The organism is Mesorhizobium sp. M0771, assembly GCF_040320155.1.
Taxonomy (GTDB): domain Bacteria; phylum Pseudomonadota; class Alphaproteobacteria; order Rhizobiales; family Rhizobiaceae; genus Mesorhizobium.
In genome coordinates, this window is record NZ_JAMYPC010000021.1 from 55,456 (window position 1) to 102,099 (window position 46,644).

Annotated in this window: 42 protein-coding genes and 1 tRNA gene (1 of these 43 only partly in view); 17 read left to right on the forward strand and 26 right to left on the reverse strand. The window is 62.9% G+C overall.

The genetic code is table 11. The features are described 5' to 3' along the window. The 5 genes from NKI05_RS26415 to NKI05_RS26435 all read left to right on the forward strand — a co-directional run. Positions 1–200, forward strand: partial view of an RT0821/Lpp0805 family surface protein gene (locus NKI05_RS26415; protein WP_023670177.1) — the end only. The gene continues 244 nt to the left of window position 1, outside the view; the window shows 200 of its 444 coding nt (coding positions 245–444); its start codon lies beyond the left edge, outside the window; it ends in the stop codon at positions 198–200. A gap of 85 nt (positions 201–285) precedes the next feature. Further along, positions 286–1,425, forward strand: a complete 1,140-nt coding sequence (ccmI, locus tag NKI05_RS26420; protein ID WP_023698582.1) for a c-type cytochrome biogenesis protein CcmI — start codon at positions 286–288, stop codon at positions 1,423–1,425. 3 nt (positions 1,426–1,428) lie between these two features. After that, entirely contained in the window at positions 1,429–1,872 is a 444-nt protein-coding gene (gene ccmE, locus NKI05_RS26425) for a cytochrome c maturation protein CcmE (protein WP_023670179.1), read from the forward strand. Further along, entirely contained in the window at positions 1,872–3,863 is a 1,992-nt protein-coding gene (locus NKI05_RS26430) for a heme lyase CcmF/NrfE family subunit (protein WP_023684529.1), read from the forward strand. The genes ccmE and NKI05_RS26430 overlap by 1 nt, the downstream gene beginning before the upstream one ends. Beyond that, positions 3,860–4,324: a cytochrome c-type biogenesis protein gene (locus NKI05_RS26435; RefSeq protein WP_352793493.1), complete on the forward strand. Its 465-nt coding sequence runs from the start codon at positions 3,860–3,862 to the stop codon at positions 4,322–4,324. Before NKI05_RS26430 ends, NKI05_RS26435 begins: the two co-directional genes overlap by 4 nt. Here the strand turns inward: NKI05_RS26435 and NKI05_RS26440 are convergent. Both NKI05_RS26440 and NKI05_RS26445 read right to left on the reverse strand, forming a co-directional pair. Then, positions 4,321–4,629: a type II toxin-antitoxin system RelE/ParE family toxin gene (locus NKI05_RS26440; protein ID WP_023670182.1), complete on the reverse strand. Its 309-nt coding sequence runs from the start codon at positions 4,627–4,629 to the stop codon at positions 4,321–4,323. The two genes, NKI05_RS26435 and NKI05_RS26440, sit on opposite strands and share 4 nt — an antisense overlap. Continuing rightward, the gene (locus NKI05_RS26445) at positions 4,626–4,895 is read right to left on the reverse strand and encodes a CopG family ribbon-helix-helix protein (RefSeq protein WP_023684527.1); all 270 of its coding nucleotides are present in this window, start codon (positions 4,893–4,895) and stop codon (positions 4,626–4,628) included. The genes NKI05_RS26440 and NKI05_RS26445 overlap by 4 nt, the downstream gene beginning before the upstream one ends. A gap of 191 nt (positions 4,896–5,086) precedes the next feature. On the opposite strand from NKI05_RS26445, the gene NKI05_RS26450 reads away from it, so the two are divergent. The 5 genes from NKI05_RS26450 to NKI05_RS26470 all read left to right on the forward strand — a co-directional run bounded on the left by NKI05_RS26450 (position 5,087) and on the right by NKI05_RS26470 (position 12,656). Beyond that, entirely contained in the window at positions 5,087–6,640 is a 1,554-nt protein-coding gene (locus tag NKI05_RS26450; protein WP_023702184.1) for a Do family serine endopeptidase, read from the forward strand. 254 nt (positions 6,641–6,894) lie between these two features. Next, a complete protein-coding gene (locus tag NKI05_RS26455; protein WP_023670185.1) occupies positions 6,895–7,569 on the forward strand; it encodes a response regulator transcription factor in 675 nt (224 codons plus the stop codon). 107 nt (positions 7,570–7,676) lie between these two features. After that, positions 7,677–9,152: a sensor histidine kinase gene (locus NKI05_RS26460; RefSeq protein WP_352543807.1), complete on the forward strand. Its 1,476-nt coding sequence runs from the start codon at positions 7,677–7,679 to the stop codon at positions 9,150–9,152. Between the two features lie 11 nt (positions 9,153–9,163). Then, complete coding sequence (locus NKI05_RS26465; RefSeq protein WP_023816449.1) at positions 9,164–12,118, forward strand: bifunctional [glutamine synthetase] adenylyltransferase/[glutamine synthetase]-adenylyl-L-tyrosine phosphorylase; 2,955 nt, start codon at positions 9,164–9,166, stop codon at positions 12,116–12,118. Between the two features lie 64 nt (positions 12,119–12,182). Beyond that, positions 12,183–12,656, forward strand: coding sequence for an EF-hand domain-containing protein (locus tag NKI05_RS26470; RefSeq protein WP_023754798.1), 474 nt, complete (start codon positions 12,183–12,185; stop codon positions 12,654–12,656). A 103-nt stretch (positions 12,657–12,759) separates the two neighbouring features. On the opposite strand, the gene NKI05_RS26475 is transcribed toward NKI05_RS26470, so the two are convergent. Together NKI05_RS26475 and pepN are read right to left on the reverse strand one after the other, a co-directional pair. Then, positions 12,760–15,081, reverse strand: a complete 2,322-nt coding sequence (locus tag NKI05_RS26475; protein WP_023684522.1) for a PAS domain-containing sensor histidine kinase — start codon at positions 15,079–15,081, stop codon at positions 12,760–12,762. A gap of 310 nt (positions 15,082–15,391) precedes the next feature. Beyond that, entirely contained in the window at positions 15,392–18,031 is a 2,640-nt protein-coding gene (pepN, locus tag NKI05_RS26480) for an aminopeptidase N (protein WP_352793497.1), read from the reverse strand. 419 nt (positions 18,032–18,450) lie between these two features. Here pepN and NKI05_RS26485 point away from each other — a divergent pair, with 419 nt between their 5' ends. Then, positions 18,451–19,353: a DMT family transporter gene (locus NKI05_RS26485; RefSeq protein WP_245261986.1), complete on the forward strand. Its 903-nt coding sequence runs from the start codon at positions 18,451–18,453 to the stop codon at positions 19,351–19,353. 19 nt (positions 19,354–19,372) lie between these two features. Here the strand turns inward: NKI05_RS26485 and NKI05_RS26490 are convergent, their stop codons facing one another. The 3 genes from NKI05_RS26490 to NKI05_RS26500 form a co-directional block, all read right to left on the reverse strand. Continuing rightward, positions 19,373–20,185: a helix-turn-helix domain-containing protein gene (locus NKI05_RS26490; RefSeq protein ID WP_023670193.1), complete on the reverse strand. Its 813-nt coding sequence runs from the start codon at positions 20,183–20,185 to the stop codon at positions 19,373–19,375. 224 nt (positions 20,186–20,409) lie between these two features. Then, positions 20,410–21,288 (reverse strand): uracil-DNA glycosylase, encoded by an 879-nt coding sequence (locus NKI05_RS26495; RefSeq protein WP_023816447.1) that lies wholly within the window; start codon positions 21,286–21,288, stop codon positions 20,410–20,412. 141 nt (positions 21,289–21,429) lie between these two features. Beyond that, positions 21,430–21,984, reverse strand: a complete 555-nt coding sequence (locus NKI05_RS26500) for a hypothetical protein (protein WP_023698594.1) — start codon at positions 21,982–21,984, stop codon at positions 21,430–21,432. Between the two features lie 302 nt (positions 21,985–22,286). On the opposite strand from NKI05_RS26500, the gene NKI05_RS26505 reads away from it, so the two are divergent. Both NKI05_RS26505 and NKI05_RS26510 read left to right on the forward strand, forming a co-directional pair. Beyond that, a complete protein-coding gene (locus NKI05_RS26505; RefSeq protein WP_023816446.1) occupies positions 22,287–23,966 on the forward strand; it encodes an electron transfer flavoprotein-ubiquinone oxidoreductase in 1,680 nt (559 codons plus the stop codon). 34 nt (positions 23,967–24,000) lie between these two features. After that, positions 24,001–24,708, forward strand: coding sequence for a DUF922 domain-containing protein (locus tag NKI05_RS26510; RefSeq protein ID WP_502897977.1), 708 nt, complete (start codon positions 24,001–24,003; stop codon positions 24,706–24,708). 25 nt (positions 24,709–24,733) lie between these two features. Here the strand turns inward: NKI05_RS26510 and NKI05_RS26515 are convergent, their stop codons facing one another. The 5 genes from NKI05_RS26515 to NKI05_RS26535 form a co-directional block, all read right to left on the reverse strand. Further along, on the reverse strand, positions 24,734–25,735 hold the full coding sequence (locus NKI05_RS26515) for an endonuclease/exonuclease/phosphatase family protein (RefSeq protein ID WP_245261982.1): 1,002 nt from the start codon (positions 25,733–25,735) through the stop codon (positions 24,734–24,736). Between the two features lie 152 nt (positions 25,736–25,887). Then, a complete protein-coding gene (locus tag NKI05_RS26520) occupies positions 25,888–27,348 on the reverse strand; it encodes an AMP nucleosidase (RefSeq protein WP_023731828.1) in 1,461 nt (486 codons plus the stop codon). 273 nt (positions 27,349–27,621) lie between these two features. After that, entirely contained in the window at positions 27,622–27,816 is a 195-nt protein-coding gene (locus NKI05_RS26525) for a hypothetical protein (RefSeq protein WP_023670200.1), read from the reverse strand. A gap of 39 nt (positions 27,817–27,855) precedes the next feature. Next, on the reverse strand, positions 27,856–28,008 hold the full coding sequence (locus NKI05_RS26530; RefSeq protein ID WP_023816443.1) for a hypothetical protein: 153 nt from the start codon (positions 28,006–28,008) through the stop codon (positions 27,856–27,858). Between the two features lie 226 nt (positions 28,009–28,234). Then, a complete protein-coding gene (locus NKI05_RS26535) occupies positions 28,235–28,576 on the reverse strand; it encodes a DUF2147 domain-containing protein (protein WP_023687258.1) in 342 nt (113 codons plus the stop codon). A 437-nt stretch (positions 28,577–29,013) separates the two neighbouring features. Between NKI05_RS26535 and NKI05_RS26540 the strand changes: the two genes are divergently transcribed. Both NKI05_RS26540 and NKI05_RS26545 read left to right on the forward strand, forming a co-directional pair. Then, positions 29,014–29,280: an SEL1-like repeat protein gene (locus NKI05_RS26540; protein WP_006199745.1), complete on the forward strand. Its 267-nt coding sequence runs from the start codon at positions 29,014–29,016 to the stop codon at positions 29,278–29,280. 386 nt (positions 29,281–29,666) lie between these two features. Beyond that, entirely contained in the window at positions 29,667–30,788 is a 1,122-nt protein-coding gene (locus NKI05_RS26545; RefSeq protein ID WP_023670204.1) for an ABC transporter substrate-binding protein, read from the forward strand. Positions 30,789–30,849: 61 nt separating this feature from the next. Here NKI05_RS26545 and NKI05_RS26550 read toward each other — a convergent pair whose 3' ends face one another. From NKI05_RS26550 to NKI05_RS26610, 13 genes are all read right to left on the reverse strand, one after another. Further along, complete coding sequence (locus tag NKI05_RS26550) at positions 30,850–32,811, reverse strand: acetyl/propionyl/methylcrotonyl-CoA carboxylase subunit alpha (RefSeq protein ID WP_023816442.1); 1,962 nt, start codon at positions 32,809–32,811, stop codon at positions 30,850–30,852. A gap of 49 nt (positions 32,812–32,860) precedes the next feature. Further along, entirely contained in the window at positions 32,861–33,238 is a 378-nt protein-coding gene (locus tag NKI05_RS26555) for a hypothetical protein (protein ID WP_023670206.1), read from the reverse strand. A 45-nt stretch (positions 33,239–33,283) separates the two neighbouring features. Next, entirely contained in the window at positions 33,284–33,658 is a 375-nt protein-coding gene (locus NKI05_RS26560; RefSeq protein ID WP_023670207.1) for a hypothetical protein, read from the reverse strand. Positions 33,659–33,778: 120 nt separating this feature from the next. Continuing rightward, entirely contained in the window at positions 33,779–34,309 is a 531-nt protein-coding gene (locus NKI05_RS26565) for an O-acetyl-ADP-ribose deacetylase (RefSeq protein WP_023816441.1), read from the reverse strand. Beyond that, positions 34,310–35,917, reverse strand: a complete 1,608-nt coding sequence (locus NKI05_RS26570) for a carboxyl transferase domain-containing protein (RefSeq protein ID WP_023670209.1) — start codon at positions 35,915–35,917, stop codon at positions 34,310–34,312. Positions 35,918–35,925: 8 nt separating this feature from the next. Next, complete coding sequence (locus tag NKI05_RS26575; protein ID WP_155922473.1) at positions 35,926–36,831, reverse strand: hypothetical protein; 906 nt, start codon at positions 36,829–36,831, stop codon at positions 35,926–35,928. A 9-nt stretch (positions 36,832–36,840) separates the two neighbouring features. Further along, the gene (locus NKI05_RS26580; RefSeq protein ID WP_023816440.1) at positions 36,841–38,004 is read right to left on the reverse strand and encodes an isovaleryl-CoA dehydrogenase; all 1,164 of its coding nucleotides are present in this window, start codon (positions 38,002–38,004) and stop codon (positions 36,841–36,843) included. 65 nt (positions 38,005–38,069) lie between these two features. Further along, positions 38,070–38,726 carry a TetR/AcrR family transcriptional regulator gene (locus NKI05_RS26585; RefSeq protein WP_023735525.1) on the reverse strand — a complete coding sequence of 219 codons (657 nt, stop codon included), beginning with the start codon at positions 38,724–38,726 and terminating at the stop codon, positions 38,070–38,072. Between the two features lie 69 nt (positions 38,727–38,795). After that, positions 38,796–39,086, reverse strand: a complete 291-nt coding sequence (locus NKI05_RS26590) for an acylphosphatase (protein WP_023709796.1) — start codon at positions 39,084–39,086, stop codon at positions 38,796–38,798. A 146-nt stretch (positions 39,087–39,232) separates the two neighbouring features. Next, a complete protein-coding gene (locus tag NKI05_RS26595) occupies positions 39,233–40,345 on the reverse strand; it encodes a pyridoxal phosphate-dependent aminotransferase (RefSeq protein ID WP_352793503.1) in 1,113 nt (370 codons plus the stop codon). Positions 40,346–40,594: 249 nt separating this feature from the next. Then, the gene (locus tag NKI05_RS26600; RefSeq protein ID WP_023756386.1) at positions 40,595–41,788 is read right to left on the reverse strand and encodes a porin; all 1,194 of its coding nucleotides are present in this window, start codon (positions 41,786–41,788) and stop codon (positions 40,595–40,597) included. Positions 41,789–41,911: 123 nt separating this feature from the next. Beyond that, the gene (locus NKI05_RS26605) at positions 41,912–42,154 is read right to left on the reverse strand and encodes a GIY-YIG nuclease family protein (protein WP_023670218.1); all 243 of its coding nucleotides are present in this window, start codon (positions 42,152–42,154) and stop codon (positions 41,912–41,914) included. A 266-nt stretch (positions 42,155–42,420) separates the two neighbouring features. After that, positions 42,421–42,511: transfer RNA gene (locus tag NKI05_RS26610), tRNA-Ser, on the reverse strand. Positions 42,512–42,975: 464 nt separating this feature from the next. Here NKI05_RS26610 and NKI05_RS26615 point away from each other — a divergent pair. Beyond that, complete coding sequence (locus tag NKI05_RS26615) at positions 42,976–44,121, forward strand: porin (RefSeq protein WP_352668434.1); 1,146 nt, start codon at positions 42,976–42,978, stop codon at positions 44,119–44,121. A gap of 242 nt (positions 44,122–44,363) precedes the next feature. Continuing rightward, positions 44,364–45,440, forward strand: coding sequence for a tyrosine-type recombinase/integrase (locus NKI05_RS26620; RefSeq protein ID WP_023747469.1), 1,077 nt, complete (start codon positions 44,364–44,366; stop codon positions 45,438–45,440). A 59-nt stretch (positions 45,441–45,499) separates the two neighbouring features. Here the strand turns inward: NKI05_RS26620 and NKI05_RS26625 are convergent, their stop codons facing one another. Continuing rightward, entirely contained in the window at positions 45,500–46,402 is a 903-nt protein-coding gene (locus NKI05_RS26625) for an alpha/beta fold hydrolase (protein ID WP_023816437.1), read from the reverse strand. Positions 46,403–46,644 lie beyond the last annotated feature (242 nt).

The following is a 46,644-nucleotide window of genomic DNA, read 5'->3' on the forward strand; positions in this document are numbered from 1 at the left end:
ATACCGCGAGCGGCCAGAAGGTGACCTGGAAGGGCGACAGTTCGGCCCATTCCGGCGAAGTCGTCGCGGCCCAGCCCTACCGCGTCGGCTCGCAGGATTGCCGCCAGTACACCCATACAGTGTTTACCGGCACGGGCGGCCAGACCGCGCGGGGCACCGCATGCCGCAACGCCGACGGCAGCTGGACGCCGCTGACCTGAACATTGGGCCGGGGTCGGAATCCCGTCAAAGCGTCGCAGCGACCTCATGTTGTGAGAGCAGGGCTCTCGCTCTATTGGAAGAACCATGCTGTTCTGGGTCATAGCCGCACTCCTCACGCTGGGCGCAAGCCTGGCGGTGCTGCTGCCGCTGACCGGCGGCGGCACGGACGCTCCGACCAGCAGCGACCATGACCTCGAAGTCTATCGCGATCAATTGGCCGAGCTCGAGCGTGACGCCGCGCGCGGCCTGATCCAGCCGGCGGAAGCCGAGGAGGCGCGCGCCGAAATCGCCCGCCGCATCCTTCGGCTGGGAAATGCCGGCCAGGCCGATGCCGCGACGCTTCAGCAGCCGTCAAAGGCGGCCAGGCTGGTGGCGACATCAGCGGTGCTGATGGTCCCGCTGCTCAGCTGGGGCATGTACAGCCAGCTCGGCTCGCCCGATCTGCCGTCGCAGCCGCTTGCCGAACGGCTGGCCAAGAATCCGGCCGATAGTTCGGTCGATGAGTTGGTGGCGCGCGCCGAGGCCCATCTTGCCGCCAACCCTGGCGATGGACGCGGCTGGGACGTGCTCGCCCCGATCTATCTGCGCCTGCAGCGCTTTCCCGATGCCGTGACCGCCTATCGCAATGCCATCCGCCTCGATGGCGACACGGCTGCCCGCGAGGCCGGTCTCGGCGAAGCGATTGCCAATGCGGCCGGCGGCATCGTTTCGGCCGATGCGCAATCCGCTTTCGAACAGGCGCTAAAACTCGACCCGGCAAACGCGAAAGCCTCGTTCTATTTGGCGATGGCGCTGGCCCAGGAAGGCCGCATACCCGAGGCAACCACGGCTTGGCAGAAAATGCTCGATTCCCTGCCGCAGGATTCGCCATGGCGCGGAGCTGTCCAACAGGCACTGGCCGAGGCCGCCAACCGCAGCGTCGCGTCAGGAGAGCCCGCCAAAGGCCCCGACGCCGCAGCCGTCGATGCCGCCTCGTCGATGGCGCCGCGGGACAGGCAGGCCATGATCGAAACCATGGTCGCCGGCCTCGACGAAAAATTGCGGCAAAATCCGCGCGACACGGAAGGATGGATGCGGCTCATTCGTTCCTATGTTGTGCTGGGCAAGGCCGACCAGGCGCGGGACGCGCTGCATCGCGGTATTGCCGTGTTTGGCGCCGACAGTGAGGAAGCGAAGAAATTCACCGCCTTTGCCGCCTCGCTCGGCCTGACGGCGACGGAGTAGGACATGACGCGCAAGCAGAAGCGATTGTCGGTGATTGTCGGAGGTCTTGCCTTCCTCGGCGCCGCCACCGGGCTGACCTTCTATGCGTTGGGCCAGAAGGCCTCCTATTTCTATATGCCCGCCGATCTGACCACCGCCAGCTTGCAGCCGGGACAGCGCATCAGGCTCGGCGGCCTCGTCGAAAAGGGCACGGTCGTGCGCGGGCAGGGCGCGACGGTTGCGTTCTCGGTCACCGACACGCACAAATCGGTCAAGGTCAGCTATACCGGCATCCTGCCCGATCTGTTCCGCGAGGAGCAGGGCGTCATCACCGAAGGCAGCTTTGGCGCCGACGGCGTTTTCGTCGCCGACAGCGTGCTGGCCAAGCATGACGAGCGCTACATGCCCAAGGAAGTCGCTGACGGGCTGAAGGCCAAGGGCGTGTGGCAAGAGAGCAAGAGCCAGTAATGGTTGAGACCGGACACTTCGCGCTCGTCCTCGCCTTTGTGCTGTCGCTGGTGCAGACGCTGGTGCCGCTGATCGGCGCCCGTACCGGCAACCAGAGGCTGATGGCTGTCGGCGGTCCCGTCACGGTCACAGGCTTCGCGCTCACGGCGCTATCGTTCGCAGCACTCGCCGGCGCCTATGCAAGTTCCGATTTCTCGGTGGCGAGCGTGTGGGAAAACTCGCATTCGCTGCAGCCGCTGATCTACAAGATCACCGGAACCTGGGGCAATCACGAAGGCTCGATGCTGCTCTGGGTGCTGATCCTGACCTTCTTCGGTGCGCTGGTCGCTGTCTTCGGCTCCAACCTTCCGGCGACGCTGCGCGCCAATGTGCTGGCCGTGCAGGGGGCGATCGGCGCCACCTTCTTCCTGTTCATCCTGGCGACATCCAATCCGTTCACCCGGCTCAATCCGGCGCCGATCGAGGGCCGCGATCTCAACCCGGTCCTGCAGGATCTTGGCCTCGCCATCCATCCGCCGCTGCTCTATCTCGGCTATGTCGGGTTCTCTATCTGCTTTTCCTTCTCGGTCGCCGCCCTCATCGAAGGCCGCATCGATGCCTCCTGGGCGCGCTGGGTGCGGCCGTGGACGCTGGTCGCCTGGATGTTCCTCACCGGCGGCATCGCGATGGGCTCCTACTGGGCCTACTACGAGCTCGGCTGGGGCGGCTTCTGGTTCTGGGATCCGGTCGAAAACGCCTCCTTTATGCCGTGGCTGGCCGGCACGGCTCTTCTGCATTCGGCGATCGTCATGGAGAAGCGTTCGGCGCTCAAGATCTGGACGCTGCTGCTTGCCATCCTCACCTTCTCGCTGTCGCTGCTCGGCACCTTCCTGGTGCGCTCCGGCGTGCTGACCTCGGTGCATGCTTTCGCCACCGATCCGACCCGCGGCATCTTCATCCTGTGCATTTTGACGCTGTTCATCGGCGGCTCGCTGGCCCTGTTTGCGCTGCGCGCCTCGCGGCTGACGGCCGGCGGCCTGTTCCACCCGATCTCGCGCGAAGGCGCACTCGTCCTCAACAATCTGTTCCTGACCACGGCCACGGCCACCGTGCTGGTCGGCACGCTCTATCCGCTGGCGGTCGAAGCGCTTTCGGCCGGCAAGATCTCAGTCGGCGCCCCCTTCTTCAACCTGACATTCGGCCCGCTGATGGTGCCGCTGCTGGTCGTGGTTCCTTTCGGACCATTGCTCGCCTGGAAGCGCGGTGACCTCTATGCCGTCGCCCAGCGCTTGATGGCGGCTTTCGGCGCCGCTCTCCTGGCGATGCTGGTCACCGGGCTGTTCATCGACGGCGCGTCGGTGTTCGCCGCCCTTGGTGTCGGCCTCGCCTGCTGGCTGGTCTGCGGCGCGCTCACCGACCTCGCCGTCAAGTCCGGCTTTGGCAATGTGTCGCACGCCATCATGCTGCGCCGTTTCGCCGGCCTGCCGCGTTCGGTGTTCGGCACTGCACTTGCCCATCTCGGCCTCGGGCTGACGACGCTCGGCATTGTCGGCACGCTGTGCTTCGGCACCGAAAGGATACTGTCGATGCATGCCGGCGAGAGCGTCGAACTCTCCGGCCACACGCTGCGTTTCGACGGCCTCTTCCCGGCGCAGGGTCCGAACTACAGCGAGCAGCGCGGCCGCTTTTCCCTGATCGGCGCCGATGGCGGCGTTTCAGCCGAAATCACCTCGGCCAAGCGCTTCTTTCCGGTGCGGCAGACGACGACGACCGAATCCGGCATCGAGACGATCGGCTTCAACCAGCTCTATCTGTCGCTGGGCGATGAAGGCACCGATGGATCCGTCGTGGTGCGCCTGTGGTGGAAGCCGCTGGTGACGCTGATCTGGGGCGGAGCTCTGGTGATGATGGCGGGAGCCGCAATGTCGCTGCTCGACCGTCGCCTGCGGGTTGGCGCACCCTCGCGCCGCCGCAAGCAGGCAGCCTCCATGCCGTCGGCAGGCGCGCCGTGAGCACCAGGTTCTCGTTGGCCTCGCTCACCCTGCTTCTGGCGCTGCTGTTTGCCGTCGCCGCGCAAGCGGTGAAACCGGACGAGGTTCTCACCGATCCGGCGCTCGAGGCGAGGGCGCGGCTCCTGTCGGAAGGCCTGCGCTGCATGGTCTGCCAGAACCAGTCCATCGACGAATCCGATGCAGACCTCGCCCGCGACCTGCGCATCCTGGTGCGCCAGCGCCTGGTTGCCGGCGATACCGACCAGCAGGTGATGGACTATATCGTGTCGCGCTACGGCGAGTTCGTGCTGTTGAAGCCGCGCTTCAGCCCGCGCAACGCCTTGCTTTGGGGCACGCCGGTGCTTCTGCTTCTAGTCGGCGGCATTTTCATTGTGCTGACCACACGCTCCCGCCGCTCGTTGGCAACCAAGGCGCTGAGCGCCGAGGAACAGGCGGCGCTGGACAAGATGCTGAGCGACTAGCTCGGCCATTCCTCCAAAGGCCAGTCCCGCGACGTGTGGATGGCGCGCAGGATAACAATGCTCTGACGGCCGGCGATCAGGCGCAATTCATAGGCAATGATGTAGGGCAGGCGGCCGATGGGCTTCTCATAAGTGCCTGTTACCCGGCCAGGTCGGCCCGTCGCCATATCACCAAGGCCCCGGCCCATTTCACGGATACGGTCCGCGAGGCGTCGGGCGGCGGCAGGATTGTCCTGAGCGATAAAGGCAACTTGCTGCGTGAGATCGTCCAGCGCTTCTCGCGACCAGGTGACGAACCGCTTCACGCCTTGCCTGCGCGCCTGGCTTTCGCTGCTTCGATCACCGCGTCGAGCTCCGCCATGGCGTCGTCGTGGGGCACGACACGGCCAGCCTCTGCGTCGGCCATGCCACGTTTTATGCCTTCGATGATATCCAGCTCGCGATCGACATAGGCTGAGACCGCCTCGGCGGCGAGGAACGATTTACTACGCCTGGTATCGGTAGCGATCTGCTCCAGCTTCAGCTTGGTCTCGGACGAGACTCGAATGGTCATGGTGGTGCTTGCTGTCATTGTGAAAGCCTTGTGCTGAGTTGTGTACACCATAGGGCAGCAGGCGAGCGCAACCAAGCGATTTGTGCGACCGCCCAACATTACAAAACTTTCATGCACCGGAAATGGCGCCGTAATGTGCGCCTCTCTATTTCTCTTGTCCGAGGATGCTCTGCCTGAGCCGCATCCAGTGAAAAGAGGATACGAGACCCATGACTATCGCCCCCAACCCATATTCCCGCACCCGCAAACGCCTGTTGGCCGCCGCCGCTTCGCTGGCCATTGCCGGCGGCATCGGTTTCGGCGCCGTTGCCACTGGTACAGCTCCCGTTCTGGCCGACGCCGTGCGGGTCGAAGCGCCCCAGGTGCCGGGCTTTGCCGATGTCGTCGAGCGCGTTTCGCCGGCCGTGGTCAGCGTCAAGGTCAAGGCCAAGATCGAGCCTGCCGCCGATGACGGCTCCGACCAGTCCGACGATCCGGACGGCATGAACAACCTGCCCGACAATCCGCAGCTGCGCCAGTTCTTCAAGCAATTCCGCGGCTTTGGTGATCAGAACGGCCATGACGGCGGCAATCGTCGCTTCAGCCACCGCGACCATAACAACGACCAGCCGCGTCCGGTGGCGCAGGGTTCTGGCTTCTTCATCTCCGATGACGGCTATCTCGTCACCAACAACCATGTCGTCGAGGAAGGCTCCGCCTTCACAGTGGTGATGAATGACGGCAAGGAGCTTGACGCCAAGCTGATCGGCACCGATCCGCGCACCGATCTGGCGGTGCTCAAGGTCGATGGCGTCGGCAAGTTCACCTATGTCGATTTCGCCGACGATTCCAAGGTTCGCGTCGGCGACTGGGTGGTGGCCGTCGGCAATCCGTTCGGCCTCGGCGGCACCGTCACCGCCGGCATCGTCTCGGCCCGTGGCCGTGATATCGGCGCCGGTCCCTATGATGACTTCATCCAGATAGACGCTTCGGTCAACCGCGGCAATTCGGGCGGCCCGACCTTCAACCTTAACGGCCAGGTCGTCGGCATCAACACCGCGATCTTCTCGCCGTCGGGCGGAAGCGTCGGCATCGCCTTCGACATTCCGGCCTCGACCGCCAAGCAGGTGGTGCAGGATCTGATGAAGAGCGGCTCGGTGCAGCGTGGCTGGCTCGGCGTCGAAATCCAGCCGGTTACATCGGACATCGCCGAATCGCTGGGCCTGAAGTCGCAGAACGGGGCTCTGGTTTCGGGCGCCCAGGACGGTGGCCCCGGCAAGAAGGCCGGCATCACCGCCGGTGACGTGATCACCCAGGTCGAAGGCAAGGACGTCGCATCGCCGAAGGAACTGGCTCGTCTGATCGGCGCCTACCCACCCGGCAAGTCGGTCGACGTCACGGTGTGGCGCGACGGCAAGAGCCAGACCATCAAGGTCGATCTCGGCACGTTGCCATCCACTGACAAGCAGGCCTCGGCCGACCCGCAGCAGCCCGCGGCACCGGCAAAGCCCGCCGCGCTGGCCGATCTCGGCCTCACCGTCACCAAGTCGGAAAACGGCAAGGGCCTGGTGGTGACCGATGTCGATCCCGACAGCGATGCCGCCGACCGCGGCATCCAGCCCGGCGATGTCATCACCTCGGTCAACTCGACGGAGGTGAACGGCACCGACGACGTCGCCAAGGCGATGGCCGATGCGGTCAAGTCCGGCCGCAAGGCGGTGCTGATGCAGATCACCCGCGACGATTCAAACCGCTTCGTCGCGCTGCCAGTCGCCAAAGGCTGACATCACACAGTTTCCAGTGCGGCGGTTTCAACACCCCCGAGCCGCCGCACGGGAAGCAAGGGGCCGATCGCGTTAGTCAGTCATCGTGTTCTGCCCCCGGCGGCAGCGGGCCCCCATCGCCCGCTGCCGCTCTAACAGCGAAGCATGTCGCCCAAAAGTGCACTGCGGTTTTGGCAAAACGACATGCTTGAACGAAAGCTTTTGCGCTCATGGCGGCCCCTCAATCTTCCGGCGAAATCGCGTATAACGGCTCTATGAAGATTCTCGTCATAGAAGACGATCGCGAGGCGGCCGACTATATGCAGAAGGCCTTTGCCGAGGCTGGGCACACCGCCCATGTCGCCGGCGACGGCGAAACCGGCTTTGCGCTGGCCGATGCCGGCGACTATGACGTGATGGTCGTCGATCGCATGATGCCACGCCGCGACGGGCTCTCCGTCATTGCCGGCCTGCGCTCGCGCGGCAACACCACGCCGGTGCTGATCCTGTCGGCGCTGGGCGAAGTCGATGACCGCGTCACCGGTCTGCGCGCCGGCGGGGACGACTATCTGACCAAGCCCTATGCCTTTTCCGAATTGCTCGCCCGCGTCGAGGTGCTGAACCGCCGCGCCAGCGCCAGGGAGGCCGAAACCGTCTACCGGGTCGGCGATCTCGAGCTTGACCGGCTGTCCCATTCGGTCAAGCGCGCGGCGCGCGAGATCACGCTGCAGCCGCGCGAATTCCGCCTGCTCGAATATCTGATGCGCCATGCCGGCCAGGTGGTGACGCGCACCATGCTGCTCGAAAATGTCTGGGACTATCATTTCGATCCGCAGACCAACGTCATCGACGTTCACGTCTCGCGCCTGCGTGGCAAGATCGAGAAGGGTTTCGACAAGCCGATCCTGCATACGGTTCGCGGCGCCGGCTATATGCTGAAGAGCGGCTAGAGCATGATCCCAAAAAGTAGGTACCGGTTTTTGGAGAAGATCATGCTCCAACAAAGGGGTAGGTCATGATGAGATTTCAGCCAAATCTCATCATGAGCTAGAACTCGATGGCCCTTTCCCTGCCGGCCATCATGAGGACGACGGCGGCGCGGCTTTCAGCGCTTTATTTCCTGCTTTTCGCGCTATGTGCCGTGTTGCTGGTCTTCTACATGACGTCGTTGTCGGCCCGCATGCTGACCGGCCAGACCCAGCAGACCATCAATGACGAGGTGCTCGGCCTCGCCCGTGCCTATCAGAGCGGCGGCCTGCCGCGGCTGGTGCGCGTCGTCGAGCAGCGCTCGCGCCAGCCCGGCGCCAACCTCTATCTCATTGCCGACGTCAACGGCCAGATCCTCACCGGAAACGTGCAGAGCCTGGCGCCGGGGGTGCTCGAGACCGATGGCTGGACGACCGAACCCTTCTCCTATCGCCGTTTCGGCGAAGGTGAGCTCGAACGGCAGCGCAACCAGGCTTCTGACCCGAACGGCGCGCAGCCCGGCGAGACCGAAATTCAGTCCGAGGGCGAGAAGGGCCACAACGCCATCGCGCTGGTGCTGCGGCTGCCCAACCAGATGATCATGCTGGTCGGCCGCGATCTCGGCGAGCCCGAGCGCTTCCGCGCCGTCGTCCGCCGCGCCCTGATGCTGGCGCTGGGCATGATGGGCCTGGGCGGGCTGCTGATCTGGTTCCTTGTCGGCCGCGCCGCGCTGAAGCGCATCGACAGCGTCTCGGAGGCAAGCCGCCGCATCATGGGCGGCGATCTCACGGGACGGCTGCCGGTGACCGGCGCCGGCGATGAGTTCGACCGCCTGTCGGAAAACCTCAACACCATGCTGGCCAGGATAGCGACGCTCAACGAAGGGCTGAAGCAGGTCTCCGACAACATCGCCCATGATTTGAAGACGCCGCTGACCAGACTGCGCAACCGCGCTGAGGCGACACTTTCGGGCAAGCACAAGACCACCGACTACCGGCAGGCGCTGGAAGGCACCATCGCCGAATCCGACCAGCTGATAAAAACCTTCAACGCCATCCTGATGATCTCCAGGCTGGAGGCCGGCTATTCCTCGGAGAGCACCAGCAAGGTCGATCTCGCCGCCGCGGTGCATGACGTTGTCGAGCTTTATGAGCCGGTGGCGGAGGAGGCTGGCGTGGTGCTTGAAACTGCCGCGGACGGGATTTTTTCCGTCGATGGCAACCGCGAGCTGATCGGCCAGGCACTGTCGAACATCGTCGACAACGCCATCAAATACTCGACCGATGCGACGGAAAAGCCTGCCGTGCGCGTAGCCCTGCAGCGCGTCGGTCACGAAATCCGCCTTTCCGTTTCCGACAATGGCCATGGCATCCCCGATGCCGCCGACCGCGCCAGGGCGACCGAGCGCTTCGTGCGGCTGGAAAAGAGCCGCTCCCAGCCGGGATCAGGCCTTGGTCTCAGCCTCGCCAAGGCGATCATGACTTTTCACAATGGCCGGCTTGAACTTCTGCCTGCCAATCCCGGATTGTCCGTTATCATGAGCTTCCCGGCGCGGGAGGACCATTGATGGCGGTGAGGATGGCTGCGAAACGGATCGAGACCGAATGGCGCCTGCAACTGGCGGCGCAGCTCGCGCCGCTGGATGAGACCCGCGCCCGGCGTGAACTGTCGGAGATCGCTGGCGATGCCAAGGACGAGAACCTGCCGCGTCTGGCGAAATTCCTAGGGGGCAAGGGCGCCGCACAGGAGTTTCTCGCTGCCGTCTTCGATCTCTCGCCCTTCCTCCGCGATGTCGCGCGCCGCCGGCCGCAAATCCTCGACGCGCTGTTCGATGACGGTGTCGAGGCCAGGCTGACCAGCATTGCCGAAGCGATCGGCAAGGCCGCCTTTGCCGAGACCGTTTCCGAATCCAGCCTGATGATGGAACTCAGGCAGTGGAAGGGTGAAGCTCACTTCCTGATCGCACTTGCAGACCTCTCCGGCGAGGCCGATACCGCGCTGACGGTAAGGCGCCTCAGCAATCTCGCCGATGCCTGCACCTGTGCGGCGGTCGACTTCCTGCTGCGCGAGGCGCACAGCCAAGGCAAGCTCAAATTGCCCGATCCCGAAAATCCGTCACGGCAATCCGGCTGGATCGTGCTCGGCATGGGCAAGCTTGGCGCGCATGAACTGAATTTCTCCTCCGACATCGACCTCGTCGTCTTCTTCGATCCGGATGCGCCGGCAATCGTCGATCCGCTCGACGCCACAGAGCTGTTTGCGCGCCTGACCCGCAGGCTGGTCCGCATCCTGCAGGACCGCACCGGGCACGGCTATGTCTTCCGCACCGATTTGAGGCTTCGTCCCGATCCAGGCTCGACGCCGCTGGCGATCCCGGTCGAGGCAGCACTTCGCTACTATGAGGCGCGCGGCCAGAACTGGGAGCGCGCCGCCATGATCAAGGCGCGTCCCGTGGCCGGCGATCTCGATGCCGGGGATGCGTTCCTGCGGGAATTGCAGCCCTATGTCTGGCGCAAATACATGGACTATGCGGCGATCGCCGACGTTCATTCGATCAAGCGCCAGATCCATGCCCACAAGGGTCATGGCGAGATCGCGGTCAAAGGACACAACGTCAAGCTCGGCCGCGGCGGCATTCGCGAAATCGAGTTCTTCGTCCAGACCCAGCAACTGATCGCCGGCGGCCGTTTTCCGGAGCTGCGCGGCCGCGAGACGGTGCCGATGCTGGGTGCGCTGGCGGCGCGCAACTGGATCACCGCCGATGCACGCAACGCGCTCACGCAGCAATATTGGTTTCTGCGCGGCGTGGAACACGCCATCCAGATGGTCGCCGACGAGCAGACGCATATTCTGCCCGACGATGATGAAGGGCTGGAACGCATCGCCCATATGCTGGGCTTTGCCGATGCCGCCAGATTTGCCGAAACCTTTCGCGCGGCTTTGCATGAGGTCGAGCGCCATTACGCCGCGCTGTTCGAGACTGCGCCTGAATTGTCGGCCGGCGTCGGCAATCTGGTCTTCACCGGCGATGTCGACGATCCCGACACGCTGCAGACCTTGCATGGCCTTGGCTTCCAGCGGCCAAGCGACATCTGCCGCGTCATTCGGGGCTGGCATTTCGGCCGCTATCGCGCCACCCAGTCGGCGGAAGCGCGCGAGCGGCTGACCGAACTGACGCCGGCGCTGCTCAAAGCCTTCGGCCAGACGCGCCGGGCCGACGAGGCGCTGGTTCGCTTCGATGAACTCCTCGCCGGCCTGCCCGCCGGCATCCAGCTGTTTTCGCTGCTGCAGTCGAATCCCGCTCTGCTGAAGCTTATGGCGACGATCATGGGCGCCGCGCCTCGGCTGGCGGCAATCATCACAAGGCGCCCGCATGTCTTCGACGGTCTGCTCGACCCGGCGCTGCTCACCGAACTGCCCAACCGCGCCTATCTCTCAGCGCGGTTGGCCGCTTTCATCGATGGCGACAGGCCCTACGAGGATGTGCTTGACCGGCTGCGCATCTTTGCCTCCGAGCAGAAATTCCTGATCGGTGTCAGGCTGCTCGCCGGCTCGATCGACCCGGCGCGCGCCGGCCGCGCCTTTTCCGATCTCGCCGACCTCACCATCGACGCCGCATTGCAGGCGGTGACCACCGAATTCGCGCTGCGCCACGGCCGCATCGCCGGCGGCACCGTGTCGCTGCTCGGCATGGGCAAACTCGGCAGCCGCGAGCTCACCGCCGGCTCCGATGTCGACCTCATTCTGCTCTACGACCACGACGCGAATGCCGACGAGTCCGACGGCGACAAGCCGCTCGCACCATCGCACTACTATACCAGGATGACGCAGCGGCTGATCGCGGCTGTCTCGGCGCCGACCGCCGAAGGCGTTCTCTACGAGCTCGACCTGCGCTTGCGGCCATCCGGCAACAAGGGGCCGGTGGCCACCCACATCGATGCCTTCAAGAAATACCAGCGCCAGGAGGCCTGGACCTGGGAGCACATGGCGCTGGCCCGGGGGCGCGCCATCGGCGGCGACGCGGCCCTTTGCGCCGAGGTCGAGGCCGAGGTGGCGGCACTTCTGGCCTTGCCGCGCGACGCCGCCAAGGTGAGGGCGGAGGCATCCGAGATGCGCGCGCTGATCGAGAAGGAAAAATCGCCGCGCGATCTCTGGGACATCAAGCTCATCTCCGGCGGCCTCATCGACCTCGAATTCATCGCGCAGGTGGCGGTTATAACCGGGCAGGTCGAAGCCGGCCGCAGGGTGACCGCGACCGGCGAAATCCTGGCGCATCTGTCGCCGGATTTCGCCGAGGCTGACGTCAGGCAGCAGCTTTGCGAAGCCTACCAACTCTATCTGGCGCTGACCCAGATGACGCGGCTTTGCCTCACCGGTGCATTCGAACGCGATGACGTTCCGCCGGGATTGTCGGATCTGCTTCTGGCGGTGACTGACCTGCCGGATTTCGGTGTGCTGGAAGCACATCTCAAGGAAACGTCGCAAAAGGTCAGAAAGGATTTCGACCTTTTGCTTCGTACGAAACGGTTGTGAGGGCGTGAAGCGCTGGCGGCTGTTTCGGATCGCATCGGGGGTGACGATGCAACAGGAGATACCCATGAGAAAGACAACCGGACTTGCCCTTGCCTTCATCGCGCTTGCCGGCGCCGTCGGCACCACCGCCTATGCCGAGAACAATGCCAGCGCCAGAATGCGCGAGGGCACCATGATGCGCCTCGACAAGGCGATGAAGGATTCCAACGGCACCATCAGCTTCGACCAGTTTTCCGACGCCATGAACGCGCGGCTGAAGAAGCTGGTCGCCGATAATGGCGGCAAGCTGACAGTCGCCCAGCTCGCTGACGCGCTGGAGAAGGCGCGGTTCGAGGAAATGGCCAAGCGCATCGTTGCCCGCTACGACAGCAAGGGCGACGGCACGCTGACCACGGACGACATCACCGGGCGCGAGAAAAAGGTGTTCGCGATGCTCGACCGCAACAATGACGGCAAGATCGAGCGCAACGAACTACCGAAGAACGGCCGCATGGGCCGCCACCACCAATGGGACGGCGGCGACGACAGCATGGAGTGAGTGGCGATATGTCTCCGGCGGCGAAAGCCGCCGGAGCCCTTACATGACCGCGGCTACTCAGTCCTTGAACGCGGCGGAGAGCACCGCTGGCATTGGCGGGCCGTCAGGCCGCCGCCTTCACCGCCGGCTGCGCCTTCTTCACCGGGATGCGCACCGACACGATGGTGCCGACGCCTTCGGTCGAGCGGATTTTCAGCGCTCCTCCTTGCAACTCGGCCAGCGAGCGCGAGATGGCAAGGCCGAGGCCGGAACCGGCGTGGTTCTTCGAAAACTGGTTCTGCACCTGTTCGAAGGGGCGGCCAAGCTTGCTCAGTGCCTCCTTCGGAATGCCGCAGCCATTGTCCTCGATGGTCAGCACCAGCGCGCCTGACGTGTTGCGGGCGCGCACCGAGATATGGCCGCCCTGGCCGGTGAACTTCACCGCATTCGACAGCAGATTGATGGCGATCTGCTTGATCGCCCGGCGGTCGGCGAACAGCGTCATCGTATCGGCGATGCGGGTTTCGACCGTGATCGATTTCTCCGCCGCCTGCAGCGAGATCACCCGCACCGTCTCGCGGATCAGCGGGCAGAGATCGATTTCCTCGCGGTCCACCGAGAATTGGCCGGCTTCGATCTTCGACATATCGAGTATGTCGTTGATGACGCCGAGCAGATATTTGCCGCTGCCGTTGATGTCGTTGGCATATTCCTCGTAGCGCGGCGAACCGAGCGGCCCGAACAGGCCTTGTTCCATCAGTTCGGAGAACCCGATGATGGCGTTGAGCGGCGTGCGCAGCTCGTGCGACATGTTGGCTAGGAATTCGGATTTGGCCCGATTGGCGGCCTCGGCGCGCTCGGTTTCCTTCATATATTCGCGGTTGAGCTCGACCAGTTCCTTGGCGCGCTCTTCCTCGGCCCGGCGGGCGAGGCTGAGGTCGTGGATGGTCGCCATCAGCCGGCGCTCGCTGTCGACCAGCTTTTCCTGGTGCAGCTTGATCTGGGTGATGTCGGAGCCGACGGAGACCGTGCCGCCGTCCCGGGTCCTCAGTTCGTTGACCTGCAGCCAGCGGCCGTCGGAGAGCTGCCGCTCGAAGGTTGCGCCCCCTTGCGGCCCGTTGGTGTTGGCCAGCCGCCGTTCAGAGGCGAAGGCCAGCATGCGCTCTTCAAGCACGGCGCGCGCAGCGCCCGGCATGACGTCGCGGTCCGACAGGCCGTTGTCCTTCTGGTATTTGGAATTGCACATGATCAGGCGCTGGGCGGCATCCCACAGCACGAAGGATTCGTTGATGTTTTCGATCGCGGTCCGCAGGCGCAGGTCGGCCGCCTCCGAGCGCAGCGCCAGATGCCGCTGCTCGGTGACGTCGACGGCAATGCCGATCAGCTGGATCTCAGGCGCTTCCGGGTCGATCACCTGGGCCCTGGCGCGCATCCACACCCACTGGCCGTCGGCGTGACGCATCCGGAACACCTGGTCGATATGGTCGATCTCGCGCTCGACGATTTTGTTGGCGAGCTCGAACAGGTCGCCGTCCTCGGGGTGGATGATGTCGTCGACCTCGCCGAACGACAGCATCGAGTTGCAGGGCTCGTAGCCCAGCATGTCGTACATCGAGCGCGACCAGTACATCTTGCCGCGCACCATGTCCCAGTCCCACAGGCCGCAGCGACCGCGAACCAGCGCCATGTCGATGCGCTGATGGGCTTCGAGATAGATGCGGTCGGCTGTCTGGGCGCGCGATGCCTGGCCGAAATAGGCGTAGAGGATGATGATCAGCACGCCGGCTGTCAGCACAAACAGCGTGACGTTGAGCGAGACGGTCTTGCGCCAGTTGTCGAACGCCGCTTCCTGCGGCACCAGCACGGCCGCGGCGTTCTTGCGGTCCCGGGTCAGGCTCACCGCCGCGTACCAGTCCTGGCCGCCGATGCTGACATCCATGACCCCGGCGCGGTCGCCGAACATGAACAGCGGCTGGCCGTCCAGCACCAGGCTGTCCAGCGATCGCCCTTGCCAGCCGGTCGACAGCGGCGACACGGCAATGATCTTGAAGGCGCTGTCGGTGATCACAAGCACATGGCTTCTGCCCATGGCGCCCTGGCGGCTCGTGCTTTCCAGAAGATCAATTGCACCGCTGGATGCCGCGGTCGGGTCGGCCGAGATTGCGTTCGCCATCTGGCCGGCGGCGAGACCTAGCACCGCCTTGCCGTCGCGCTCGGCCTCGTCGCGCTCGTTCATCAGCGACAGCACGCGCAGTGCGGCGATGACGATCAGGAAGATGATGATGAGAGCCGGTATCGAACGGCGCAGAAGGGGTTCGGCAGCCAGGAGCCGCCGGTAGGCTGGTTCAGCGATGAGCCGCGTATTGCCGGCGAGGCCGTCGCCTCGCGCCTTGCGCCGCTCAAAAGCCGTCCCTTCGGGCGCGCCCCACGCGTCCGCCTTGGCCATAAATGGCACTCCCCGAATTTCCGTACGCTTGACGATCCGGCAACACCGCACATCCGAATCGTCTGTAAAGAATCAAAGGTGATTCGCCTTGTCCAGAGGCGCGGCCGAAAAACATTAAAAATTGATTGAAATAACGCTGAAATCCCTCCCCTTGAGGGGAGGGTGGCCCGAAGGGCCGGGTGGGGTCCTCGGCGAAGCGCTCGACTCTCTCAATCACGGTCGAAGTTGGTCGAGGTCGCGCACTGCCGCAACGACCCCACCCGTCCATCCGCCTTCGGCGGCTGTCCACCGTCCCCTCAAGGGGGAGGGATCAGGCCAGCGTTCGCTCCACAATGTCCCGCAAATCCGCCGACAGGTTCTCGGCACCGGCGATGGCCAGCAGCGCTTCCCTGGCCTTGGCTTGCCTGCCCGGCTCCAGCGAGCGCCACGAGCGCAGCGCTGTCGCCAGCCTGGCCGCCACTTGCGGATTGCGTTTTTCAACCTCGAGTACGGTCTGGGTAAAAAACCGGTAGCCTTCGCCATCGGCGCGGTGGAAGCCGGTCTGGTTGGCGCTGGCGAATGTGCCGACCAGCGAGCGCACCCGGTTCGGATTGGCCATCGAGAAAGCTGCGTGACCAGTCAGCTCGCGTACCGTGTCGACTGTCCGGCGTCCCGGCACGCTGGCCTGGATCTGGAACCATTTGTCCATGACCAGCGGATCGGCGCCATAACGCGCCTCGAAATCGGCCAGCGCCTTGATCGCCTCCGGCGAACCGTCATGGCGGTGCGCAAGGACGGTCAGCGCTGCGGCGCGGTCGGTCATGTTGGTCGCGGTTTCGAAATGCCGGGCGGCGAGCGCAGCACCTTTCGGCAGCAGCGAGAGGTAGTCGAGCAGGATGTTGCGCAGCGCGCGGCGTCCCGCACTTGCCGCGTCGGGGCTGAACGGCCCGTCGCCGGCGAGGCGGCCGTATAGGTCGGTGAACGTTTGCTGATTGGCGCGCGCGATTGCCAGCGCCAACGCCTCGCGAGCGGCAAAGATGGCGTCGGGATCGATGTTCGTGCCGATGTCGCGGGCAATGTCGGCCTCGCCCGGAAGTGACAGCGCCAGCGCCCGGTAGGCAGGTTCCAGGGTCTCGTCGCCGGCGATCTTGCCGGCAAGTCCGGTCAGCCTGGCGGTGAAAGCCGGCTTCGCGCCGCCGAGGATCTGGCGGAAGGCCGCTATCAGCGCATCGGTGAGCAGCGTGTTGAACGCCTGCCAGCGCGCGAAGGCATCGCTGTCATGGCCGGCGAGGAAGAACTGGTCGTCGGCCTTCTGCTCGACCGAAAGTGTGATCGGCGCCGAAAAGCCGCGATTGAGCGACACCGCCGGCCGCTCCGCAACGCCTGAGAAGCGCACCATATGTCGGCGCTTGCGGATGTGGATAACGCCGTCCTCGACGGTGGCTCCCTCGACGCCATCATAGGCGACCGGCTCACCGCCCGCGCCGACCAGCCCGAAGGCGAGCGGAATGTGCATCAGGCGCTTGCGGCTCTCCGACGGTGTCGGCGGCACCGACTGCTCGATCTCGAGCGTAAACTCGCGCGTCGCCGGATTGTGCGTCGAACTGACGGTCAGGTTCGGCGTGCCCGCCTGGTGATACCAGAGCGCGAACTGCGACAGGTCGCGCCCGGAGACGTCCTCGAACACCTTCAGGAAGTCCTCGATCGTCGCGGCCTCGCCGTCATGGCGCTCGAAATAGAGATCCATGCCGGCGCGGAAAGCCTCGGCCCCGAGAATCGTGCGGATCATGCGCACGACTTCCGAGCCTTTTTCGTAGACGGTCGCCGTGTAGAAATTGTTGATCTCGCGGTAGCGGCGCGGCCGCACCGGATGCGCCAGCGGTCCCTGGTCCTCGGGGAACTGGTGTGCCCTCAGCGTGCGCACTTCGGCGATGCGCTTGACCGCGCGCGAGCGCTGGTCGGCGGAGAATTCATGGTCGCGAAAGACCGTCAGCCCTTCCTTGAGGCAGAGCTGGAACCAGTCGCGGCAGGTGATCCTGTTGCCGGTCCAGTTGTGGAAATACTCATGCGCGATGATCGCCTCGATATTGGCGAAATCGGCATCGGTGGCGGTTTCCCGGTCGGCCAGCACATACTTGTCGTTGAAAATATTGAGGCCCTTGTTCTCCATGGCCCCCATGTTGAAGTCGGAAACGGCGACGATGTTGAAGACGTCGAGGTCGTATTCGCGGCCGAAGGCCTGCTCGTCCCATTGCATCGAGCGCTTCAGCGCATCCATGGCGTGGCCGGCAAGCCCCTCCTTGCCTGGCTCGACATAGATGCCGAGTTCGACCTCGCGCCCGGACATGGTGACGAAATTGTCCGCAACCTTGCCGAGATTGCCGGCCACCAGCGCAAACAGATAGGACGGCTTGGGGAAGGGGTCGTGCCAGACTGCAAAGTGCCAGCCGTCGGCAAGCGCGCCGCTTTCGACCGGATTGCCGTTTGAAAGCAACAGCGGCGCTTCGTCCAACCTTGCCTCGATACGCACGGTATAGACCGACAGGATGTCGGGGCGGTCGAGGAAATAGGTGATGCGGCGAAAGCCCTCGGCCTCGCATTGCGTGCAATAGACATTGCTGGAGCGGTAGAGGCCCATCAGCGCCTCATTGCTGGCCGGCGCGATCTCGGTCTCGAGCAGCAGCTGGAAACGGGCCGGCGGCCTCAAAATGGTCAGCTGGTCCGGCGTGGCGAGATACTCGGCCGGGGCAAGCTCGCGACCGCCGATGGCAATGCGCTTGAGCACCAGCCCGTCGCCGTCCAGCACCAGCGACGTCGAGGCGGCGGCGCCATCGCGGCGTTCGATCGTCAGCACTGCGGTGATACGCGTTGCGTCTGGCGAAAGGCGGAAGGTGAGGCCGGTTTGCGGGATGGAAAAGTCGTTGGGGCGGTAGTCTTCGAGCTTGAAGACCTGGCCGGTATCGGTTCGCATTCCCTTGGGTTTCCCTGTCGCTATCGGAGCCGCTGACGTGTCCTGGCCCATTAATCTAAAGTTGCGCGCTCTTTACACGAAACGGTCACTCGACAAAACTGCGCCAATGCCTATTTCGGGGCGTTCCCCTTCCGCCATCATCGTGAGGCCTTGATGACCGTCGTCAGATCGAAGTTCGGCATGGGCGCCTGTGTACCGCGTCGTTCGACGCGCATCTCAGCGGAGATCCGGGAAGCAACAAAACAGTGAAAGCCGGGCCTGGAGACGAAGCGGGCGGGAAACTGTCCGATCATCCCGGCGCGCATCGGCCCAATAATCGATGTCGATTTTTGGAAAGCACGATGCGCAGATTTAAAGTGTCAGAGCGTCCTTTGCGCGTCGAAGACGACGCGCGGCGCTCTAATGTTCTCACCGGGATCATGCTCAAGGTCATGTCGGTGGCGGTCTTTGTCGGCATGCAAACCTGCATCAAGGCCGCCGGCACTTTGCCGGCCGGCCAGATCGTCTTCTTCCGCTCCTTCTTCGCCATCTTCCCGATCATCGCCTTCCTGGCCTTCAAGAGAAAACTCGGTACGGCGTTCGCCACCAAACGCCCGCTGAACCACATTGCGCGCGGTGTCGTCGGCGTTTGCGCCATGGGGCTCGGCTTCTTTGCGCTGACCCGGCTGCCGCTGCCTGAGGCGATCACGCTGAACTATGCCCAGCCTTTGCTGGTGGTGGTGTTCTCCTCGCTATTCCTCGGCGAAGCCATTCGCGTCTATCGCTGGAGCGCGGTTGCGGTCGGTCTGGTCGGCGTGCTGATCATCTCCTGGCCGGAGCTGACGCTGCTCACGTCGGGCGTCGCGCTCGGCGATCAGGAGGTGCTGGGCGTCATCGCTGCTCTTGTTTCTGCAGCAATCTCCGCCAATGCCATCCTGCTCGTGCGCAATCTTGTCCAGACTGAACGAACAGCGACCATCGTGTTGTGGTTCTCGGCGACGGCGAGTGTCATGGCGCTGCTTACGCTGCCCTTCGGCTGGCAGGCGCTGACGCCGCTGCAGGCCGGTCTGCTGGTCGCAGCAGGGTTCTGTGGCGGGCTGGCGCAGATTTTGATGACGGCGGCGTACCGCCGTGCCGAAGCTTCGGTGGTGGCGCCGTTCGAATACACCTCGATGATCCTCGGCGTGGTCGTCGGCTATTTCGCCTTTGGCGATATCGCCACCATCAACACGCTCGTCGGCGGTGTGATCGTCGTTGCCGCCGGCATGTTCATCATCTGGCGCGAGCGCCAACTCGGCCTGGAACGCACCCGAACGCGCAAGGCAGCGCCACCACAGGGGTGAGGAGGTCCGCGGGGTTGGCTCAGTTAGCTTCCGCACGTTCCTTCGCCAGCCGCACCAGCACCGCTCGCGTCTGCTCGTCGGCCGGGAAGAAAGACTCGATCGCCAGTTCCGACAGCGTCACGTCAAGCGGCGTGCCGAAGACGGTGATGGTGCTGATGAAGGACAGCACCTGGTCGCCATGCGCCAGCCGCAGCGGATGGACGATGCCGTTGGGCTCGACCGGCACCGGCCGCGCACCCTTGAGCCCGGACGGATAGGTTCGCAATTCGCGCTCCAGCTCGACCAGGACGGGATCGCCGGCGGCATCGTTCTGGTGTTTCAGCCGCTCCAGCAGATGCGCCCGCCATTCCGCGAGATTGACGATGCGCGGTGCGATGCCGTTCGGGTGCAGGCTGAGGCGCAGCACATTGACCGGCGGCTGGAGCAGCGACGGCTCGGCAACATCGGCCAGAAACGGGCCGATGGCGGCATTGGCGGAAATCAGGTTCCAGTGCCGGTCGACGGCCAGGGCGGGGAACGGCTCATGCCCTTTGAGCACGCTCTCGACCGCGGCAAGCGCCGGCGCCAGCGTCGCATCTGTGAGTGGCCGCTCGCTGAAGCTCGGGGCAAAGCCGGCAGCCAGCAACAGCTGATTACGCTGCCGCAGCGGAATCTCAAGCTGCTCGGCCAGATGCAGCACCATCTCGCGCGAGGGCGCGGCGCGGCCGCTTTCGACGAAGGAGAGATGACGCTGGGAAATCTCAGCCTCCATTGCGAGATCAAGCTGGCTCATGCGCCGGCGCGTGCGCCATTCGCGGATCAGGCTGCCGGCGGAGGTTTGGGCTGTTGTCATGGGGGATGAGTAGGCCGGGGAGAGGCGTATTTCAATTACCTGGGAGGTCATTGGCGCGGTTCTCCCTTCTCCCCCTGTGGGAGAAGGTGGCCGAGCGAAGCTCGGTCGGATGAGGGGTGTTCCAGGGAACGCCAACGTCTCACTCCGCTGGAACACCCCTCATCCGTCTCGGCGCTGCGCGCCGATCCACCTTCCCCCACAAGGGTGGAAGGAAGAGGCGCGCTTCACCCCACCTCCCGCAACTTCGCCTTCACCTCGAGAAAATCCCGCCAGGCCAGCTTCTTGTGCGCAGGGGTCCGCAAGAGATAGGCCGGATGCAGCGTCGGCATCGCCGGAATGGCGACACCGGAAGCCGTGGTGTGGACGCGCCAATTGCCGCGCAGGCGCAGGATGCCCTCGGTAGTGTTGAGCAGGGTTTTGGCCGAAGGGCCGCCGAGATTGACCAGGACCTTCGGATTGACCAGCTCTATCTGCCGCTCGATGAAGGGACGGCAGATTTCGGTCTCGTGCGGCGTCGGCGTGCGGTTGCCGGGTGGCCGCCAGGGAATGACGTTGGCGATATAGACCGAAGTCCGGTCAAGCCCGATCGCCGCCAGCATGCGGTCGAGCAGCCGGCCCGAGCGGCCGACGAAGGGCAGGCCCTCAATATCCTCGTCGCGGCCGGGCGCCTCGCCGACCAACATCACCGAACCTTCCGGATTGCCGTCGGCAAAGACCAGGTTCTTGGCGGTGAATTTGAGGTTGCAGCCATCGAACGACGCCATGTGCTGGCGCAGTTCGTCGAGCGTCGAGGCACTTGCCGCCATTTGCCGGGCCAGGGCCGCCTGTGCCTCGTCGGGCACCGTCGCCATGGCCGGAACGGAACGCGCCGGCGCGTCCGGCACCCGGCTTGCGTCCAGCCCGGGGCTGGCGGCGGCTTGTTCCGGAAACTTGTTTTCGCGAGGCGGCGCGGCAGGGGCCGTTGTGCGCTCGGGGCGCTTCGGTGCTGCCCCGGCAAACCGGTTCACCGGCGCGTCCTCCAACGCTTCGTCGACACCGGCAGAGGCGTAGAAGGCGAGCAACTCGGCCAGGTCGGATCGGTTGTTGGGGGAGGCGGCAGCCATACCGGGCACATTCGTCCGCCGAGAGACGATTTGCAAGGTTGGGCGGTTAGTAATCTCCCCCTCAAGGAGGGAGATTACGCGCTCGTCGGCTTTCGCCAATCACGAAGGGCATTTCGTGGCGATTTTCACGGCGTCTGCCGCTTACCCCGTCGGTATCCGCGGATCCTGCACCAGATAGAACGTCCAGCGCGGCGTGTAGTCGGTGATCAGAAACTCGAAGCGTCCCCTCTTCAGCGGGTCGATCTGTCCACTCTTGAACAAGAGCCGGTCATAGGGTTCGAAATCGCGGTCGAAATCGGCGTACGCGCTCGACAGGATGTTGTCGGGCGTCTTGTTGCGCTGGTCGAAGGACAGGCCGTCGCCGAACACGCTCGGCTGGTTGAGTATCTCCTGCAGTTCGAACTGGAATTCGACCCAGGCCTGGCCGCTGTTGTTGAGCACCTCGATACGCATGTACAGGATGCCGTTGGCGAATTCGCCGTTGGTGCTGAACGGCTGGATCGGTTTGGTGGTGCGGATGGTGAGCGTCACCGGCGTTGACGAATTCAGCTCCTCGGAGATGACCAACGGATCTTCCTTGGTGCCGGTGCCCGAGGCGCCGGTGATGTGGAAACCGCCAAGCTCGTCGGAAAAGGAATAGGCGCCGGTCGCCCACACCTTCACCGGCTCGGCCTGAGCGCGAACCGGCGTAAGCATTGAAAGGGCGAGAAGGATCGCTCGGCAGGTCCGGCCGGGCGGAAGGGGGAAGCGCGTCAATGAATAGCCGGACGGCGTGCGCATGGAAATAAGTATGGCCGATAAGAGAGCCGTCGAACAATTAAAATATGGGACGCTGAGCGCGGCCGCGCGCAAAACGCTTGCGGCAGAGTTGTCATCCGCGACTTTTTGTCGAAATCGGCATTGTCACGTCAGCGCCGGTTTCCTGTCGCGGATTGATGCGCTATGCAGCGCAGGAGCCAGCAAAATGCCGGAAACGGTTGGCCAGAGCGGAGGGGTTGATGAGCGAGATCGAACGCGAGAGCATGGAATTCGACGTGGTCATCGTCGGGGCCGGCCCGGCGGGCCTTGCCGCAGCGATCCGTCTCAAGCAGGTCAATCCCGAGCTTTCCGTCGTGGTGTTGGAAAAGGGCGGCGAGGTTGGTGCCCACATTCTGTCAGGCGCCGTCGTCGATCCCATAGGCATCGACCGCCTGTTGCCGGGCTGGCGCGAGGAAGATGGCCACCCCTTCAAGACGCCGGTTACGGCCGACGATTTCCTGGTGCTCGGCCCCGCCGGCTCGTTCCGTCTGCCCAATATCCTGATGCCGCCGCTGATGAACAATCACGGCAACTACATCGTCTCGCTCGGCAATGTCTGCCGCTGGCTGGCAACCAAGGCTGAAGCGCTAGGCGTCGAAATCTATCCGGGCTTTGCTGCCGCCAGCCTCGTCTACAACGATGCCGGCGCGGTCACGGGCGTCATCACCGGCGACATGGGCGTCGAAAAAGACGGCACACATGGCCCGGGCTTTGCGCCGGGCATGGCGCTGATGGGCAAATACGTGCTGATCGGCGAGGGCGCGCGCGGTTCGCTGTCCAAGCAGCTGATCGCAAAATACAAACTGTCCGACGGCCGTGAGCCCGGCAAGTACGGCATCGGCCTCAAGGAGCTGTGGCAGGTCAAGCCCGAGAACCACCAGCCGGGCCTGGTGCAGCACTCCTTCGGCTGGCCGCTCGACCTAAAGACAGGCGGCGGCTCCTTCCTCTACCACCTGGAGGACAACCAGGTCGCGGTCGGCTTCGTCCTGCATCTAAACTACAAGAACCCCTGGCTGTCGCCCTTCGAGGAATTCCAACGGTTCAAGACGCATCCGGCGATATCGCGCACCTTCGAGGGCGCCAAGCGCATCGGCTATGGCGCGCGCGCCATTACCGAAGGCGGCTGGCAGTCGGTGCCGAAACTCTCCTTCCCCGGCGGCGCGCTGATGGGGTGTGCGGCGGGCTTCGTCAACGTGCCGCGCATCAAGGGTTCGCACAATGCGGTGCTGTCCGGCATGCTGGCGGCCGAGCATGTCGCGCAAGCGATCGGCTCCGGCCGCGCCAATGACGAGCTGTCGTCTTATGAGGACGCCTGGCGCGCGACCGATATCGGCAAGGATTTGAAGAAGGTCCGCAACGTCAAGCCGCTCTGGTCGCGCTTCGGCACCATTATCGGCGTCGGCCTCGGTGGTCTCGACATGTGGCTGAACACGCTGTTCGGCTTCTCGCCCTTCGGCACGCTGAAACATGGCAAGGCCGATTATGCCACGCTTGAGCCCGCGGCCAAGCACAAGAAGATCGCCTATCCCAAAGCGGACGGCGTGCTGACCTTCGACCGCCTGTCCTCGGTGTTCCTGTCCAACACCAATCACGAGGAAAACGAGCCGGTGCATCTCATCGTCGGCGACATGGAGTTGCAGAAGCGTTCCGAGCATGATGTCTTTGCCGGGCCTTCGACCCGCTATTGCCCGGCCGGTGTTTACGAATGGGTCGACAAGGACGGCAACGCCGCCGCCGATCCGTCTGCCAAGGATGTGCGCTTCGTCATCAACGCGCAGAACTGCGTGCACTGCAAGACCTGCGACATCAAGGATCCCAACCAGAACATCAACTGGGTGCCGCCACAAGGCGGCGAAGGCCCGGTCTATCAGGGCATGTGAGCCTCACCGACCGGGACCGTCTCAACCAGCAAAAATGGCGGCGATGGCCGGGTTTACCAAGGCATGTAAGGCGCTCGGCGCCAAGATTGTTGAAACCGTCGTCTGCTTGTGGTCTCATTGCCGCGTCCATGGGGAAAATGGCATGCGCGTGTTGGTCTTGTTTTGCGTCGCCGTCATAAGCGCGGCCTGCGGCGTCGTCGGGACGGCGTCGGCGGGGGTGAAAACCGTCGTCAAGACGCGAACCTATGACATCACCGGCACGACAGGTGCCGGTCTGGTTATCGCCATGAACCGCAGGGGCCCCAAGCACGGTTTCATGACCCACGCCATCGCGCAGACAAGCTACACCGCCGACTGGAGCCTGGACGTGGGTCAGGTCAACGGCGTCTGCCGCCTGCGCCAGGCCAATGGAACGCTCAACATCGCCTACACCTACCCGCGCGTCGCCTCGGCCGTCACGCCGGCGCTGCGCAAACGCTGGAACCGGTTTTTCACAGGCGTTCTCGCTCATGAAGGAACCCATGGCCGTATCGCCGGGCAGATGATGCAGGCTGCCGAGCGGTCGGTTCGCGGCCTGAAATTTGCCAACGATCCGCAATGCAACAAAACGCGCGTCGAAGCCACGCGGCGCTTGCAAGCCACTTCCAAGCTCTATGAGGCAAAACAGATCGCGTTCGACGCGCGCGAGCACAGTGAAGGCGGCCATGTCGAGCGCATCATCGAGGCCTTGGTAGGCTTGTGAAACCGTAAGCCCCGTGGCGTACGATCTAGCCGCCCATGCTGGGCTGGGTCAGCGACACAGTCGCGGTAGAATCCTCGTCGACCGGCTTGGTCTCGTCGCGAATCAATGAAAATTCCACCATCACCGGCAGATGGTCGGAGCCGGTCTCTTCCATCTGCGTCGACGACAGGATGGTCACCCCGCCCTTCGAAAACACCTGGTCGATCGGCAGGCCCACATAGCGCCGCAGGAAATCGGGCAGGGTCCGGTGGATCCAGGTCGGTCCGGCCGACGGCATCACGGTCAGTCCGCCGAGCGAGGCAACGCGCCGTACCGCGGCGCTCCACGGCACGGCATTGCAGTCGCCGGCCATGATCGCCGTCTCGCCGAGCGAGGTGAGCGTCTCGGTCAACTCGCCGATCTGCCAGTATTGTTCCTTCGGCCACGGCCAGCTCAAATGGATCGCCGCGACATCGACCGGAGTGCCGCCGAAATCGACGGTGGCGGCCGCCATCGCGCCGCGCGGTTCGCAATGCGGCTCGGTGCCGGCCGCAAAGGGTCGCCGGGACAAAAGCGCCACGCCCCACACGCCGTCGGGATGGGCGCACAGGATGCGATAGGGATAGGCGTTCTCGATATAGCCGAGTTCGGTCGCCCACATGGCCGATACTTCGTCGAGCGTGATCACGTCCGGGTTGGTCCTGGCGATCAGCGAAAGAACCTTCTTGGGTGTCGGATTGTTGAAACGCAGGTTCATCTGCAGCAGCCGGTAGACCGGTTCGTTGCCGGGCGCGGCGTCATTGGCGGCCTGCACCGGCCACAGGCGCGGCAAGGTGCTCAACGTGCTGGCGAAGGCGGCCACGGCCAGCAGCAGGCCCACGCCCGCCTGCAGGCGAAACGAGGTGGCGAGCAGCGGCAGCGCAATCAGCCCCATCAGCACGGCAAAATGGATGCGGAAATGGGCGAAGGAATCGAAGGCCGGATGCAGTGCGCCAAAGAACCCGGCTACAAGCGCGGCCGAGAGGCCGAGCATTGCCAGGAACGCCATTGAAGCCATCATCTTTCGCACGCGTGCCATCAGACCGGGTTTTGCCCATAGACCGGGTAATACATTGCCGAGGTATCAGGCCTTTATCGGCTGAAATGCGGCCCAATCAAGATGACGAAACGCCTCGCGGCAAACATTTACGGCAAGCCGGTCTACTGAAAGGCCGTCTCCGAAAAGCTTCTCAGCTTGCGCGAATGCAACCGTTCCATCGGCATTTCCGCCAGCTTCTCCATCGCCTTGATGCCGATGGTCAGATGCTGCGCCACTTGCCGCTTGTAGAATTCGGTCGCCATGCCGGGCAGCTTCAACTCGCCATGCAGCGGCTTGTCGGAGACGCAAAGCAGCGTGCCGTAGGGCACGCGGAAGCGGAAGCCATTGGCGGCGATCGTGGCCGATTCCATATCGAGCGCGATGGCGCGCGACTGCGACAGCCGCTGCACCGGTCCGCGCTGGTCGCGCAGTTCCCAGTTGCGGTTGTCGATGGTGGCGACGGTGCCGGTGCGCATGATGCGCTTGAGATCGTAGCCGGAAAGTCCGGTGACTTCGGCGACCGCCTCCTGCAGCGCCACCTGGATCTCGGCCAGCGGCGGTATCGGCACCCACACCGGCAGGTCATCGTCCAGCACATGGTCTTCCCGGACATAGGCATGCGCCAGCACATAGTCGCCCAGCGCCTGAGTGTTGCGCAGGCCGGCGCAATGGCCGAGCATCAGCCATGCATGTGGCCGCAGCACCGCGACATGGTCGGTGATCGTCTTGGCGTTGGACGGGCCGACGCCGATGTTGACCATGGTGATGCCGCCATGGTTCGGCTTCTTCAGATGATAGGCTGGCATCTGAGGCAGGCGCGGCGCCGCCACGCCTTCGCTGGGTGCGTTTTGCCCTGCCTTGGTGATGACATTGCCCGGTTCGACGAATTCGGTATAGCCGTGGCCGCCTTCAGCCATCTGGGCCCGCGCGCGGGCGACGAACTCGTCGATGTAGAACTGGTAGTTGGTGAACAGCACGAAGTTCTGGAAATGCTGCGGGCTGGTCGCCGTGTAGTGCGTCATGCGGTGCAGCGAATAGTCGATGCGCTGCGCCGTGAACGGCGCCAGCGGCCTTGGTTCGCCGAACGCGACCTCGAAGGTGCCGTTGGCGATCTGGTCGTCGGTGCCGTCAAGATCCGGCACGTCGAACAGGTCGCGGATCGGCCGTTTGATGCGGTCGGCGGCGGCGCCATCGACATGGGTTCCTTCAAGGAACGCGAAATGCAGCGGGATCGGCGTGGTCGATTCCGAAACCGTTACCGGCACGCCGTGATTGCGCATGATCAGGCGAAGCTGCTCTACGAGATAGCGTTCGAACAGCACCGGCTGGGTGATGGTGGTCGAGAAATGCCCGGGGGTCGGCATGTGGCCGTAGGCCTGGCGCGAGTCGATCTGGGTGAACGAATTGGTGGTGACGCCGATCTCCGGGTAGAAGGCGCGGTAGCGCTTGCTTTCGTCGCCGCCGGCGGCAAGCGTGGCAAAGGAGTCGCGCAGAAACTTGGTGTTGCGGTCGTAGAGCACCTGCAAGGCGGCCACGGCCTTTTTGGCGTCGTCAAAGCTCTGCTTGCCGAAAGGCTCCGGCATGACGACCGATTCGATAGCTTGTGGGTAGATTCGCTTTTCCATGGCTCAATATAGAGACTTGAGGCCGCACTTGGGAGGGGAGGGTGGCCGCCAAGTGGTCGATTTATTCGTCCACGCCCAAGGTGTGCTGAGATTCAGGTAAGGCTGAGCCGGAGTCGAGGACGGGCGCGAAGCGACCAAACTGGTTGGCTTCGAGAACCGGAGCGGAGCGTACTCGAAGCATGTGAGCACCAAGGCCGCCACTTGCAGGCCGGCACCACCTTAATACCGGCACTAGCCGCGCTGCAGACTGACCAGCAAGACAAAGCCGACGCCATGCTTCTTCGTCGCCGGCGCGTCGATCGTCGTGTCGGCATTGGCCCGCATCATCGGCATGGCCAGGACCGGCGCCGACAGCACGACCAGAACGAGCGCCGCCCGCGGCAGGAGCCGAAGGGTCTGGAGGGCGTTGATGGCGATGCGGTTCATGGCTTTTGCTTTTCTGTTTGGATCTATGTCTTTGTCGTCTCAGGGGCGAAAATGGTTCATGCAATCGAATTGGCAGGAACTGGCTGCATCCCAGGAACGGGCAGAGCGGCCGGATTCGGACACGAGGATGGCGAAGAGCATCCCGAACAGGCTCATCAACAGGCAGACGATGGTGAAGCGGCGAGCGAGCATTTGCGTAGTGTCTCCTTGAACACGCCATCAAAATGCCCTGATGCGACTGAACCGGCGCTGATGCCGACGTTCATCTGCGGTTCAAAGTGATTGACGAGGTCTTAGAGAGAGCGTCGGTTCGGGTTTGCGCCGCCGCAAACGGCACGGTCGTCGCTATGGCGCGGACCGTCCTGCAAAAGAAAACGGGGTCTGTGAAGGCCCCGTTGGTCAACTCAAAGCAGCAAGATCAGAGCTTGTGCCAGGTCTGGCTCTTGCAGATCAGCCCGCCGAGCACGCAGCCGCTCATTTTGAGCGAGGTGCCCGACAGTGTTGCCTTGCCCGAATAGGTCTTGTCGTTTGCCGGATCGGTGATGTTGCCGGCATATTTGTTGGCCCCGGCCGCCTTGAGCGAACCGATGGTCTTCCCGGCATATTTGCCGGTCTTCAGGGTGATGGAGAATGAACCGCTGCCGCCGATAACTGCTGTGTCGCCGGCTTGTGTCTTCCAATTGCCTTCGATCGGATCGGCCCAAGCCGCACCAGCCATCATCACGGCGGCCGCCAGGGCCAAGCTCACTTTGCGAAACATATCTGTCCTCCCTGGTTTAGATGGGGCAGCCGCCTCTCTGCCCCTTACGCAAACGTAAGCTAATCCAGCTCCCGGCAAAACAAAAGCGTGCCGCGACGGAAGGTTTCGCAATTTTCATGCGGGGTCGGGAGAGTGCAGCCCGTGGAAATGAAACGATCGAGGCGTTGGCTTTGGTTCGCGTGGTTAGCAGAGTGTTGATCGGCGCCTTGCAAATTTTCGTCAAATCGGTCGAGAAACGGCGGGATTGCTGACTTTGTATCCTTAACGAATTTCCGCGTTTACCTCTTGTTTTAGCTTTGTTTTCTCCAAATTAAGCACGCCATTTAACGACGGATTCAAGGCTCGGCCTCATTCTCGGAAACATCGAAAGAGCGGCTCCCCAGGGAACACCGGGGGACAGAAGAGGCCCGCTCTCGGGAGCCAGACAGGGGAATAAAATGGCACGTTTTGAAATGCTTGAAGCCGGCTTCGGCGCCATGGGGGCAACTGCCCAGGCCGACATTCTTTTCGAACTGGGCATGATGTATGCGACCGGCCGCGATTGCGAGACCGATGTCGTTGCCGCCCACAAATGGTTCAACATCGCCGCCATCAAGGGCTCGGTCCGCGCCGCGGAACTGCGCTCGGAACTGTCGGCCGCAATGTCCAAGGTCGAGATCGCCAAGGCGCTGCGCGAAGCCCGCGAATGGATGACGATGCACTGAGATCGCGAGCAGATTATCGCAGGCAGATTATCGAAAACAGGGAAGCCCCGGGATCAAGACCGCAAAGACGGTCGGAACCGGTGAAACGACAAGGCCGCGACAAGACGGCCGACCATGAAAGAACAAGAACGCGGCAGGCCGGCACGGTCCAGTCGTGCACAATGGGGACGGCGGGCAGGTTTTCGTGGCGCGGGGGCGCATGGGGACTGCTACGAGCAAAAAGCCACGACCGGCCGGAACAGGCTGGCGTGGCTTTTTGCGTTGATGAGGCCCAATCGAGCGGCGCCGATGCGCCTAGACAGGCCCAATGAAGGATGAAATTGTCCCGCCTTCGGAAAGAAGCGCGGCCAGAGCGGCTGCGCGAGTGTGGGAGGAGTTCTATCACCATGAAAAAAATGGGTATTTTGAGCGCGGCCGTATTTGGCCTGATGATGAGCGCGCCGGTTGCCTTTGCCGATGACATCACCATTTCGGTGGTCGGCCCGATGACCGGACAGCTCGCCACGATCGGCGACCAGTTCAAGCAGGGCGCAACGGCAGCCGCCGACGCGATCAACGCCGCCGGCGGTGTCAACGGCTCGATGATCAAGCTCGACATCGAGGACGACCAGTGCGATCCCAAGCAGGCGGTTTCGGTGGCCAACCGGATCGTTGCCAACAGCGTCAAGTTTATTGACGGCCATGCCTGTTCAGGTTCGAGCATCCCGGCTTCCGCCGTCTACGCCGAGGCCGGCGCGCTGATGATGAGCCCGGCCTCTTCAAATCCCGAGCTGACCGATGCCGCCGCCAAGGCCGGCTGGCCGACGATCATGCGTCTCTATACGCGTGACGACGCGCAGGGCGCCTTCATTGGCCCGTGGATCGCCAAGAAATATGCCGGCAAGAATGTCGTTATCCTGCATGACAAGAGCGCCTACGGTCAGGGCGTTGCCGATGCCGTGAAGGCGACGATGAATGCCGGTGGCCTCAAGGAGATCGACTATGAAGGCATCAATGCCGGCGAGAAGGATTATTCGGCTCTCGTCACCAAGCTGAAGGACCTCAAGGCCGACGTTGTCTATTTCGGCGGCTATCACCCGGAAGCCGGGCTTATCCTGCGTCAGTCGGCCGAGCAGAGCGTCAAGTTCCAGCTGATCATGCCGGACTCGATCGCCTCGCCGGAATTCTGGCAGGTCGCCGGCCCCGCCGGTGAAGGCACCCTGTTCGTCTTCCCGTCGGACCCGCAGGCCAAGCCGGAAGCCAAGGAGGCCATCGCCAAGATCAAGGCGGGCGGCTTCGTGCCGGAAGGCTTTACGCTGTTCTCCTACGCCGTCGTTCAGGCGTTTGCAGAGGGCGTCAAGCGCGCCGGAACGGACGATCCGGTCAAGGTAGCCGAAGCGCTGAAGAACGGCACGCCTTTCAGCACCGTGGTCGGCGACGTGACCTTTGATGAGAAGGGCGATCTGAAGAACGCCAGCTACGACATCAACCAGTGGCATGACGGCAAATACGCGCCAATCGCGCAGTAATCGTCCGCGTACTCATGGCAATGGCCGGGCTTGTCCCGGCCATTTTTCGTTCAAGCCTCGGCTATGCAGCCTCGTCAACGAAGCGCACCAGCACCGTTCCGTCGGTGACCTGCGCGCCCTCGGTGGCGATTTCCGCGATCACGCCGTCATGGCTGGCCGCGATCGTGTGCTCCATCTTCATCGCTTCCAGGATCAACAGCGGCTGGCCCTTGATCACCCTTTCGCCCTTTGCCGCGCGCACCAGCTTGACCACGCCTGGCATCGGCGCGCGCAGGCTGCCGGAAGCGGCGGCCGCCTCGTCGGTGCGCGCCAGCGGATCCGGGACGAGGAAACTGTAGCCGACCGCGCCTTCGAACACGGTGACGTGGCCTGGCCAGCGGGCAAGGCGAGGGGCGGCGCGAAGATCATGCGAATTGACGCTGTCATAGGGCGCGTCCAGCGCCACCTCGAAGCGCCCGTCCGGCCGCACTGAAACACGCGCCAGTATATCGTCCTCGCCATGGCGCAGGCGCGTGCGGCGCGCAACGCTGTGGAAATGCGCATAGCCGGCAAGCGACGACCACGGATCGTTCGACGGCGGCAAGGCACCGGCGCCCGCCGCGGCAAGGGCCGCCGCGGCAACGATCCCGCAGCTCGGCGGGGCGACCGCGGTCAGCGCTTCCTGATGCCTGCCGATCAGGCCGGTATCGACATCACCGGCCGAAAAATCGGCGTCCGCGGCAAGTGCCGCGAGAAACGCGGTGTTGACGGTCGAGCCGGCAATCTCGGTCTGCGACAACGCAGTCCCGAGCGCATCGAGTGCCGCCTGCCTGTCCTTGGCGTGGACGACCAGCTTGGCGATCATCGGATCGTAGAAGGGCGAGATCGCATCGCCGGCCCGCACGCCGGTCTCGATGCGCATGCTGGCGCCTTCGGGCGCGTTGTCGGGAAACGCCAGGTGATGCAGCGTGCCGGTCGCCGGCAGAAACCCTTTCGCCGCGTCCTCGGCATAGATGCGCGCCTCGAAGGCGTGGCCGGAAAGCGTGATTTCGCTCTGCGTCTTCGGCAGCTTTTCGCCGGCGGCTACCCGCAACTGCCACTCGACCAGGTCGGTGCCGGTGACCATTTCGGTGACGGGATGCTCGACCTGCAGGCGGGTGTTCATTTCCATGAACCAGAAACGGTCGGCCTTCAGCCCTTGCGAGGCATCGACGATGAATTCGATGGTGCCGGCGCCGGAATAGCTGATCGCCTTGGCGGCCTTGACCGCCGCTTCCGTCATCGCCTCGCGCAGCGCCGGCGTCATGCCGGGCGCCGGCGCTTCCTCGATCACCTTCTGGTGGCGGCGCTGCGCCGAGCAGTCGCGCTCGTAGAGATGCACGGCATTGCCAAAATTGTCGCCGAATACCTGGACCTCGATGTGGCGCGGCTTGTCGACATATTTTTCGACCAGCACGCGGTCGTCGCCGAACGCGGCCTTGGCCTCGCGCCGTGCGCCTGACAGCGCTTCCGAAAAATCTTCGGGATGTTCGACGCGGCGCATGCCCTTGCCGCCGCCGCCTGCGCGCGCCTTGATCAGCACGGGATAGCCGATCTCACGCGCCTTGGACGCCAGCAGCACGATCTCCTGCGCCTCGCCATGATAGCCCGGCACCACCGGCACGCCGGCCTTTTCCATCAGCCGCTTGGCCGCATCCTTCAGCCCCATGGCGCGGATCGAGGCGGCCGACGGGCCGATGAATGTGAGCCCCGCCGCCACCATCTGGTCGACGAAATCGGGGTTTTCCGAGAGGAAGCCGTAGCCGGGGTGGATTGCTTCGGCGCCGGTCGCCAGCGCCGCCGCAACAATCCTGTCGCCGCGCAGATAGCTTTCGCCGACCGGCGAGGAACCGATATGCACTGCCTCGTCGGCCATTTCGACATGCAGGGCCTTGGCATCGGCGTCGGAATAGACGGCGACGGTGCGCACACCGAGCCTGCGTGCGGTGCGGATCACACGGCAGGCGATCTCGCCGCGATTGGCGATCAGGATCTTGGCGAACATGGAGCCTCCCGGGTTTGTCTCGGGCGGCGCCGGTCTGGCAGGAATGAGCCTATTTCGAAGCCGCGATTTTGCAGCCGCCGCTCGCGATCTGAACCTTCCACTTTTTCAGGCCAACCTGACAGCTTCGCAACGCCAACTCTTCCGCGGCCTTCTGAGATGGCGCGTTCAGCCGCGCACCGCAGATGATGTAAAGATCGTCGACGCGCGAGTAGAATGTGGTCGCGTAGGCCGAGTGGCCACTCGCCGCGACATAGGCGTTGTACGACTTCGTGCAGGGCTCCTTTGGATTCAGTGACAACGGAGGCCAGAATCGGGTGTCTCCCTTGCTGCCCGCCAGCGATCCAGCCGCCCCGATACCGGGTGCCGTAAATACGAGCAGGCCGGCAAGCATCGATACAGTAATTCGTTTGATGCGTGTCGATTTCATCTTGCGCCGCCCATTTGAAAAATGCCCAAGCCGATGCTTGTCGGCCTACTTCGATGCCGCAACTTCGCAGCCCGCCCCTGTAATGACCTTGTAATGGCTGCGGGCGGACTCGCAGGATTTCATCGCCCGTTCTTCGGCAGCCTTCTGTGACGGTGCATTCAAGCCCGAGCCGCAGATGATGTACAACGAACGGATCCGGGCATAGGGCGTGGTCGCATAGGCCGAATGGCCGCCGGCGGCCACATAGGCGTTGTAAGCCATGGTGCACTGGTCTTTCGGGCTTTTCGGCAAATACGGATAGAAATGGATGTCGCCTTTGCTTCCCGCCAGCGATGCCGCGGCGCCAACGCCGGGTACCGCAAATATAAGCAAGACTGCAAGTACCGACGCAGTCGTTTTTCCCGAATATTTCGGCCTCATCTTTACCCCATCCCCGTTGCCCAATGCGGAATGAACAATAGCGTCTATTCTCCAGTGCCGCCAGCCTGCTCACCGAAAATTTATTTTGCGTAGGTGGATGAACCATCTTATCCATGCAGACTAGCATCCTTCAATGGCAGCAACGGCTTGTCGGTATAGTTGAGCTGTTGGCTCGTCGAAGCAGCAGAAAATAACTGTTTCGGGCGTTGAGTTCTGTCCGACGAAGGTACCTGCGATGCCAACGGCAATCTGCGTCGCCTCATTTTTCGGATAACGGTAGATGCCGGTGGAGATCGCCGGAAATGCCACGGTCCGGCAATCCCTGGCGGCGGCGATTTCGAGCGACCTGATATAGCAGGAGGCGAGCAGCCCGGCTTCGCCTTTTCCGCCGCCTTGCCAGACAGGTCCGACCGTGTGGATGATGTAACGTGCCGGCAGGTGATAGCCCTCGGTAAGCTTTGCTTCGCCGACCTTGCAGCCGTTCAGCATCCGGCATTCGAATTCGAGCTCCGGGCCTGCGGCGCGGTGAATGGCGCCGTCGACGCCGCCGCCGCCCAGCAGCGAGGAATTGGCGGCGTTGACGATGACATCGACCGCAAGCCTGGTGATGTCGCCGGTGTGGACATGTATCCGTTCGCCGAACTTGCTCATCTACATCCTGAACACGCCGAACTTCGTTTCTTCGATGTCGGCGTTGAGCGCGGCCGAAAGGCTGAGCGCGAGCACTTCGCGCGTTTTCCCCGGATCGATGATGCCGTCGTCCCACAGCCGCGCCGAGGAGTAGAGCGGGTGGCCCTCATGCTCGTATTTCATCAGGATCGGCTTCTTGAATTTCGCTTCCTCGTCCGCGCTCCACTCACCGCCCTTGCGCTCGATGCCCTCGCGCTTGACCACCGCCAGCACGGTCGCCGCCTGTTCGCCGCCCATCACCGAAATGCGCGCGTTCGGCCACATCCACAGGAAGCGCGGCGAGTAGGCGCGGCCGCACATGCCGTAATTGCCGGCGCCGAACGACCCGCCGATGATCATCGTCACCTTCGGCACCTTGGCGGTGGCAACCGCCATCACCAGCTTGGCGCCGTCCTTGGCGATGCCGCCGGCCTCGTACTTTCGCCCGACCATGAAGCCGGTGATGTTCTGCAGGAAGATCAGCGGGATCTTGCGCTGGCAGCACAGTTCGATGAAATGCGCGCCCTTCACAGCACTTTCGGAAAACAGCACGCCATTGTTGGCGATGATGCCGACCGGCATGCCCTGAAGATGGGCAAAGCCGGTGACCAGCGTGGTGCCGTAATTCTGCTTGAACTCGTCGAACTCGGAGCCGTCGACGACGCGCGCGATCACCTCGCGCACATCATAGGGCTGGCGCAGATCCGTCGGCACGATGCCGTAGAGTTCCTGCGCGTCATGAAGCGGCGGCATGGGTTTCTGTAAGGTCAAGCTTACAGTCTTGCGCCGGTTGAGGTTTTTGACGATGCGCCGGCAGATGGCCAGCGCATGTTCGTCGTCCAGCGCATAGTGGTCGGCGACACCGGACAGCCTGGTGTGCACGTCGGCGCCGCCAAGCTCCTCGGCGCTGACATCTTCGCCCGTAGCCGCCTTCACCAGCGGCGGGCCGCCGAGAAAAATGGTCGCCTGGTTGCGCACCATGATCGTCTCGTCCGACATTGCCGGCACATAGGCGCCGCCCGCAGTACATGACCCCATGACGCAGGCGATCTGCGGAATGCCGGCCGCCGACATGTTGGCCTGGTTGTAGAAGATGCGGCCGAAATGCTCGCGGTCGGGAAACACCTCGTCCTGGTTGGGCAGGTTGGCGCCGCCGCTGTCGACCAGATAGACGCAAGGCAGATTGTTTTGCAGCGCGATCTCCTGCGCCCGCAAATGCTTCTTCACCGTCAGCGGATAATAGGTGCCGCCCTTCACCGTGGCGTCGTTGACCACGACCATCACCTCGGTGCCTTCGACACGGCCGACGCCGGCGATGAGGCCGGCCGAGGAAATCTCCTCGCCATACATGGACCATGCCGCGAACTGGCCGATCTCGAGGAAAGGCGAGCCGGTGTCGAGCAACTGCGCCAGCCGCTCGCGCGGCAACAGCTTGCCGCGCGAAACATGACGCTCGCGCGCCTCCTCCGAGCCACCGCGCTCGACGCTTGCCGCCTTGTCCGCAATGTCGGCAACCAGCGCCCGCATGCGCTCGGCATTGGCGAGGTAGGTTTCGGAGGAGGGCGAGATCTGGGTTTGGAGTACGGCCACATCGGTTCCTATTGCTCTGCCACGACTTGCAGCTTGCCGTCACGGCGCTCGAAAATGTACTCGGAGAGAAGATCAGGTTCGGTCTTGAAAACCTTGTCGATAAATGAGCGAGCAAACTGAACCGCATTGGGAAGCCGCTTGTCTACAACGACGATGGCATCGCGTTTTGGAATGGCTATGAAAACGCCGTTGGGGAATTGCGGTCCAAGCGTGGCCCAGAATTTTTCGGTCAGGAGGAGAGCGGGTGAGATGGCCTCATCCCCTTCGACGGTGAAGATCGATATCCCGTCGAGGATACGCTCCTGCTTGACCTTCGTAATCTGCTTGTTGATGTTTTCCAGAGCAAGCTGGCGAAGCTGTGCGAGTGAGCGGTCTCCAACATCGTCAAGCCGGACGCTGGCGAGCGAGTCCTCATTGTCGATCTGGTAAAGGATCACGACGTCACCCGCCAAGGTTTCAAACGCCGGTCCTTTGTCGGGCTCTGTGCCATCGCCTTTGAAAGCGTCGAGATGTTCGCGCGGTCGAATGTTGGCAATCAGTAGATCGGCCTGGAAGCCGCTTTCGCTATCGCTGAGCACGAGCGTGGTTAGAAAACGTTCGATTTCGGTTTCCGCCTCTCCCGCCGGCAGGTCGCGAATGCGGCCTAGCAGGTTCGTAACGTCCACCTGAAGATGAATATCCTTGCCGGTAGAACCGACCCTGGTTACGTCAAGACGCGCCGGATCGGCGGGGTTGGGAATTGCTTGCTTGACTCGGCTGTCAGCCTTCAGGCGGGAAATGACTTCAACCCGCAGTGCTGCAACGTCTCGAAATTGCGGCATATCTGAAGAGGCGGCATTCGCAAATCCCGACAATGGGATCAATGCGACGATAGTCCGTGCTAATACTCCAAGGTATTTTGGCAAACCAGGCATTGAAATCGCTCACACCCCTTCCGCCATGATCTCGCGCCCGATCAGCCAGCGTCGAATCTCGCTGGTGCCGGCGCCGATTTCGTAGAGCTTGGCGTCGCGCAACAGCCGGCCGGTCGGATACTCGTTGGTATAGCCGTTGCCGCCAAGCAGCTGGATGGCGTCGAGCGCCATCAGCGTCGCTTTTTCGGCGGCAAACAGCACGCAGCCGGCGGCATCCTTGCGTGTCGTCTGGCCGCGATCGCAGGCAGCCGCGACAGCATAAACGTAAGCGCGCGCGGCGTTCATCGTCGAATACATGTCGGCAAGTTTGCCCTGCACGAGTTGGAACTCGCCGATCGGCTGGCCGAACTGCTTGCGCTCATGCACATAGGGGATCGCCACGTCGAGACAGGCCGCCATGAGCCCGAGCGGGCCGCCGGCGAGCACGGTGCGCTCGTAGTCGAGGCCCGACATCAGCACCTCGACGCCGCGGCCCTCCTCATGCAGCACATTGTCATAGGGCACCTCGACATTGTCGAACACCAGTTCGCCGGTGTTGGAGCCGCGCATGCCGAGCTTGTCGAGCTTTGGCGATGCCGAGAAGCCGGCCATGGTCTTTTCGACGATGAAGGCGGTGATGCCGCGCGATTTCCGCTCCGGATCGGTCTTGGCGTAGACCACCAGCGTTTCGGCGTCGGGGCCGTTGGTGATCCACATTTTCGAGCCTTTGAGCACATAGCGATCGTTGCGCTTTTCGGCGCGCAGCTTGAGCGAGACGACGTCGGAGCCGGCGCCCGATTCCGACATGGCCAGCGCACCTGCCCTTTCGCCCGAGCACAATGCCGGCAGGAATTTCTCCTTCTGCGCAGGTGTCGCCCAGCGGTTGATCTGGTTGACGCAGAGGTTCGAATGGGCGCCGTAGGAAAGGCCGACCGAGCCCGAGGCGCGCGAAATCTCTTCCACCGCAATGACATGGGCGAGGTAGCCCATGCCGCTACCGCCGAAATCGGGATCGGCGGTGATTCCAAGCAGGCCGAGCGCGCCGAGTTCTTTCCACAGATGCGCGGGGAACTGGTTGCTGCGGTCGATCTCGGCGGCGATCGGCGCTATTTTCTCCTGGGCAAAGCGGCGCACCAGATCGCGCAGCGCCTCGATGTCCTCGTCATGCCCGAAGCTGAGTGTGTTCGTGTACATGCCGTTCCCTCCTGCCGCATGACCCCGAAATCAACTTTGATTTTCGGAAAGGATCATGCGCGAAATCAAAATGCTACAGCGTCATTTGCGCGTCCGAAGGGACGCGCGGCGCTGTAAGTCTTGCCGTCTATGTTCGCGCCAACCAGGCGCATTGTCATTGAAAGATATGTCGCCGTGACTTCAGCCATCGACAGCCGCTCGCCCGGCCGGAACCAGACGATGACGCCGGTCATCATCTGGATCAGCGCCATGGCAGTGAGCCCGGTGTCATCGACACTGAAGGCGCCGGCCTCCGCGCCGTCGCGCAGGATGGCGCGCAACTCCTTCTCATAGGCGGTGCGCATGCGAAGGATCTGCGTCAGCCGGTCATGTGACAGGCTGCGCAATTCCATGTTCGAGACATGGGTGGAGTGGCGGCGCTCGATGTGGAAAGCGATGTGGTTTTCGACATAGGCGGCAAGCCGCGTTGCCGGATCGGCAGCGTCGGGGCGTGCGGCGTCCCACGCTTCGATCAGCCCTTCCATATGTTCGCGCATCAGCGTGAACAGCAGGTCTTCCTTCGTCGGAAAATAGCGGTAGAGCGCGGCCGCCTGGACGCCGACCTCGGCGGCAAGCTGTCGCATCGACGTCGCCTCATAGCCGAAGCGGGCGATCAGGCTGACCGCCGCCTCGCGGACGGCCGCTTCAGTTTTTTCGCCATCGGATCCCGTTGTGCGTGCCATGATCGCCTCCCGGTATTTAGTAATAAAACGAACGTTCGATTAATTCAAGCGGCAATAAAGTGGTTCCGTCTAGACAATGATCCGAAAGTCGATGGGCGCGTCGAGGAGTTCGAATTCTTCGATCTCGACCTTCGAAACCGAAGCACCCCGTGGCCCTTGCCGGAGCCGTTCGATCATTGTGGAAACCGCAGCATCGGCACCGGCAATCGAGGCCGTCACCGTGCCGTCTCGTTCATTGCGTACCCAACCTACGAGGCCAAGCCCTATCGCTTCGCGTCGCGCCCACATCCGGTAGCCGACGCCTTGCACCTTACCATGCACGCGCGCCTGCACCGCCTTTTGCCGGTCGTTATCTCCCATGCTCAAGAACTGGCGCGGGATCGGACGAAAGCAACAGCCTTGAACGGTTGGATTGTTGTTGGATCGACGGAAGCCGGGGACCCGGCTGATTCTGTCTTGGCCTTTGGCGGCATTGGCAGGCCGTGTCGCGACGGCAATCGGCCGGGCTAATTTCCCCGCGCAGCGGCGAGCGCGCCGGGCAGTTCCTCGGCAAAGATGTCGAGCTCATGATCGAGGCCGAGGCTGACCCTTATGCAACGGTCGAGCCCTGGCGCCATCGGTTTGCGAATGAACACGTCGCGCGACAAAAGATTTTGCAGCACTTTCAGCGCGAAGGCGCCGTCCTTGCCGCAATCGATGGTGACGAAATTGGTCGCCGATGGCAGCGGCTTCAGCCCGTTCGTCTCGGCAATCCCGGCTATACGTGCGCGTCCGGCAGCGACTCGCGCCACCACGCTGTGCAGCCAGTCCTGGTCGGCCAGCGCCTCGACGCCGGCGATCTGCGCCATGCGGCTGACGCCGTAATGGTTGCGGATTTTCTCGAAATCGCGGATCACCTCAGCCTCGGCCACCGCATAGCCGCAGCGAATGCCGGCCAGCCCGTATGCCTTGGAGAAGGTGCGCATGCGGATGACGTTGGGCCGCGCGACATCGATCGGCGGCAGCGCGGAGGCCGGCCCCAATTCGCCATAGGCCTCGTCGAGCACCAGCATGGTGGTTTCCGGCAACGCTTCGACGAAGCGGGTGATATCTCCTGCTTCCCACCAGCTGCCCATCGGATTGTCCGGATTGGAGAGATAGACCAGCGGCGCCTTCTCCTTGATAATTGCCTTGAGCAGTCCATCCAGACTTTCCTTGTCGTTCTCGTAAGGCACCGTGACCAGCCGGCCGCCGACGCCGGCAATGTGGAAATTGAACGTCGGATAGGCGCCGAGCGAGGTGACCACCGCGTCGCCAGGCGCGACATACATGCGCGCCACCAGGCTAAGCAGCCCGTCTATGCCTTCGCCGACCACGACGTCTTCGGCGCCGACGCCGAGATGGCGGGCCGCAGCCTGCTTCAGATCGTAATTGTCGGGATCGCAATACATCCACTGGTCACGCGCGACGCGCTCCATACGGGCGATAACGCGCGGCGAAGGCCCGAAACTGCTCTCATTGGCGCCGATGCGGGCGCGAAAAGCACGTCCGCGCTCGCGCTCCTGCGCTTCCGGTCCGACAAACGGCACCGTGGAGGGAAGCGCGCCGACAAGCGGCGTGAGGGCAGGGCGCTGGCGCATGGCAAAAGCTCACGAGAAGATGAGCCTTCTTGCTAGCGTGCCCGATAGGACGGCGCAAGTTCTGGCGCGGCTGGAAATAGTGGCCATGACGCCCGGGATGAAATCGGCGCGGGTGGCCACGCTCTACGACCTGACTGCCGGTAGGCGGCAGCCTTTTGAAGGCCACTGCAGCCAATGACATGGCGACGGATGCTTCAAAAAAACCCGGCGGTTGCCCGCCGGGTTTGCTTTTCAGCCAGGCTGAGCGTCTTAGAACGAGCGCTGGAAGCGGAGGAGACCGCCGATGCTGCTCTTCTTGTCGGCATCGGTAAAGTTGGAGAAGTTGGCGTCGTCGAACTTGCCTGCGTTGAGGTAGTCGACTTCGGCCGTGACCGTGAAGCCGGGAACAACGTCGTAGGCGATGTTCGCGGCGACGCCGAGGTTCTTCCACTCGTCATACGAGACCTGGGCATTAAACGAGGTCTTCTCGTTTATGGTGTAGGTGCCGCCACCCCAGAATGCCCAGTTGCCGCCCCACTGCTTGTAGAAACCGCGGCCACCGGCGTTGATCGCGTTGCCGTTGTGAATCAAGGTCGTGTCGTCATTCAGGTTGTCGTCGGTGCCGTAGCCGCCCATGATGAACAGCGATAGGTTCTGCATCGGGGTGATGTCCAAACGCACCTTGCCGGCGACTTCTTCATAGTTGCTGTCGTACGCGACGACGCCGGTGATGGCGCCCCAGCCCTGCGTATACTTCAGACCGCCGACGACATGCGGAACGTAGCTGTCGATGGTGCCAACGGTGCCGGAGCCTTCTTCGAGAGAGACGACGGCCGAGAAGCCATTGCCCGCATCGAAGTAGTACTGGACGACGTTGGTATCGAAATCGCCGTAGGGAACGAGCGTATCCTGGAGGACGTTGCCGGCGTAGCCGATGAACGTGTCGAAGGCCGATTCGTCCTTACCGACGCGCAGGCCACCGAGCTGGATCCAGGCGAAGTTCAGCGAAACGTTCTTGTTGCCGGCAGGGTTGGAGTTGAACTCGTCTGCTTCGGTAGTCGGATCGTCTGCCGACGGGTAGCCGTTGCGGTTGCCGAAGTTGAAGCGGGTCTCGGTGTAGGTCTTCAAGGTGCCGAGCTCGGTTTCCTGGCCGGTCCAGGTCTTCAGCGTGAAACGGGCATTCTTGTAGAAGGTATCCTGCTCGTCGCCATCCTTATGGTCGAACGACCTCGCACCGTCGAACGAGCCGACATCACCCACGCCGATGTCGTAGCGGACATAGCCACCGATGCGCAGGCAGGTCTCGGTGCCGGGGATGTAGAAGTAGCCGGCGCCATAGACGTCGCAGATCTTGACGTATTCAGCCGGTTCCGGCTCGGCGACGACGACGGCGTCGGCGGCGCGCGCACCGGAAACTGCGATCAAGGCCGCAGCGGAGCCGAGAAGAAGGCTCTTAATGTTCATTTTCTGACCTCCAGTCAGAATCGAACAAGATAGTGAAACCGGCGACAAGCGTTTTCGCTGTAATCAATTGTTATTGTTGAAGTTTATTGAAAAGATGGACCTCTGCGGCAGGTGATGCGGCCATCACCACAGGCGCTTGTTGGCGAAAGCATGCCCTGAACCGGATTTGAGATAGCGCTCGAATGAAGCTGCCTTGGCCTGGTTCGAAAAGGCCATATAGGTGACGATCCGCCACGGCAGAAACTTGGATGTATGGCTGGATTTCCCCGCATTGTGCTCGACAAGCCGCCGTTTCAGGTCCGTCGTTATGCCGATATAGCGTTCGCCTTCCGCAGCCGTACTCTCCAGAAGATACACATACCACATGAGCTGCTCTCCTTTGCCGGGGCTTCGGAGGGCATCCTCTCCGCCATCCTGCTTCGCGCTGAGGTGGGCTTGTCCCGCGAAGCTCGAAGAGCGAAGCAGGACTGCCAATCGAATTTGCAAGGGATTTTCTGGGCCTACGCTGTGCGGCACGTAGCACACCACACGGTCCGGCCCTCCTACGCCAAGGCTTCGGAGGGCATCCTCTCCGCCATTGCTTCGCGCTGAGGGTTGGGCTTGTCCTGCGAAGCTCGAAGAGCGAAGCAGGATGGCGGAGAGGATGGGATTCGAACCCACGAGAAGCTTTTGACCTCTACTCCCTTAGCAGGGGAGCGCCTTCGACCACTCGGCCACCTCTCCGTTGCGCCGCTGGATAAAGAAAAGCGCGGGCACAATCAACAAGCCGGCGCCATTATCTATGAAAATTCCGGATTCGGCTGCGGCGTCGCCTTTTGCATGCGGCGAATCTGCGGCGGCTCCCTGGCCGGCGAGTCGGCAGCAGCGCCGCAATTCCGGCCGGCGATCGCCGGATTCTGCCGCAATGCGGCGCGCTGGACAAGGCTTCCGGGCCCCTCGATAGTTAATGAGAGCTTTCTGACTGAGGCCAAATCGTGTCATTTGTGCAACAACGCCGGGGGATAGCACCCGCACAGCCCTTTTGCCGGTACGATCGTGGTTGAACGCCGCCGCCTCATGGGTAATGTCGATTTCGAAGGAGCGGCGCGGTGCGCATCTTTTTCGGTAGTGGGGATGGGGCAGGGAACGCTGTCCTTCAGCAAAGAATACCCAGACCCGTTTTTTAACTTTTGACTGGAGGTCAGAAAATGAACATTAAGAGCCTTCTCCTCGGCTCCGCTGCGGCCTTGATCGCAGTTTCCGGTGCGCGCGCCGCCGACGCCGTCGTCGTCGCCGAGCCGGAACCGGCTGAATACGTCAAAATTTGCGACGTTTACGGCTCGGGCTACTTCTACATCCCCGGCACCGAAACCTGCCTGCGCATCGGCGGCTATGTCCGTTACGACATCGGCGTCGGCGACGTCGGCTCGTTCGACGGTGCGGTTACCGGCGATGCTCAGGATGGCAGCGCCAATGACACCTACCGCAAGAAGGCCCGTTTCGCGCTGAAGACCTGGACCGGCCAGGAAACCGAACTCGGCACCTTGAAGACCTACACCGAGACCCGCTTCAACTTCCAGAACAGCAACAACTACTTCTTCGACAACGAAGCTGGAAACACCGGGGCCTCGCTGAACTTCGCCTGGATCCAGCTCGGTGGTCTCCGCGTCGGTAAGGACGAATCGGCCTTCAACACGTTCATCGGCTACGCCGGCAACGTGATCCAGGATACGCTGGTTCCCTACGGCGATTTCGACACCAACGTCGTCCAGTACTACTTCGATGCGGGCAACGGCTTCTCGGCCGTGGTCTCTCTCGAAGAAGGCTCGGGCTTCCGGACGATCGACAGCTATGTCCCGAACGTCGTCGGCGGCGTGAAGTACACGCAGGGCTGGGGCGCCATTACCGGCGTCATCGCTTACGACAGCAACTACGAAGAAGTGGCCGGCAAGGTTCGCTTGGACGTCACCGTGTCGCAGGCCCTGTCGCTGTGGGTCATGGCCGGCTACGGCACCGACGACAACCTCAACGATCCGGCGAATGTCAAGGATGTCTTCGGTCGCGGCTACTTCAAGCAGTGGGGTGGCAACTGGGCTGTCTGGGGTGGTGGCACGTACACCATCAACGAGAAGACCAGGTTCAATGCTCAGGCTTCGGCTGACGACGCGAAGAACTATGCCCTGGCAGCGAACATTGAATACGATGTCGTGCCTGGCCTGACGATCACGGCTGAAGTTGATTACGACCACTACGGCGGGTTCAACGATCCTGCGAGCTACACCAACGTGGACTGGACCAACGCCCGGCAAAAAGACAGCGTCGGCGGTATCCTCCGCTTCCAGCGCTCGTTCTAAGAGCTGGGTTTATACAGGTGAAATTCAGCCCGGGCGCATCTACGCCCGGGCTGTTTTTGTTTCGTGACTGGAACAAGGCAAGCAGAAGGAACAGGGGGTATCGGCAGCTGAACAGTCCGTAAGGGTGAGTTCGTGGGATCCGCTGATGGGCGGATGAATTCACAACTGCGTGATTAAATCTCTTGAAAGGACGCTTCCAAGCGGGTAGGTCTGACTCTATCCACTCGGGGGTGTGGCAATTTATGACCATCGACGCGATACAAGAGGGTGACCCCTCCGAACATTTCTCAATGTTCTCTTCTCAAAATGCGAAGATAAAATACAGCTACAACAAGATCAGAGAAGTAAGGTCGCACCGGGTCGGAGAGCTTTTTTCAGCATACCGAGACATACTCTGGGATGATGGGCGGCATAAATACAATGTCAGCTCCTTCATCGGCGAAATAGACGAGATTCTCCTCGGAGAACGGTTCAGCGCCTTTGACCAGAGCACCCTGGACAATCTTATCGGCACCTTGCGCCAGCGCGGCAACAGCAACGCAACCATCAATCGAAAGATGGCTGCCCTCAGCAAACTGCTGCGCAAGGCTTACAAGATGGGGGATATCCACAGCCTGCCCGAGTTCCGCCGCCAGAAGGAGCGGGCGGGACGGATTCGTTTCCTCGAAAGGGACGAAGAAGCAAGGCTGTTCGCCGCCATCAGGACCCGCAGCGAGGATGCCTACCGTCTCTCGGTCTTTCTCGTCGACAGCGGTTGCCGCCTTGGCGAAGCGCTCGGACTGATCTGGAACGACATCCAGGAACATCGCGTCTCGTTCTGGATCACCAAATCCGGCCGCAGCCGCACCATCCCGATGACCGAGCGGGTCAAGGAGGTGATCAAACTGCCCCCGTCAGAGGGCCGCCGGCCCAAGGGTCCGTTCACCAAACTCAGCCAGGCACAGTTTCGCGCCATCTGGAACGATGCCAAGGTCGAAGTCGGTCTCGGCGCCGACGACCAGGTGGTTCCGCACATCTTGCGTCACACCTGTGCCTCGCGTCTGGTCCAGGGCGGCATCGACATCCGCCGCGTGCAGATGTGGCTCGGCCACCAGACGCTTTCGATGACCATGCGCTATGCGCATCTGGCCACCAACGATCTCGACGGCTGCGTTGTCGTGCTGGAAACGCCCCGCGGCGAGGGGTTATCCGGCGATGGAAAAAGCTCGGCCTTCGCATCGCCGCTGACCACGGCCTCAGTGCCAGCGCCTGCTCAAAAAAGTAAAGCGGCAGCGGCGAAGGCACCCAAGGCGCCCCGGAAAAGCTCGAAAGCCAAATAGTTACCCAAGGCTTTCATATACTGCCTCGGCAACCCCAGGATCATCTTTGATCTTGGGGTTTACTTTTTCTGGGCCGCATTTGGTACTCCATCCAGGAAAGCCGCGATAGCGCCCGGCAGATTGCCTGTCTCCAGGAAGGGCGCATGGCCCTGGCCCTCGACGGTGATCGCTTCCATGCCGGAATGACGCTTTTGCATCTCGTCGAGTGTGTCGGCCGACAGGAGTTTCGAGTTGGCGCCGCGAATGGCAAGCAAAGGTATGGCCGCCAGCGCCTCGAACTGCGGCCACAGATCCGGCAACGGCTTGCTGAGGTCGAGGCCCGCCACCGTCTCGACCAGCTGCGTGTCGAAATCCGGCAGCAGGAGGCTTTCGTCCGTCTCGCGGTAGAGGGCCGACACCATCCGCTCCCAATCCGCTGCGGTCAGAGCGGGAAAATCCGCGCCGTGAGCGACGCGTTGGGCATCGATCGCCTCAGCGCGGCTCTTCGGTTTCGGTGCCGGGTCGAGATAGGTTTGGATATGGGCGAGCCCCGCGGCCTCGATCACCGGTCCGATGTCGTTCAGCACGATGGCTTTCAGCGCGGCCGGCCGCAGCGCGCCGAGCACGTGGATGATCAGCCCGCCGCGCGAGGTGCCGATAAAGGCCGCTTCCTCGACGTCCAGGGCGGCCAGTCCGGCGAGGACATCGCCGGCTTCGATGCCGACATTGTAGTGGCCGATATCAGGATCGTAAGCGGACTGGCCGCGGCCACGGTAGTCGAAGGCGATGACCTTGCGCGGATTGTCGGTTCGCTGCGACAGATAAAGCGCCAGCTCATGGAAATCGCGCGCGTTGCGGGTCAGGCCGGGCAGGCAAACGACCGGCCAGGTTCCCGAGTTTGTCTCACCGTAGATGCGAGCGTGAAGTCTGAGGCCGTCCGGCGCTGTGTAGAAGAAAGCGGAAAAGCCGTCGGTGCTCGACATATTAAAAGGACTCCCTGGCCGGATTGTCTCCGTCTGCTACAGGCGAGGGTGGGAGCGGTCAAATCGAGGGTTGTCGGCAAGCTGAGACTCTTGGAAATGCCAGACATCTCCCCCTTGAGGGCATAGGCGCTAAGATAGGTATTGCCTTGCGGAATCGGGTGTGATTCTACGCTGCGATGACACACGAATCGCTTGTTGATGACGGCTGGGCCGAGACGATTGAGCTTCTGGGCGGCGAAGAG

Bases quoted from the DNA above. Each gene is read 5' to 3' on its own strand.
- NKI05_RS26505 (WP_023816446.1), top strand. From the start codon at position 22,287: ATGAGCGAGATCGAACGCGAGAGCATGGAATTCGACGTGGTCATCGTC.
- NKI05_RS26465 (WP_023816449.1), top strand. From the start codon at position 9,164: ATGGCTGCGAAACGGATCGAGACCGAATGGCGCCTGCAACTGGCGGCG.
- NKI05_RS26525 (WP_023670200.1), bottom strand. From the start codon at position 27,816: ATGAACCGCATCGCCATCAACGCCCTCCAGACCCTTCGGCTCCTGCCG.
- NKI05_RS26535 (WP_023687258.1), bottom strand. From the start codon at position 28,576: ATGTTTCGCAAAGTGAGCTTGGCCCTGGCGGCCGCCGTGATGATGGCT.
- NKI05_RS26585 (WP_023735525.1), bottom strand. From the start codon at position 38,726: ATGGCACGCACAACGGGATCCGATGGCGAAAAAACTGAAGCGGCCGTC.
- NKI05_RS26495 (WP_023816447.1), bottom strand. From the start codon at position 21,288: ATGGCTGCCGCCTCCCCCAACAACCGATCCGACCTGGCCGAGTTGCTC.
- NKI05_RS26470 (WP_023754798.1), top strand. From the start codon at position 12,183: ATGAGAAAGACAACCGGACTTGCCCTTGCCTTCATCGCGCTTGCCGGC.
- NKI05_RS26515 (WP_245261982.1), bottom strand. From the start codon at position 25,735: ATGGCGTTCCTGGCAATGCTCGGCCTCTCGGCCGCGCTTGTAGCCGGG.
- NKI05_RS26455 (WP_023670185.1), top strand. From the start codon at position 6,895: ATGAAGATTCTCGTCATAGAAGACGATCGCGAGGCGGCCGACTATATG.
- NKI05_RS26575 (WP_155922473.1), bottom strand. From the start codon at position 36,831: ATGCCTGGTTTGCCAAAATACCTTGGAGTATTAGCACGGACTATCGTC.
- NKI05_RS26490 (WP_023670193.1), bottom strand. From the start codon at position 20,185: ATGACAACAGCCCAAACCTCCGCCGGCAGCCTGATCCGCGAATGGCGC.
- NKI05_RS26565 (WP_023816441.1), bottom strand. From the start codon at position 34,309: ATGAGCAAGTTCGGCGAACGGATACATGTCCACACCGGCGACATCACC.
- NKI05_RS26530 (WP_023816443.1), bottom strand. From the start codon at position 28,008: ATGCTCGCTCGCCGCTTCACCATCGTCTGCCTGTTGATGAGCCTGTTC.
- NKI05_RS26620 (WP_023747469.1), top strand. From the start codon at position 44,364: ATGACCATCGACGCGATACAAGAGGGTGACCCCTCCGAACATTTCTCA.
- NKI05_RS26615 (WP_352668434.1), top strand. From the start codon at position 42,976: ATGAACATTAAGAGCCTTCTCCTCGGCTCCGCTGCGGCCTTGATCGCA.
- NKI05_RS26590 (WP_023709796.1), bottom strand. From the start codon at position 39,086: ATGGGAGATAACGACCGGCAAAAGGCGGTGCAGGCGCGCGTGCATGGT.
- NKI05_RS26605 (WP_023670218.1), bottom strand. From the start codon at position 42,154: ATGTGGTATGTGTATCTTCTGGAGAGTACGGCTGCGGAAGGCGAACGC.
- NKI05_RS26445 (WP_023684527.1), bottom strand. From the start codon at position 4,895: ATGACAGCAAGCACCACCATGACCATTCGAGTCTCGTCCGAGACCAAG.
- NKI05_RS26625 (WP_023816437.1), bottom strand. From the start codon at position 46,402: ATGTCGAGCACCGACGGCTTTTCCGCTTTCTTCTACACAGCGCCGGAC.
- NKI05_RS26550 (WP_023816442.1), bottom strand. From the start codon at position 32,811: ATGTTCGCCAAGATCCTGATCGCCAATCGCGGCGAGATCGCCTGCCGT.
- NKI05_RS26595 (WP_352793503.1), bottom strand. From the start codon at position 40,345: ATGCGCCAGCGCCCTGCCCTCACGCCGCTTGTCGGCGCGCTTCCCTCC.
- NKI05_RS26555 (WP_023670206.1), bottom strand. From the start codon at position 33,238: ATGAAATCGACACGCATCAAACGAATTACTGTATCGATGCTTGCCGGC.
- NKI05_RS26580 (WP_023816440.1), bottom strand. From the start codon at position 38,004: ATGTACACGAACACACTCAGCTTCGGGCATGACGAGGACATCGAGGCG.
- NKI05_RS26600 (WP_023756386.1), bottom strand. From the start codon at position 41,788: ATGAACATTAAGAGCCTTCTTCTCGGCTCCGCTGCGGCCTTGATCGCA.
- NKI05_RS26485 (WP_245261986.1), top strand. From the start codon at position 18,451: ATGCTCAAGGTCATGTCGGTGGCGGTCTTTGTCGGCATGCAAACCTGC.
- NKI05_RS26475 (WP_023684522.1), bottom strand. From the start codon at position 15,081: ATGGCCAAGGCGGACGCGTGGGGCGCGCCCGAAGGGACGGCTTTTGAG.
- ccmE (WP_023670179.1), top strand. From the start codon at position 1,429: ATGACGCGCAAGCAGAAGCGATTGTCGGTGATTGTCGGAGGTCTTGCC.
- NKI05_RS26450 (WP_023702184.1), top strand. From the start codon at position 5,087: ATGACTATCGCCCCCAACCCATATTCCCGCACCCGCAAACGCCTGTTG.
- NKI05_RS26460 (WP_352543807.1), top strand. From the start codon at position 7,677: ATGGCCCTTTCCCTGCCGGCCATCATGAGGACGACGGCGGCGCGGCTT.
- NKI05_RS26540 (WP_006199745.1), top strand. From the start codon at position 29,014: ATGGCACGTTTTGAAATGCTTGAAGCCGGCTTCGGCGCCATGGGGGCA.
- NKI05_RS26545 (WP_023670204.1), top strand. From the start codon at position 29,667: ATGAAAAAAATGGGTATTTTGAGCGCGGCCGTATTTGGCCTGATGATG.
- NKI05_RS26520 (WP_023731828.1), bottom strand. From the start codon at position 27,348: ATGCCGGAGCCTTTCGGCAAGCAGAGCTTTGACGACGCCAAAAAGGCC.
- ccmI (WP_023698582.1), top strand. From the start codon at position 286: ATGCTGTTCTGGGTCATAGCCGCACTCCTCACGCTGGGCGCAAGCCTG.
- NKI05_RS26500 (WP_023698594.1), bottom strand. From the start codon at position 21,984: ATGCTTACGCCGGTTCGCGCTCAGGCCGAGCCGGTGAAGGTGTGGGCG.
- NKI05_RS26510 (WP_502897977.1), top strand. From the start codon at position 24,001: ATGGCGGCGATGGCCGGGTTTACCAAGGCATGTAAGGCGCTCGGCGCC.
- NKI05_RS26430 (WP_023684529.1), top strand. From the start codon at position 1,872: ATGGTTGAGACCGGACACTTCGCGCTCGTCCTCGCCTTTGTGCTGTCG.
- pepN (WP_352793497.1), bottom strand. From the start codon at position 18,031: ATGCGAACCGATACCGGCCAGGTCTTCAAGCTCGAAGACTACCGCCCC.
- NKI05_RS26560 (WP_023670207.1), bottom strand. From the start codon at position 33,658: ATGAGGCCGAAATATTCGGGAAAAACGACTGCGTCGGTACTTGCAGTC.